The sequence below is a fragment of the Rhizobium sp. Rhizsp42 genome, from assembly GCF_047304155.1.
GTDB lineage: Bacteria > Pseudomonadota > Alphaproteobacteria > Rhizobiales > Rhizobiaceae > Rhizobium.
This window is the reverse complement of the sequence record NZ_JBGLYS010000012.1, coordinates 110,224-158,671: the sequence shown is the minus strand read 5'-3', so window position 1 is coordinate 158,671 and position 48,448 is coordinate 110,224. Positions and strand designations below refer to the sequence as shown.

The 48,448-nt window shown below is 63.3% G+C and carries 50 protein-coding genes and 1 tRNA gene (1 of these 51 cut by a window edge); 20 read left to right on the top strand and 31 right to left on the bottom strand.

The features are described from left to right. Positions 1 to 502 precede the first annotated feature (502 nt). Positions 503 to 1,873: an MATE family efflux transporter gene (locus tag ACCD05_RS14290; RefSeq protein ID WP_413393463.1), complete on the top strand. Its 1,371-nt coding sequence runs from the start codon at positions 503 to 505 to the stop codon at positions 1,871 to 1,873. 76 nt (positions 1,874 to 1,949) lie between these two features. On the opposite strand, the gene ACCD05_RS14285 is transcribed toward ACCD05_RS14290, so the two are convergent. Then, on the bottom strand, positions 1,950 to 2,921 hold the full coding sequence (locus ACCD05_RS14285) for an AraC family transcriptional regulator (RefSeq protein ID WP_413393461.1): 972 nt from the start codon (positions 2,919 to 2,921) through the stop codon (positions 1,950 to 1,952). Between the two features lie 121 nt (positions 2,922 to 3,042). Between ACCD05_RS14285 and ACCD05_RS14280 the strand changes: the two genes are divergently transcribed. Further along, positions 3,043 to 4,080, top strand: a complete 1,038-nt coding sequence (locus ACCD05_RS14280; RefSeq protein ID WP_413393460.1) for an SDR family oxidoreductase — start codon at positions 3,043 to 3,045, stop codon at positions 4,078 to 4,080. 37 nt (positions 4,081 to 4,117) lie between these two features. On the opposite strand, the gene ACCD05_RS14275 is transcribed toward ACCD05_RS14280, so the two are convergent. The 12 genes from ACCD05_RS14275 to rsgA form a co-directional block, all read right to left on the bottom strand. Then, positions 4,118 to 4,603 (bottom strand): GFA family protein, encoded by a 486-nt coding sequence (locus ACCD05_RS14275; protein WP_413393458.1) that lies wholly within the window; start codon positions 4,601 to 4,603, stop codon positions 4,118 to 4,120. A gap of 69 nt (positions 4,604 to 4,672) precedes the next feature. Beyond that, positions 4,673 to 5,203, bottom strand: coding sequence for an AAA family ATPase (locus ACCD05_RS14270; protein ID WP_413393456.1), 531 nt, complete (start codon positions 5,201 to 5,203; stop codon positions 4,673 to 4,675). Between the two features lie 795 nt (positions 5,204 to 5,998). Beyond that, positions 5,999 to 6,520, bottom strand: coding sequence for a GrpB family protein (locus tag ACCD05_RS14265; RefSeq protein ID WP_413393454.1), 522 nt, complete (start codon positions 6,518 to 6,520; stop codon positions 5,999 to 6,001). A gap of 5 nt (positions 6,521 to 6,525) precedes the next feature. Beyond that, the gene (gene phnN / locus ACCD05_RS14260) at positions 6,526 to 7,140 is read right to left on the bottom strand and encodes a phosphonate metabolism protein/1,5-bisphosphokinase (PRPP-forming) PhnN (RefSeq protein ID WP_413393452.1); all 615 of its coding nucleotides are present in this window, start codon (positions 7,138 to 7,140) and stop codon (positions 6,526 to 6,528) included. Then, on the bottom strand, positions 7,137 to 8,276 hold the full coding sequence (locus tag ACCD05_RS14255; RefSeq protein WP_413393450.1) for an alpha-D-ribose 1-methylphosphonate 5-triphosphate diphosphatase: 1,140 nt from the start codon (positions 8,274 to 8,276) through the stop codon (positions 7,137 to 7,139). Before ACCD05_RS14255 ends, phnN begins: the two co-directional genes overlap by 4 nt. Before the next feature lie 13 nt (positions 8,277 to 8,289). Then, positions 8,290 to 8,985: a DUF1045 domain-containing protein gene (locus ACCD05_RS14250; RefSeq protein ID WP_413393448.1), complete on the bottom strand. Its 696-nt coding sequence runs from the start codon at positions 8,983 to 8,985 to the stop codon at positions 8,290 to 8,292. A gap of 120 nt (positions 8,986 to 9,105) precedes the next feature. Beyond that, a complete protein-coding gene (phnE, locus tag ACCD05_RS14245) occupies positions 9,106 to 10,452 on the bottom strand; it encodes a phosphonate ABC transporter, permease protein PhnE (protein WP_018899241.1) in 1,347 nt (448 codons plus the stop codon). After that, positions 10,452 to 11,432: a phosphonate ABC transporter, permease protein PhnE gene (gene phnE, locus ACCD05_RS14240; protein ID WP_047506752.1), complete on the bottom strand. Its 981-nt coding sequence runs from the start codon at positions 11,430 to 11,432 to the stop codon at positions 10,452 to 10,454. Before phnE (ACCD05_RS14240) ends, phnE (ACCD05_RS14245) begins: the two co-directional genes overlap by 1 nt. A gap of 70 nt (positions 11,433 to 11,502) precedes the next feature. Continuing rightward, entirely contained in the window at positions 11,503 to 12,414 is a 912-nt protein-coding gene (gene phnD, locus ACCD05_RS14235) for a phosphonate ABC transporter substrate-binding protein (RefSeq protein ID WP_047506750.1), read from the bottom strand. 102 nt (positions 12,415 to 12,516) lie between these two features. Then, positions 12,517 to 13,362: a phosphonate ABC transporter ATP-binding protein gene (phnC, locus tag ACCD05_RS14230; RefSeq protein ID WP_047506748.1), complete on the bottom strand. Its 846-nt coding sequence runs from the start codon at positions 13,360 to 13,362 to the stop codon at positions 12,517 to 12,519. A gap of 260 nt (positions 13,363 to 13,622) precedes the next feature. Then, positions 13,623 to 14,786 carry an ATP-binding protein gene (locus ACCD05_RS14225; protein ID WP_413393444.1) on the bottom strand — a complete coding sequence of 388 codons (1,164 nt, stop codon included), beginning with the start codon at positions 14,784 to 14,786 and terminating at the stop codon, positions 13,623 to 13,625. 111 nt (positions 14,787 to 14,897) lie between these two features. Continuing rightward, positions 14,898 to 15,917, bottom strand: a complete 1,020-nt coding sequence (rsgA, locus tag ACCD05_RS14220) for a ribosome small subunit-dependent GTPase A (protein ID WP_413393442.1) — start codon at positions 15,915 to 15,917, stop codon at positions 14,898 to 14,900. A 259-nt stretch (positions 15,918 to 16,176) separates the two neighbouring features. On the opposite strand from rsgA, the gene ACCD05_RS14215 reads away from it, so the two are divergent. Beyond that, positions 16,177 to 17,100 (top strand): DMT family transporter, encoded by a 924-nt coding sequence (locus tag ACCD05_RS14215; RefSeq protein ID WP_413393440.1) that lies wholly within the window; start codon positions 16,177 to 16,179, stop codon positions 17,098 to 17,100. Positions 17,101 to 17,162: 62 nt separating this feature from the next. Here ACCD05_RS14215 and ACCD05_RS14210 read toward each other — a convergent pair whose 3' ends face one another. The 7 genes from ACCD05_RS14210 to phnG all read right to left on the bottom strand — a co-directional run bounded on the left by ACCD05_RS14210 (position 17,163) and on the right by phnG (position 22,703). Then, entirely contained in the window at positions 17,163 to 17,783 is a 621-nt protein-coding gene (locus tag ACCD05_RS14210) for a DapH/DapD/GlmU-related protein (RefSeq protein ID WP_413393438.1), read from the bottom strand. Beyond that, positions 17,780 to 18,490 carry a phosphonate C-P lyase system protein PhnL gene (phnL, locus tag ACCD05_RS14205; RefSeq protein WP_413393436.1) on the bottom strand — a complete coding sequence of 237 codons (711 nt, stop codon included), beginning with the start codon at positions 18,488 to 18,490 and terminating at the stop codon, positions 17,780 to 17,782. The genes ACCD05_RS14210 and phnL overlap by 4 nt, the downstream gene beginning before the upstream one ends. Before the next feature lie 65 nt (positions 18,491 to 18,555). Next, the gene (gene phnK, locus ACCD05_RS14200; RefSeq protein ID WP_018899232.1) at positions 18,556 to 19,332 is read right to left on the bottom strand and encodes a phosphonate C-P lyase system protein PhnK; all 777 of its coding nucleotides are present in this window, start codon (positions 19,330 to 19,332) and stop codon (positions 18,556 to 18,558) included. A gap of 271 nt (positions 19,333 to 19,603) precedes the next feature. Further along, positions 19,604 to 20,485: an alpha-D-ribose 1-methylphosphonate 5-phosphate C-P-lyase PhnJ gene (locus ACCD05_RS14195; protein ID WP_413393433.1), complete on the bottom strand. Its 882-nt coding sequence runs from the start codon at positions 20,483 to 20,485 to the stop codon at positions 19,604 to 19,606. Then, positions 20,482 to 21,591: a carbon-phosphorus lyase complex subunit PhnI gene (locus ACCD05_RS14190; RefSeq protein ID WP_413393432.1), complete on the bottom strand. Its 1,110-nt coding sequence runs from the start codon at positions 21,589 to 21,591 to the stop codon at positions 20,482 to 20,484. The genes ACCD05_RS14195 and ACCD05_RS14190 overlap by 4 nt, the downstream gene beginning before the upstream one ends. Positions 21,592 to 21,594: 3 nt before the next feature. Further along, positions 21,595 to 22,218 carry a phosphonate C-P lyase system protein PhnH gene (phnH, locus tag ACCD05_RS14185; protein WP_018899229.1) on the bottom strand — a complete coding sequence of 208 codons (624 nt, stop codon included), beginning with the start codon at positions 22,216 to 22,218 and terminating at the stop codon, positions 21,595 to 21,597. Continuing rightward, positions 22,218 to 22,703: a phosphonate C-P lyase system protein PhnG gene (gene phnG / locus ACCD05_RS14180; RefSeq protein WP_413393430.1), complete on the bottom strand. Its 486-nt coding sequence runs from the start codon at positions 22,701 to 22,703 to the stop codon at positions 22,218 to 22,220. The genes phnH and phnG overlap by 1 nt, the downstream gene beginning before the upstream one ends. 116 nt (positions 22,704 to 22,819) lie before the next feature. Here phnG and phnF point away from each other — a divergent pair, with 116 nt between their 5' ends. Next, positions 22,820 to 23,551: a phosphonate metabolism transcriptional regulator PhnF gene (gene phnF / locus ACCD05_RS14175; RefSeq protein ID WP_413393428.1), complete on the top strand. Its 732-nt coding sequence runs from the start codon at positions 22,820 to 22,822 to the stop codon at positions 23,549 to 23,551. Between the two features lie 7 nt (positions 23,552 to 23,558). Here phnF and ACCD05_RS14170 read toward each other — a convergent pair whose 3' ends face one another. Together ACCD05_RS14170 and ACCD05_RS14165 are read right to left on the bottom strand one after the other, a co-directional pair. Next, positions 23,559 to 23,717 (bottom strand): hypothetical protein, encoded by a 159-nt coding sequence (locus ACCD05_RS14170; protein ID WP_413393426.1) that lies wholly within the window; start codon positions 23,715 to 23,717, stop codon positions 23,559 to 23,561. An 83-nt stretch (positions 23,718 to 23,800) separates the two neighbouring features. Further along, the gene (locus ACCD05_RS14165; RefSeq protein WP_413393424.1) at positions 23,801 to 24,667 is read right to left on the bottom strand and encodes an oxidoreductase; all 867 of its coding nucleotides are present in this window, start codon (positions 24,665 to 24,667) and stop codon (positions 23,801 to 23,803) included. A gap of 87 nt (positions 24,668 to 24,754) precedes the next feature. Between ACCD05_RS14165 and ACCD05_RS14160 the strand changes: the two genes are divergently transcribed. After that, entirely contained in the window at positions 24,755 to 25,168 is a 414-nt protein-coding gene (locus tag ACCD05_RS14160) for a winged helix-turn-helix transcriptional regulator (protein WP_113197192.1), read from the top strand. Between the two features lie 61 nt (positions 25,169 to 25,229). Here ACCD05_RS14160 and ACCD05_RS14155 read toward each other — a convergent pair whose 3' ends face one another. The 7 genes from ACCD05_RS14155 to ACCD05_RS14125 all read right to left on the bottom strand — a co-directional run bounded on the left by ACCD05_RS14155 (position 25,230) and on the right by ACCD05_RS14125 (position 31,946). After that, positions 25,230 to 25,865 (bottom strand): 2,3-bisphosphoglycerate-dependent phosphoglycerate mutase, encoded by a 636-nt coding sequence (locus tag ACCD05_RS14155; RefSeq protein ID WP_018899221.1) that lies wholly within the window; start codon positions 25,863 to 25,865, stop codon positions 25,230 to 25,232. A 21-nt stretch (positions 25,866 to 25,886) separates the two neighbouring features. Then, entirely contained in the window at positions 25,887 to 26,711 is an 825-nt protein-coding gene (gene dapB / locus ACCD05_RS14150; protein WP_413393421.1) for a 4-hydroxy-tetrahydrodipicolinate reductase, read from the bottom strand. Between the two features lie 23 nt (positions 26,712 to 26,734). Then, entirely contained in the window at positions 26,735 to 28,522 is a 1,788-nt protein-coding gene (locus ACCD05_RS14145; RefSeq protein WP_111563123.1) for an ABC transporter ATP-binding protein, read from the bottom strand. A 94-nt stretch (positions 28,523 to 28,616) separates the two neighbouring features. Then, positions 28,617 to 29,648, bottom strand: a complete 1,032-nt coding sequence (locus ACCD05_RS14140) for a glucokinase (RefSeq protein ID WP_413393419.1) — start codon at positions 29,646 to 29,648, stop codon at positions 28,617 to 28,619. A gap of 33 nt (positions 29,649 to 29,681) precedes the next feature. After that, complete coding sequence (locus ACCD05_RS14135) at positions 29,682 to 30,065, bottom strand: methylglyoxal synthase (RefSeq protein WP_047506724.1); 384 nt, start codon at positions 30,063 to 30,065, stop codon at positions 29,682 to 29,684. A 105-nt stretch (positions 30,066 to 30,170) separates the two neighbouring features. Beyond that, entirely contained in the window at positions 30,171 to 31,244 is a 1,074-nt protein-coding gene (mepA, locus tag ACCD05_RS14130; protein ID WP_413393417.1) for a penicillin-insensitive murein endopeptidase, read from the bottom strand. 129 nt (positions 31,245 to 31,373) lie between these two features. After that, a complete protein-coding gene (locus ACCD05_RS14125; protein ID WP_413393415.1) occupies positions 31,374 to 31,946 on the bottom strand; it encodes an isochorismatase family protein in 573 nt (190 codons plus the stop codon). Positions 31,947 to 31,997: 51 nt separating this feature from the next. Between ACCD05_RS14125 and ACCD05_RS14120 the strand changes: the two genes are divergently transcribed. The 10 genes from ACCD05_RS14120 (at position 31,998) to pncB (ending at position 42,247) form a co-directional block, all read left to right on the top strand. After that, a complete protein-coding gene (locus ACCD05_RS14120; protein WP_413393413.1) occupies positions 31,998 to 32,612 on the top strand; it encodes a TetR/AcrR family transcriptional regulator in 615 nt (204 codons plus the stop codon). A gap of 114 nt (positions 32,613 to 32,726) precedes the next feature. Next, entirely contained in the window at positions 32,727 to 34,565 is a 1,839-nt protein-coding gene (locus ACCD05_RS14115; protein ID WP_413393411.1) for an extracellular solute-binding protein, read from the top strand. Positions 34,566 to 34,723: 158 nt separating this feature from the next. Next, positions 34,724 to 35,815 carry a microcin C ABC transporter permease YejB gene (locus ACCD05_RS14110; RefSeq protein ID WP_413393409.1) on the top strand — a complete coding sequence of 364 codons (1,092 nt, stop codon included), beginning with the start codon at positions 34,724 to 34,726 and terminating at the stop codon, positions 35,813 to 35,815. Then, positions 35,815 to 36,963 carry an ABC transporter permease gene (locus ACCD05_RS14105; RefSeq protein WP_037188387.1) on the top strand — a complete coding sequence of 383 codons (1,149 nt, stop codon included), beginning with the start codon at positions 35,815 to 35,817 and terminating at the stop codon, positions 36,961 to 36,963. Before ACCD05_RS14110 ends, ACCD05_RS14105 begins: the two co-directional genes overlap by 1 nt. A 70-nt stretch (positions 36,964 to 37,033) precedes the next feature. Further along, positions 37,034 to 37,312 (top strand): hypothetical protein, encoded by a 279-nt coding sequence (locus tag ACCD05_RS14100; RefSeq protein ID WP_413393407.1) that lies wholly within the window; start codon positions 37,034 to 37,036, stop codon positions 37,310 to 37,312. Beyond that, on the top strand, positions 37,312 to 37,779 hold the full coding sequence (locus ACCD05_RS14095; protein WP_413393406.1) for a type II toxin-antitoxin system VapC family toxin: 468 nt from the start codon (positions 37,312 to 37,314) through the stop codon (positions 37,777 to 37,779). The genes ACCD05_RS14100 and ACCD05_RS14095 overlap by 1 nt, the downstream gene beginning before the upstream one ends. Then, entirely contained in the window at positions 37,779 to 39,407 is a 1,629-nt protein-coding gene (locus ACCD05_RS14090) for an ABC transporter ATP-binding protein (RefSeq protein WP_413393404.1), read from the top strand. Before ACCD05_RS14095 ends, ACCD05_RS14090 begins: the two co-directional genes overlap by 1 nt. 22 nt (positions 39,408 to 39,429) lie before the next feature. Further along, on the top strand, positions 39,430 to 40,395 hold the full coding sequence (locus ACCD05_RS14085) for a 2-hydroxyacid dehydrogenase (RefSeq protein ID WP_413393402.1): 966 nt from the start codon (positions 39,430 to 39,432) through the stop codon (positions 40,393 to 40,395). An 85-nt stretch (positions 40,396 to 40,480) separates the two neighbouring features. Beyond that, positions 40,481 to 40,792: a hypothetical protein gene (locus ACCD05_RS14080; RefSeq protein ID WP_413393400.1), complete on the top strand. Its 312-nt coding sequence runs from the start codon at positions 40,481 to 40,483 to the stop codon at positions 40,790 to 40,792. Positions 40,793 to 40,942: 150 nt separating this feature from the next. Beyond that, on the top strand, positions 40,943 to 42,247 hold the full coding sequence (pncB, locus tag ACCD05_RS14075; RefSeq protein ID WP_047506704.1) for a nicotinate phosphoribosyltransferase: 1,305 nt from the start codon (positions 40,943 to 40,945) through the stop codon (positions 42,245 to 42,247). Between the two features lie 233 nt (positions 42,248 to 42,480). Here the strand turns inward: pncB and ACCD05_RS14070 are convergent, their stop codons facing one another. Both ACCD05_RS14070 and ACCD05_RS14065 read right to left on the bottom strand, forming a co-directional pair. After that, positions 42,481 to 43,200 carry a L,D-transpeptidase gene (locus tag ACCD05_RS14070; RefSeq protein WP_413393398.1) on the bottom strand — a complete coding sequence of 240 codons (720 nt, stop codon included), beginning with the start codon at positions 43,198 to 43,200 and terminating at the stop codon, positions 42,481 to 42,483. A 237-nt stretch (positions 43,201 to 43,437) separates the two neighbouring features. Further along, positions 43,438 to 43,527: transfer RNA gene (locus ACCD05_RS14065), tRNA-Ser, on the bottom strand. Positions 43,528 to 43,754: 227 nt separating this feature from the next. Here ACCD05_RS14065 and ACCD05_RS14060 point away from each other — a divergent pair. From ACCD05_RS14060 to ACCD05_RS14040, 5 genes are all read left to right on the top strand, one after another. Then, the gene (locus tag ACCD05_RS14060; RefSeq protein ID WP_111563111.1) at positions 43,755 to 44,072 is read left to right on the top strand and encodes a hypothetical protein; all 318 of its coding nucleotides are present in this window, start codon (positions 43,755 to 43,757) and stop codon (positions 44,070 to 44,072) included. Positions 44,073 to 44,442: 370 nt separating this feature from the next. Beyond that, positions 44,443 to 45,435: a BMP family lipoprotein gene (locus ACCD05_RS14055; protein ID WP_413393395.1), complete on the top strand. Its 993-nt coding sequence runs from the start codon at positions 44,443 to 44,445 to the stop codon at positions 45,433 to 45,435. Positions 45,436 to 45,506: 71 nt separating this feature from the next. Next, complete coding sequence (locus ACCD05_RS14050) at positions 45,507 to 47,018, top strand: ABC transporter ATP-binding protein (RefSeq protein WP_209188738.1); 1,512 nt, start codon at positions 45,507 to 45,509, stop codon at positions 47,016 to 47,018. A 7-nt stretch (positions 47,019 to 47,025) separates the two neighbouring features. Beyond that, positions 47,026 to 48,129 carry an ABC transporter permease gene (locus ACCD05_RS14045; protein WP_209232280.1) on the top strand — a complete coding sequence of 368 codons (1,104 nt, stop codon included), beginning with the start codon at positions 47,026 to 47,028 and terminating at the stop codon, positions 48,127 to 48,129. A gap of 11 nt (positions 48,130 to 48,140) precedes the next feature. Beyond that, positions 48,141 to 48,448 carry the 5' portion of an ABC transporter permease gene (locus ACCD05_RS14040; RefSeq protein WP_113239459.1) on the top strand. Its footprint extends 664 nt past the window's final position, so the window shows 308 of its 972 coding nt (coding positions 1-308); it begins with the start codon at positions 48,141 to 48,143; its stop codon lies beyond the right edge, outside the window.

The window sequence follows — 48,448 nt, the reverse complement described above, 5'->3', positions numbered from 1 at the left end:
CCCGAACCGACATCGCATCATCTCCGCTCATCGCTAAGACAGAGAATCACAACGGTGAGATTTTGCAACGGCTCCCGATGGGGAGAAGAGACTCGTGGCTGCGCCGCGCAATATACTCGCCTACATGCCGGCTTGAAATCAACGCTCGACGAGGAGCAACACGGTGCTCCCAGCCCCTTCTCCCCAACGGGGAGAAGTGCCGGAGCGACAGCGAGGCGATGAGGGGTGGAGCGGGAGCGACGCCCTGAGCGGCAAGCGAAGGGCACTCAACCCTCACCTCTCCTCTTGCAAACTCATCTCCGCCTAACGCCACTCCGCCGGTTTTCGAATTGACAGATCCGCGTCAAAATGATTGATCCGATGCAGGTTTCGAGTGCCTGCCGCCTGCGGACGCAAGTCACGGTAAAAGCTCGACTTGGACATCATCTCACCCTCGAAGCATTTCGTTGGTGGCAATGCAGGCTCCCTCCTCAATCGAAATGCCTCATATGAGGAGTGCGTGATGTCTGCGAGACAATCACCCGACAATCGATTCCTGACCGCGCCCGTGGGCCGGATCTTTGCCACGACCGCTTTGCCGATGGTGGCCATCATGACGATGAACGGCCTGCTCGGCATCGTCGATGCCGCCTTTCTCGGACGCTTTGTCGGGGAAGAGGCCATAGCGGCCATCAGCATCTCGTTTCCCATACTGCTTGTGACCATCGCTCTTTCGACGCTTGTCGGCAGCGGCATGTCCAGCCTGCTTGCGAGACAGCTCGGCGCCGGTGCGCGCGAAGAGGCGGGTGCGACCTTTGCCCGGGCGCATGGCCTGGCCATCATGATCGGCCTGGCGCTGATCCTGCTCTTCCTCGTCGGCGGCTGGACGTTTGCAACGCGGATGGCCGGATCGGCGGAGCCGGTTGCCAGGATGGCGTGGGTGTTCCTGATGGTCACTCTTCTGGGCACGCCGCTGCAGTTCCTGCTCGGCATCCATGCGGATGCCTGGCGCAATGAAGGCCGGGCGGGGAGCATGGCGCTGATGTCGCTCGGCGTGACGTCGATCAACATCCTCTTCAACTACATCCTGATCGTGCCGCTTGCGATGGGCGTTGCGGGGTCGGCGTTGAGCACCGTTTTGGCGCAAGGAGCGGGCCTTGCTCTCCTCGTCGAGGGCCGGCGGCGGTCCAGGGACATGATGCCGCTTGGCGTCCTGCGGCGGAACGCGTGGTATGGGCAATGGGGGAAGATCGCGGCACTCGGCGCTCCCGTCAGTCTCACGTTCCTGGGGATGGCGCTGACGGCGACCTGCGTGGTTCTTGCGTTGCCGGCCTCAGGCGAAGGCCATTCGCAGGCTGTTGCGGCGTATGGCATTATCACGCGCATTCTCGGCTTTGCCTTCCTGCCGCCCATGGCCGCAGCGCTCGCCATGCAGAGCATCGTCGGCAACAATGTCGGAGCCGGGCGCTGGGATCGCGCCGACCGGGTTCTGCGGATTGCAGCAGTAACCGCCTTCATCTACGGCGCCGTCGTCGAACTGCTGCTTGTGACACAAGGCGAAATGATCGCCTCCGCCTTCATCGCCGACGCCGGCGTCATCGAGGAGGTCGCCAGGATTCTCAAGCCGATGGCCGCGCTCTATCTGTTTTCGGGACCGGTGCTGGTGCTTGCGCTTTACTTCCAGGCGATCGGCCGACCTCTGCAGGCCGGGCTTCTGACGCTGATGAAGTCCTTCGTGCTTGTTCCGGTCGCCATCACTGTCATCGCCGCGTTCCTGGACCGAACGGCCATCTGGTTCGCCTTTCCAATCGCCGACGGCTTGACCGTGGCGATCGCTGCGGTGGTTTTAGGCGCGGTCGCGATGCGCGGCGGAGAGCGGATAAGACAGGGGTGATGGAGCCCGCCGCCGGCCGGTCATGAAAGCGCAGGAGGCGCCCAATAGTGGCGGCTCCTGTGAAACACTCACGTAGTTAGCCCAGGAATGCCGGATCGCTCGATACCTGTCCAACCTCATCGCCGGAATCCAGCCCACTCGCCGCCACCCGATAAGCCGATGGAGACCTCCCATTCACCCGCTTGAAGGCGTTGCTGAAGGCGCTTTCGGAGGTGTAGCCGAGCGAGCGGGCGACGGAGGCGATGGGGGTGCGGGCTTCGCGCAGCGCCCGTTCGGCAAGGCGCATGCGCCATTCCGTAAGATAGGCGAGCGGGGCAACGCCGGAGACGGACTTGAAATGGACGGCAAACGAGGTGCGCGACATGGCGCAGGCGCTGGCGAGCTCCTCCAGATGCCAGGCGCGCGCGGGTTCGCCATGCATGAGGCGCAGCGCAGGCGCGATCCTGGGCTCGGCGAGCGCCTTCAGCCAACCGGCGGGCATACGGTCGGCGGCGCTTAAGTGCGAGCGCAGGATCTCGATGAAGAGCAACTGGGTCAGCTGCGCGGAGGCAAGGGCGGCGCCCGGCTGGCCGATATCGCGCTCCTCGATCAGCCGGTCGAGCAGCCAGCGGAAGATGGCGGCCTGCGGCGAGGCGGCGCGGGTGTGTATCCAGGTGGGCAGGATATCCGACAGCAGGCCGCCCCTTAGCGGATCGAGCGCGACATGGCCGCCGATATGGGCGAAATCATTGCCGTCGCCGAGCGTCACCAGCCGCCGTCCCGTGCCCGTGAAGATGCTCATGGCGTCGACGGGCTGAAGCGCGGGATCGCTGGAGAGAACGAAGCTGCGCTTCTTGGCGAGCAGGCCGACATCGCCTTCCTCGAAACGGATCGGCTCGGCCTCGCCTTCCAGCGTTACCCAGCAGCCGCCCTTCACCACCGCGAAGAACTTGATCTTGTCGCGCCCCGGAAAGGCGATCGACCAGGGGCCGCCGGCTGTGAAGCCGCCGGTGACGATCGCCTCGGCTTTCGTCAGGCTCAGGACATCGGAGAAGGGATCGGTCAGCATTATCGAACTATCGCGCAAGTGATGCGGATTTTCAAGCATTCACAGTACGGATGGGGCTGCCTACCTTTCCGTCATCGCGTTCGCCGCGATCCGATGCGGCGACGTCAAGCATGAGGTAGGTATGACGACTGACAATAAAGACACGCTCGTTCTCGTCACCGGCGGCACCGGTTTCATCGCGCAATATTGCATGCTGGCGCTGTTGAAAGACGGTTACCGCGTCCGGACCACCATCCGCTCGCCCGGGCGGGAGGATGAGGTGCGGGCGCATCTGAAGGTAGGCGGCGTCGATGCCGGCGATCGGCTGTCCTTCGCGATCGCCGATCTCGATCACGACGAGGGTTGGGCGGAAGCGGCCGCTGGCTGCGCTTACGTGATGCACGGCGCCTCGCCGACGCCATCGGGCGACCAGACGCGCGAGGAAGACTGGATCGAGCCTGCCGTCAACGGCAATCTCAGGGTGCTGCGCGCGGCGCGCGATGCCGGCGTCAGACGGGTGGTGCTGACATCTGCCTTCGGCGCCATCGGCGTCGGCCACGGGCCGGACCACCGGCGGCCATTCGACGAGACCGACTGGAGCAACCTTGACGGCAATGTCGCACCCTACCAGAAATCGAAGACGCTGTCGGAGCGCGCCGCCTGGGAGTTCATCGCCCGCGAGGGCCAAGGCATGGAGCTTTCGGCGGTCAACCCAGTCGCGGTCTACGGCCCGGTTCTCGGCGCCGACTATTCGCACTCGATCCGGCTGATCGCCAACATGCTGAAGGGGCAGCCGGGCTGCGTGAACGTCAACTCCTGCTGCGTCGACGTGCGCGATGTGGCGGACCTGCACCTGCGCGCGATGACCGACCTCTCGGCTGCCGGCGAGCGCTTCCTTGCCACCGTCGGCGACAGCCTGTGGATGGTCGAGGTCGCGAAGCTGCTGCGGCAAAGGCTGGGTGACGCGGCGGCCACGGTCTCGACCGATGTCTGGCCGGACGAGCAGGTGCGCATCGCCGGCGAGACGAATGCGCAGCTGAAGGCGGTGGTGCCGCTCCTCAACTACGACATGAACGCGACGGGCAAGAAGGCCGAACGCCTGCTCGGCTGGGCGCCGCGCTCAAGGGAAGAGGCGATCGTTGCCTGCGCCGAGAGCTTGGTTCGGCTTGGGTTGGTGTAGGGAATCAACGCCACGCTAACGCCGGTGTCGATCGGCGTTACGCCTCGCCTCGGGTGAGCGCCATCACCGCGTCGGTGCTTGGGCCCTCCCCGGCATGGCCGCGAAGTTTCTCGAACCTGAGCACCCCGGCAACCTCGGACGTGCCGCCGGCATCGCTCGGGTGGGTGACGCCGTTCATGACTTTTACTTCGGCGAAATCGAAGGGGCTGACGCCTTCGAGGACGGCGACGTTGATGCCGAACTGGCTGGTGTTGGAGCGGCGCTGGTGGTGGGTGTAGATGCCGCAGGTCTTGCAGAAGTAGTGTTTTGCCGTGCCGGTGTGGAACTGGTAGAGCGTCAGATTGTCCTCGCCCTCGACGAACTCGATGTCGTCGAGATTGGCGGAGGCGGCGATGGCGCCGCGCATGCGGCAATAGGAGCAGGTGCAGCGGCGGATGGTGTTGAACTCATCCGTCAGCCGCACCGTGAACTTTACCGTGCCGCAGTGGCAGGCGGCGCTATGCTGGGGTCTTGCGTCGGTCATGGGGGTTGCCTTGTGATGTCGTGGAAATGTTCGAGGCGGGTGCCGGCCGCGGTATCGGATCGTCTATCGTTAGCCGGATGCTGCGCATCTCGCCAGGATGTCGCCGATGACAGCGTCGAGTGGTGCTGTGGCGTCGATGACTGTGGCGGCGGACGGTATGTCTTCCTTGGTCGCGTGCAGCCGCAGGACAAGTTGCTGTTCGGCGGGGCTTGCGCCGAATTCGTCGTCGGGCCTCGTTGCCAGTCTCTTCATCAGCGTGTCCGGATCGACGTCGAGGACGAAAACGTGGTCGAAGAGATCGATGAAACGATCGAAATTCCTGGAGCCGCCACAGAAGAAGGAGATCGCGTTACCTTGGTCAGCGACCAGGGTTTTGACCTTGTCGATGTCCCAGAGATGGTGCCTGTGACCAAAGGCGACATCAACCGGATTTTGCCTGCGCGCAGCATCGCTCAGGGGCTCGCCTGTCATCGGATCGCCTTTGTAGGCGAGCTCTCGGTCACCATGGACGACATGATGGCCGCGCTGCTGCAGGCCTGTCGCAACCGAGGTCTTGCCCGTGCCGGACACGCCTTCGATCAGAACGTTTCTGACGCCCATTTTGCTCTCATTCGATAGATCGTGGGTATTGTTGGCGAGGCACACGTTGACGATGCCGGTGGTGCCTTCTAGCTCAGAATTCTATCATATTTTCGACAGTGAGATTGGGGCTTGGTGTTGGAGCGCCGTGTTGGGGTGGGCTGCTCGTCCCGGGTTCAACTTGTGGCTTCTGCCGGTCGATCGTTGACGGCGTGCCGTGCGATACCCCCCTCTGTCCTGCCGGACATCTCCCCCACAAGGGGGGAGATCGACTCGTTGCGAGGTTTTTGCCAAACGTTGAGGTCGGAGCGAGCGGGCAAGCCCAGCCAATCTCCCCACCTGTGGGGGAGATGCCCGGCAGGGCAGAGGGGGGTATCACGCGGTAAAATCTGTACGAAAGGCGTCGGCCACAGACGGCGCGCCAACCACACACCACAAAACCCCGCGCCGGAGACCTCTCCGCGACGGCATGGCAGACTGGGAATGGGCAGGCAACGTTCGGTATAAAATAGGATTGTCAGGCAATATCGCCTGCCCGATCATATCAAGGCTTCCGGATATCCAGGCCGACAGGAGCGTCTCTCGGCCTTTCGCTTCCGGATGGATGTCAAATCCTGACGATCCGATCATCCACCTTTCAACAACCATCACCGGACGCCGGGCTTGCGCCCTGATGTGTCAGATCCGGTTCGCGACCCGGCTCCCTGTCCAATGACGACATCAGTATCGGCTGCATGATTTCAGCGGGGACGAGTGGGGACGACGAAATCCGCAAGCGGCTGATATCGCGGCGCTATCTTTCGCCGCGCAAGATTATTATCCCCGCGACGCCGATCTCTCGGCCTCGGCGCGGCGGAGCGTCTCGGCAACGAATGCGCTCTTGCCGCCGGTGTAGTGGTCCCAGTCGCCGGCGGCGTCCTCGGCGAGGCGTTGCTTCAGCGCCTGGTATTCGGCGGCGCGGTCCGGGTGGAGGCGGAGGTGGTCGCGGAAGAGGAGGCGGTCGTGGTGGGCGGGGTTGGCTTTAAGGCAGAGGTAGAGGCGCAGGCCGTAGCCTTCGTGCTCGCGGGTGAATGGCAGGCGGCCGTCGCCATGTGGGTCGCCGTGGGCGCGGAAGCCGGAGGCTTCGAGTTGAGCCGAGAGTGTGGCGAGCGCGGCAGCGTCGATGAGGACGGCGTCGAGGTCGATCTTCGGCTTGGCGGCGAGGCCGGGGACGGCGGTGCTGCCGATGTGCTCGACAGCAAGGATGAGGCCGGGCGCGAGCGACAGGAGTTCGTCGCGCGCGGCCTGGAAGAGCGAGGGCCAACGCGGATCATACTCGACAACCCGTATTGGCCGCATCGTCGTCAGCCGATCTCTTGAAGGAAGCCCTCGAGGACGTCGACCATGCGGCGTTCGCCCTGTTCCAAGGACCCGCTATTGTCGAGATCGACGACGTCGTAATCGCCGCGCACGGTGAGCGGGCCACGGGCCAGGCGGGCCATGATGTCCTCGTGGGTCTCGCGGCCGCGGGCCTCGAGCCGGCTTGCCAGAACCTCGGCGCGGGCGGTGACGTTGATCACCTTCAGGCGCGGGAAGACGGCGTGGAAATGATGCAGCGCCGAGCGTGAGCCATTGGCGATGACGAGGCTTCCAGCTGACAGCGACACCGAGACTTCCGAGGGGATGCCGTACTTCAGGCCGTGGGCTTCCCACCAGACGGAGAAGCTGCCGGCCTGCTCCATCGAGGCGAAGCCCTGGGGCGAGACGGCGAGATGATCCTCGCCGCCGGCGTCGTGATCGCGGGTGATGACGCGGCGGACGAAATGCACGTCCTGCCGCTCGCGGAAATGCCGGGCGGCCGCCGCCATCAGCGTGTCCTTGCCGGCGCCGGAGGGGCCGACAACGACCACCATGATGCCGTGCTCGGTGCCGGGAACGACGTGGGGCTCGTGCGAGGGATGTGTTTCGTGCGCGGTCATGCGACCCGGCGCCCTTCGCGCCAGACGGAGCGGCTGACCGGAACGCCCTCGTCGCGGAAGACGCGAACGAGATCGGCGCGCAGCCCGGTTTCGATGCGGCCGCGATCGTTGAGGCTGACCGTGCGGGCCGGTGTCGACGTGACCATGGCGATCGCCTTCGGCAGCGAGATGCTCTCGACTTCATCGGCGATCAGGAAGGGCGCGTAGAGCAGGCTGAGCGGCACGTAATCGGAGGAGAGCACGTCGAGCACGCCGCGCTCGGCAAGATCGCGGGCGGCGATGTTGCCGGAGTGGGACTTGCCGCGCACGATATTCGGCGCGCCCATCAGAACGCTCATGCCGTTTTCATGCGAGGCCTTGGCGGCGTCGAAGCTGGTCGGGAATTCGGCGAGACGGACGCCGTTTTCGATCGCCTCGTCGACATGGGCGAGCGTCGCGTCGTCGTGGCTGGCGACCGTGATGCCGCGCTCGGCGCAGACCTTCGAGATCGCGACGCGGTGCGGCGTCGAGTTGCGCTCGGATTCAGACACGCGGCGATCGACGAACTTGGCGAACTCGGCATCGGTGAGGCCGCGCTTCTTCTGATAGTAGAAGATGTACTGGTCCATGGTCTGGAACTGGCGCTGGCCCGGCGCATGGTCCATCAGCGAGACGAGGCGGACATAGGGGTCGTTTTCGAAATCGGCGAAGTGCTGCAGCACGTTGTCGGCGGAGACTTCGCAGCGCAGGTGGATGAGGTGCTCGGCGCGCAGGCGGCCCTCTTTCTCGGCCTTCTGGATGGCATCTGCCATGTCGCGCATTTCGCCATGCTCGAAGCCGCCGTCTTCGTCAGCACCCATGCGCAGGCAGTCGAAGACCGTGGTGATGCCCGACGTGACGATCTGGGCGTCATGCGCCTGGATCGCCGCCGTCTTGTTCCAGCGCAGGCCGGGGCGCGGCGAATAGTGGCCCTCGAGATGGTCGGTGTGCAGCTCGACCAGGCCGGGGATCAGGTAATCACCCTCGAAATCCTCGCCGAGGCGGGAGCTGCCGCTTGCGATATCCTCGATCTTGCCGTCGCGAACGAGGACCGATCCTTCGACGATTTCATCCTCAAGGACGATGCGGGCGTTGGAGAAGACGGTTTCTTTGGTCATGACCTGTGATCTTTCAAGGTTTGGCGGCGGCAAGCGGCCACCAGGAATGGGCGGTAAACGGCGCGCCGCGCGTCTCTTCGACGAAAACGGCAAGGCCCGAAATCAAAAGCGGCCGGCCGGTGAAGGCGGCGAAGCGCTCGGCAAGAATGGTCTTCATCACCTCGGCGCGCTCTTCCGGCACCTGGCCTGAGAGCGTCATGTGGAACCCGAAGTCATCCATCACGTAAGGATAGCCCCAGCGCAACAGATTGGCCCTCTGGCTTTCGCTGAGCTTGTCCGGATTGCGCCGGGCGATATCAGCTTCAGACAATGCCGCGCGGAACGGTTCGAAGGACTTTACCACGGAGGCCGCGAATTGCTGAAGCGGCGGATGCAGGGAGCCGGGCACCAGCGCGAAGAATTTGCCGAGCTGGCCGAGCACGAGCTCGGGGATCGCGAAGGCAGGCGTGCGGTCCGCGAAATCCTCGACGGCCTGGATGAGGTCCTTTTCGGTGACCGAGGAGGCCAGATGAAACGGCGCCTTGATGGTGGCGTGGAAGGCATAGCGGCGCGGATCGGCGGTGAGCTCGAACTGCTCGACGGCAGGGAGATCAGGATAATCGGGAGCCGGATAAGTTTCGCCGGTGAAGGCATCGCGACCGAGCCAATGGGCAGCCGCCACGTTCAAGGGATCACCCTTCGGCGGCGTGAAATAGAGTGCGTATCGCAAGGCCAGTATCCCGGAAATCTATGTGGATGCGGGAGGCAGTCTGCCGTGATTTGACCGCCCGCCGCAAGCTTGCTTCCGGCTAAAAGATTTCCGTGACAGAATGATGATGATCAAGACCCATCAATGGGTCTTTTTGCCCATCACCCGCGAACGCAGCGCATTGGAGATATTGTCGAAGACGAAGACGACGATGAGGATGAGGAGCACCATGTAGGCCACCTTGTCCCAATCGGAATTGGTCTTCATGGATTCCAGGAGCTTCAGACCGATACCACCGGCGCCGACGGCGCCGATGACGGTGGCCGAGCGGGTGTTGGATTCCCAGAAATAGAGCGACTGCGAGATGAAGATCGGCAAGACCTGCGGCACCACACCGAAGCGCTGGACGACGACGGGCGATGCGCCCACCGACTTGACGCCCTCGCGCTGCTTGTCATCCACATTCTCCAGCGCCTCGGCATAGACCTTGCCCAGCGCGCCGGTGTCGGTGAAGAAGATGGCGGCGATGCCGGGGATCGGCCCGGGGCCGAAGGCGCGGGTGAAGAACAGCGCCCAGATCAGCATGTCGATGGAGCGCAGGAAATCGAAGAGGCGCTTCGTCGCCCAGTTGGCCGAGCGGTTGAGCGTGATGTTGCGCGCGGCGATGAAGGCCAGCGGAAAGGCGAAGAGCGAGCCGAGCAGCGTGCCGACGAAGGCCATGACCAGCGTCTGCATCAGCTTCGACAGGATATCGCCGTGCTGCCAACTGGCATTGTTGAGGAAATTGTCGAGCACCAGCGAGGCGTTGGACTGCGCGGGATCGATGCGATCGCCCGACAGCATGAGGCCGGCGACATCGACGAGGCTCTTGCCCCAGAAGGGCGACTGCGTGTCGAAGAAGAAATTGGCCCAGCCGAGGAAGCGGCGCTGCACATAGACCTGCGTCGAGCGGATTTCCGCCTGGCCCTCGAAACCGAAGGAAACGGTGACCTTGCTGTCGTCCTGCTTCATGACGGCGGGCGCGCCCGGCGGCAGGATGGCGCGATCCTTGGTGATCTCCACAGGATAGAGCTTGCCGCCGAGATAGACGTCGACGCGCTCGGGCGTCACTTCCATGCGGTCGGCATCGCTGCCGTAGGTGACGGTGTAGCCGCCGGCTGCGGTCGGCAGCATCCATGCGATGACGGCATCCTTCGGATACTGGCCGCGGCTCGTCCACTGCGGCACGACCTTGCCATCGACGAAGCGCAGGCGCGGCTGGGCGCGCCAGGAATACCAGTCCTGGACGTAGATCGAGGCGCGGTCCCAATTGCCGTTGACGAAGGTCGGGATGACCTTGAAGAAATTGAATGCGAGCGCGAGGTAGATGATGACCAGGCCGGCGATGAGGGCGAGGCCCCAGCGCTGCATGAAGCTGCGGTGGAAGACTTCGGGATAATTGTCCAGCAGGCGCTGGCGATCGGCGGCATTGACTGTGAGCGACGACATCAGGCTGCTCCTCGGCCGAATTCGAAGGACTGCTTGCCGATCATGCGGCGGCGGAGCCAGGCGGAGAACTGGTCGACGCAGACGACGGTGATCAGAAGCAGGATGATGATGGCATAGGTCTTGGCGGCGTGATCGCGACCGATCGCCAGGCTGAAGACCTCGCCGATACCGCCGCCGCCGACGGCGCCGATGATGGTGGAGGCGCGCACGTTGATCTCGAGGCGCAGCAGCGTGTAGGAGACGAAATTGGGCATGACCTGCGGCAGGATGGCGAAGCGGACGCGCTCGAGCCAGCTGGCGCCGGATGCGCGCAGGCCCTCGTCCGGCTTCATGTCGGCATTCTCGACCACTTCGAAGAACAGCTTGCCAAGCGCGCCGATGGTGTGGATCGACACCGCGATGATGGCCGAGATCGGGCCGATCGACAGGATGGCGGCGAGCAGGCCGGCGATAACGATCTCCGGGAAGGCGCGCAGGATTTCCATGATACGGCGCACGACCCAGCGGGTGGCGCCGGCGCCGACCAGATTGGTCGAGGCGAAGAAGCAGAGCACGAAGGCGCCGGATGCGCCGAGGATGGTCGAGACGATGGCGACGTTGATGGTGATCGCCAGCTGGTAGAAGAAATTCGGGATGTAGAAGCTGTCGGTGATGTAGACGCGATCGCTGACGTAATCATACTTGATCGAGCCATCGGCATAGGGCGACGGCAGGTCGAACATCGCCCTGAAGATTTCGAGCGGGCTATCAGGCACGAAATGCTTCATGAAGTCGAAGAGATAGGGCAGACGTTCGAAGAACTTGCCCGAATTGGCGCTGTTGGCGAAATCGAGCGAGGCGCCGAGGACGATCAGGAACACAACGATCGAGATCACGGTGTAGATACGCCGTGTCCGGACCTGTTGCTGGTAATGATCGAGAATTGTGCGGGAGCCTTGCTGCAGTCCGCCCATGTGGTCGGTTTCGGCCACGTGCGCCATGTTGAGCATCCTTGTTGAACGAACGGCGGCACCATGATGATGCCGCCGCGAGTTTATTCAGAGGTTCGGATCAACCGCCGATAACCGACTTACGAGCGTCGATGATCGTCTGGTAGAAAGACTGGTCGACCGGCGACCAATCGACGTAACCACCGCCGGTGAAGCTGTCGAAGCAGCCCTTGTCGGTCTTCGGCAGTTCGGCGAAGTAGGCGGTGACCTTCTTCTGGATGTCGGACGGCAACTTGTTGGAAACCATCAGCGGGCCGTTCGGGATCAGCGGGGACTTCCAGACCTGGACGATATCGTCCATGTCGAGCAGGCCCTTGGTGACCATGATGTGCAGGTTGCCGGAGGTGTAGCCCTGGGCCCAATCGCCGGTGGCGGAGCCGAAGGTGGTGCCGACGTCGAACTTCTTGTCGAGAACGCCGAGAACGAGGTTCTCATGGCCGCCGCCGAAGCCGGTTTCGGAGAAGTACTGCTTGACCGGCATGCCGACATCCTTCGGCAGCGAGACGTTCGGGACGAGGTAGCCCGAGGTCGAGTCCGGATCGGCGAAGCCGAGCTTCTTGCCCTTGGCGTCGGCGAGCGTCTTGATGCCCGAATCCTTGCGGGCGACCATGATCGAGTAGTAACCGGTCGAGCCGTCTTCCTGCTTGGTGGTCAGAACCGGCGTAACGGCGTTCGGATCCTTGAGGTAGATCGAGGCGTAGGAGGAAGCGCCCATGACAGCGAGGTCGATGGTGCCGCCCAGCAGGCCCTGGATGACGCCGTTATAGTTCGGCGACGGGAAGATCTGGACTTCCGAAACGCCGGTAGCGGCAACGAGGCCCGGCTTGACGCACTCGGTGCGGCGAACCTGGTCGGCTTCGTTTTCACCGCCGTCGAGGCCGATACGCAGGACCTTGACGTCCTGAGCGTAGGCCTGGCCTGCAACGGTGGCGATGGCGATCGTTGCCATCAGGATCTTGCGGAACGCAGACATGGTAGTCTCCTTTGGTGACGTTTGTCAGTGACTTTGAGTTACTGTCTTCAGAGAGATCGGGGATCTGTGCTTTTCCGGCTTTTTCCCCCGGCCGGAAACTTGTCAGCGCATGACGGCGGAGGCGGCCATCACGCGGGATACGGCGTCCTGCTGCTTGCCCTTGATGTTATCCAGGCTGGTGGACGTCATGGTCTCGTCGATGCCGGCGCCGTTCTTGTCGGTGCCGTAGATCTCGTTGACGGCGTCGGCCGTCAGTTCGGACGGCTTGCCGTCGAAGACGACGCGGCCGCCCGCCATGCCGACGATGCGCTCGCAATAGCTGCGCGCGGTGTCGAGCGTGTGCAGGTTGGTGATGACGGTGATGCCCTCGCGCTCGTTGATATCGCGCAGCGCGTCCATGACGATCTTGGCGTTCAGCGGGTCGAGCGAGGCGATCGGCTCGTCGGCAAGCAGCATCTTCGGCGCCTGCATGAGAGCGCGGGCAATCGCCACGCGCTGCTGCTGGCCGCCCGAAAGCGTGCCGGCCATCTGCAGCGCCGTCTGCTCGATGCCGAGGCGCTCAAGCGCCGCGATCGCCTGCACGCGCTCTTCGCGGGTGAAGACGCCGAGCAGGCTAAGCACGGTGGAGCGATGGTTGAGACGGCCGAGGATGACATTGGTCATCACGTCGAGGCGCGGCACGAGATTGAACTGCTGGAAGATCATGGCGCAATCGCGCTGCCAGTTGCGCAGCGACTTGCCGCGCAGGCCCGACACTTCCGTGCCGTTGAAATGGATCGAGCCGGAGCTCGGCTCCTGCAGGCGGTTGATCATGCGCAGAAGCGTCGACTTGCCGGCGCCTGAACGGCCGATAATGCCGACCATCTGGCCCTGAGGGATGTCAAGCGTCACGGAATCGACGGCGATCTTCTTGCCGAATTGACGGGTGACATTCTTCAGCTCGAACATCATGCTCTTCCTCATAACCCAAACGCGATATGAGGGAGTGCATTAGGCCCGGTCCATGAAGCTCCAATGTCAGTTTTGTGTAAGTGCTGTCACAAACGGGGCTACTGTGGATTGAAACGTGACAGTGGGGTCACAATTCTGTGACAGATGTGGGATGAGGCGAGTGCGACGGCGTGGACCGGCGTTCGTGATCGGCGATGCGATCGCGGACACGGCAATACCCGGAGAGTTCTCCGGTCTAGGAGGCTGAGCTGGATGGATCAGCCTTGGCGTCGCATGTATTCGGCGAAAAGCGGCACGCTGAAATCGAGATATCCGTGATCCGTGCTGTAGATCATGCCTTTTGAGATGATGCTTGCTCGTGTCGGCCCCAGCGACTTCTGCGTGCGCTCCATGGCCTGGGCGACATCCGCCATCGCATAAGGCCCATTCCCCAGTCCTGCCATCGCTTTTACGAACTGGATCTCTGCTTTCGTCAAGCGATCGATCCGCACCCGAAAAAATCCTTCGTCGAGCAACGCCAGTGTCTCTGTGTAGGAATGGTCTGCATCCGCAAAAGTGATTTCCGGTCCTCCGGCATCATTCCACATTACGGAACCCCACTCTTGAAGAAAGAACGGATACCCTTTTGTTCGTTCTACGATAAGCTCGAGTGCCTCCGGCGCGATAGTGGCACCTTCCTCGATTATAGGATTCCTGACAGCTTGCGCGGCGGAGGCCGGGTCAAGAGCGCCCACGGCTGGATATTGAAAGAGCCGTTCGGCATATGACTTCGCTTCGCCTGCGAGGCGTGCAATCTGTGGCAGACCTGCGCCAACCAAAAGAACGGGCAGGCCATCCTGAGATATTCGATGCAGCGCAACGATCAGTGCGGAAAGGTCAGCATCGGACAAATACTGGACTTCATCGATCAGAAGTATCCAGCCACGTCCCGCGGCCTGTGAAGCCTTTCCGATCAACACGAAAAGATCCGGCAGATCATACTGGAGGTCACCGGTGTCAGCCAAACCAGATTCCGGTTCCACCCCGACGTCCACACCGGCAATTTCGATTTTGAATATCGAAGCGAAATTCCTCAGCCCGCGCAGACCGCGCGTTGCGATTTGCTTTGCCGCTTCCACCCCAGACAATGATCGCATGACTTTGCGCATTTCCGGATAGATGAGGCGGGCGAGGCTCTCTCCTTCCGGAGACTCTACCTTGGAAACTAGCAGGCCCTCTTGCTCCGCAATCCGACCGATCTCGTTGAGCAGCACGGTCTTTCCGGTACCGCGAAGACCAAGCAGCATGAGCGAGCGAGCACTCCTGCCCTTTACGGCCCTCACGCAGGCAATCTTGGCAGATTCGAGAATGAGATCCCGGCCTGCGAGTTCCGGCGGACGACTACCCGCGCCAGGCGCGAATGGATTGCGAAACGGGTCCATGAATTTCCCGAGGTTCGAGCGATGTCTAGCAATGCATAGGAAAGTCTAGTGAAAAATAGTAGACTTCCCTAGAGATGGCTAGTCATGTGATGGCTAAGCACTCCCGCCCCCTCACCGCCGCTTCTGCAGCACCTTGTTGCCCTTGGGCCCGGTCATCTTCGGGGTGTTCTTGTCGTTCTCGTCGCGCAGCACCCGCCAGCGGGCGAGACGCTCGGGCGCCAGTGTGCCTGATTTGACGGCGGCCTGGACGGCGCAGCCGGGTTCGTGGTCGTGGGTGCAATCGCGAAAGCGGCAGTGTTCGGCAAGCTCGGTGATCTCGGAGAAGACCTGCTCGATCCCTTCCTGCACATCGCTGACATGGAGCGTGCGCATACCCGGCGTGTCGATGACCCAACCGCCGCCGGCCATGGCGTGCAGCGAGCGGGCGGTCGTGGTGTGGCGGCCCTTGGCGTCGCGTTCGCGGATGCCGCCGGTTGCCTGCGAGCCCTCGCCGCTCAGCCCCGCCAGCGCATTGACCAGCGTCGACTTGCCGACACCGGAGGAGCCGATCAGCGCCAGCGTCTGGCCGAACCCGCTCCATGGACCAAGCGCCGAAGCCGCATCCTCGCTCTTGGCGTTGAGCACGACCACCGCGAGATCGCGCTGCAGGGCTTTCGCCTGCGCTTCGTATTCCGCGACATCTGGGGCGAGGTCAGCCTTGGTCAGCACGATGACGGGCGTCGTCTCCGCCTGGTTGGCGAGCGCCATGTAGCGCTCGAGGCGGGCAACGTTGAAATCGGCGTTGCAGGAGGTGACGATCAGAAGCGTGTCGACATTGGCGGCGCCGAGCTGCTGGCCCTGGCGGCCTTCGACGCGACGCTGCAGCAGCGTGCGGCGCTCCAGCCGGCGCACAAGGCTATCATCCTCGGGATCGACCATGACCCAGTCGCCGACTGCGAATTCGGACGTATTCAGCTGATGCGAGATCTTGAGCCGGATCAGGCCGTCCAGCGATGTGACGCTCAGGCGGCTGCGATGCACTTCGGCGATGCGACGGGGGATGAGACCATGATCGTCATCCGTCAGCTGATCGGAAAAGAACGCGGACCAGCCGAGCGAGGCCAGGAATGTCGCTTCGTGATCGGTCGTCAAAGGTTCACCGGGGACTGCGGCGTATGGGTCAAGGTTAGCTCCGTGAAGGGACGCGTGGTGACGCGGACATTAGCGGAAGCTTCGGCGGGAAGATATGGGGTTTGCACCATGCGAGACATCCGGGCGGAAAACGACAGCCGATCCCGGATGCTGTCGACGCGAAAGCCACCGGCAGAGATTGGTGTCATTCGCGCTTCATAGCATCTTGATTTCCCGCGAGACTTTCCTGAAAGCTGCGTTGCCCCTCAAGGAAATCTCCATGTTCGTCTCGGAAGCCTTCGCCATTGGTTCGGCCACCTGCATCGCGCTCAGCTCGATGTTCATCAACGAGCTCAACGGGCGGGTGCCGTTGATGCAGCTTGCGCGCTGGCAGCTGACTGCGGCTTTCGTGATGACGGCGCTGGCGGCGACTGTTGCCGGCGGGTGGGCGACGCTTGGGGCTTGGCAGCTCGGGTCGCTTTTAGCCTCCAGCGTGTTCGGGATCGTAATTGCCAGCACCACCTATTTCGCGGCGATCTATACGGCCGGACCGCGCGTGACGGCGCTTTTGTTTTCGCTGGCGTCGCCATTCGCGCTGGTGCTCGGTTATGTCGCACTGGGCGAGACGATCGATCTGCGCCAGGGGTTCGGGGTCGTGCTCATTTTATGCGGCATCGTGATTGCCATCGGCTTTCGCCGGCGTCGGCCGGCGCCGATGATCCCGCTTGCCGATGGCGAGCCGATCGCGGAGCCGGCGCCGTCTACGCCGCCCGTCTCCATGCTCGGGATAACGCTTGGGGTCATCACCGCGCTCGGGCAGGCGCTGGGGAGCCTGACGGCGCGGCCGGCGATGGCTGCCGGTGTCGAGCCTTTCACGGCGATGGCGGTGCGTTCCGGGCTGGCGGTGATCTGCTTCTGGGCGCTTCTGGCGCTGCCCCGGGTACAGGCGCAGGCGAACGGCTTTCGGGCGCGGGATTTCGGCCTTGCGGCCACCGCCGCCTTTTTCGGAACGGCGCTCGGGATGTCGCTTCTGATGGCGGCGTTGAAGACCGGCAATGTCGGGATCGTTTCGACGCTGTCTTCGATGACGCCTGTCGTCATCCTGCCGATGGTGTGGCTGCGCAGCGGGCAGATGCCGCGTGCGCATGCCTGGGGCGGGGCCGCACTTGCCATCGCCGGCACCGCGCTGATCAGCCTGAGCTAATGGCCCGGCGCGAATGGCGATCCATCCGCGCCGGAGAGGTTTGATGCATCCGGATAGGCGGCTTAGGCCTCGTATCGCGCCAGGAAATCCTCGGCGTTGAGGGCGCGGAAATCGGCGAGTGCCACGCGCAGCCGGTCGTGCTCCCAATCCCACCAGGCCAGCTTGTCCATGCGCTCGCCGATCTCTTTGCCGAAGCGCTCGCGGATGAGCTTGGCGGGCACGCCGCCGACGATGGTGTAGGGTGCGACATCCTTCGAGACGACCGCGCCGGCGCCGATGACGGCGCCGTTGCCGATGGTGACGCCTGTGAGAATAGTTGCTCCGTGGCCGATCCACGTGTCGTGACCGATCGTGACGGTCCTTGCCCGACGGGCAGCGAAGTATTCCGCCTCCTCCGGCTCCAGATCACCCCAGTAATCACCGGGCCGATAGGTGAAGTGGTGCAGCGTCGCGCGTTCGACCGGATGGTTGGTGGCATTGATGCGCACGAAGGCCGCGATATTGGAGAACTTGCCAATTCGCACGTTCCACAGATGGCCATGTTCCATCACATAGGAATAGTCACCGATCTCGCTCTCCCGGATGCGGCAGAGTTCTGCAACCTTGGTGTAGCGGCCGAGTGTCGTGGTTTCCACCAACGCAGTGTCGTGGATCATCGGTTGCTCTGACAACAAACGGCTCATGCTGCGATCGGCCTCCGTGGCGAGAACTTCTGCACGTCGAGAATGCGGTCGGCGACGGCCTCGCGCACTTCCTCGTCGTGGAAGATGCCGAGCAGGCCGACGCCCTTCTGTTTCTTCTCGGCGATCATCTCGACGACGACGGCGCGGTTCTTTGCGTCGAGCGAAGCGGTCGGCTCGTCGAGCAGGAGGATGGTGTGATCAGTGATGAAGCCGCGGGCGATGTTGACGCGCTGCTGCTCGCCGCCGGAGAAGGTGGCGGGAGGGAGCTGCCAGAGCGCTTCGGGCAGGTTGAGCTTGGCGAGCAGCTCGGCTGCCTTTTCACGCGCGATATCCGCTTTCGTGCCACGGGCAACCAGCGGCTCGGCCACGACATCGATTGCCGCGACGCGCGGCACGGTGCGCAGGAACTGGCTGACATAGCCCAGCGTCTGGCGGCGCACCTCGATGATGGTGCGTGGATCGGTGGTGGCGAGATCGACGAGGCGATCCTGGTGCTTGACCAGGATCTGGCCGCTATCGACCGCGTAATTGCCGTAGATCATCTTCAACAGCGAGCTCTTGCCGATGCCCGAGGGGCCGCCGAGTACGACGCATTCGCCCGAGGCGACGGAGAAGGAGACATCCGAGACGACAGGCAGCTTGATGCCGTCGCGCAGATGCATGGTGAAGCTCTTGGAGACTTCTGAAACAACGAGTGGCGTTGCCATGATTGACTTCCCTGGTTTCTGGCGACAATCCGTTAGATTAGCCGGCTTACGGATTGCGCTCTCAACTATACCTGCAGGATCGAGGAGACGAGGAGCTGGGTGTAGGGCTCGCGCGGATCATCGAGCACCCGGTCGGTCAGGCCATGCTCGATGACGTGGCCGTCCTTCATCACCATCATCCGGTGCGACAGCAGGCGGGCGACGGCGAGGTCGTGGGTGACGATGATGGCCGCAAGGCCGAGATCGTTGACGAGGCCGCGAACGAGATCGAGCAGGCGGGCCTGGACGGAGACGTCGAGACCACCGGTCGGTTCATCCATGAAGACGAGGCGCGGGCCGGTGACGAGGTTGCGGGCGATCTGCAGGCGCTGGCGCATGCCGCCGGAAAACGCGCGCGGCTGGTCGTCGATGCGGCTCTCGTCGATCTCGACGCGGCTCAGCCAATCGACCGCGGTGGCGCGGATATTGCCATAGTGCCGATCGCCGATCGCCATCAAGCGTTCGCCGACATTGGCGCCGGCCGACACCGTCATGCGCAGACCGTCAGCCGGATTTTGATGCACGAAGCCCCAGTCGGTGCGCATCAGGAAGCGACGCTCGGCCTCGCTCATGTGGTAGAGATCGCGGTATTGACCATCACGCATGTGATACTCGACGCTTCCCGTCGTCGGCATCAGGCGGGTGGAGATGCAGTTCAAGAGCGTGGTCTTGCCGGAGCCGGATTCACCGACGATCGCCAGCACCTCGCCGGGCCAGAGCTCGAAGGAGACGTTCTTGCAGCCGATGCGGTTGCCGTAGAATTTCGAGACGTCGTTGACTTTGAGAAGGGGGGTGTCGGTCATGGCTATGCCTCCGCGGATGTGTGTGTGAGGACATGGAGCGTGGCGGGTGGGTTACCCCCCTCTGTCCTGCCGGACTGCCGGGGCCGAGCCGCGTGTCTCGGCCCGCGCTTCGCGCCCCCCACAAGGGGGGAGATCGACTCGTTGCGATGTTTACGCCAGCCAATGAATGTGGAACGAGCGGTTGCGCCCAGCCAATCTCCCCCCTTGTGGGGGAGATGCCCGGCAGGGCAGAGGGGGGTATCCCCGGCAGAACGCCAGCTTGAAAACTCCCTCATTCCGCAGCCTCCCGACCCTGCGCCAGCATCTCGCCGACATGGCCATGCTCGCGGCGGTCCTCGCAGTGATCTGTATCCGAGCAGACGAACATGCGGCCGCCCTTGTCGTCCAGGATCACCTCGTCGAGGTAGACGTCCTCGGCGCCGCAGAGCGCGCAGGGCTTGCCGAAGCGCTGGATCTCGAAGGGGTGGTCCTCGAAATCGAGGCTGACGACTTCGGTATAGGGCGGGACGGCGTAAATGCGTTTTTCGCGGCCGGCGCCGAAGAGCTGCAGCGCGTCCGACATGTGCATTTTCGGATTGTCGAATTTCGGCGTCGGCGACGGGTCCATGACGTAGCGGCCGGCGACTTTCACCGGGTAGGCGTAGGTCTTGGAGATGCGGCCGTTATGGGCGATGTCCTCGTAGAGCTTGACGTGCATGAGGCCGTATTCCTCAAGCGCATGCATCTTGCGGGTCTCGGTTTCGCGCGGTTCGAGGAAGCGCAGCGGCTCGGGGATCGGCACCTGGTAGACCAGAACCTGCCCCGCCCCGAGTTTTTCTTCCGGGATGCGGTGGCGAGTCTGGATGACGGTGGCATCCTTCGTGTGCGTGGTGACCGCGACATTGGCGACCTTCTGGAAGAAGGCGCGGATGGAGACGGCGTTGGTGGTGTCGTCGGCGCCCTGGTCGATGACCTTCAGAACGTCATCGGGGCCGATGATCGAGGCCGTGACCTGCACGCCGCCGGTGCCCCAACCATAAGGCATCGGCATTTCGCGCGAGGCGAAAGGAACCTGATAGCCGGGAATGGCGATCGCCTTCAGGATGGCGCGGCGGATCATCCGCTTGGTCTGTTCGTCGAGATAGGCGAAGTTGTACGTGGCGAGATCGCTCATTCGGCTGCCTCCTTGAGATCGTCATCGCCACCGTTGCGGGCGGCGTCGAAGTCGTTGCGCATGCGGCGGACGAGATCGAGCTCGGCCTGGAAATCGACGTAGTGCGGCAGCTTCAGATGCTCGACGAAGCCGGTCGACTGGACGTTATCGGCATGCGAGATGACGAATTCCTCGTCCTGCGCGGGGGCGGTGACATCCTCGCCGAGCTCGCCGGCGCGCAGCGCACGGTCGACCAGCGACATGGACATGGCCTTGCGCTCGCTCTGGCCGAAGACCAAACCGTAACCGCGGGTGAACTGCGGCGGCGCCTTGGAGGAGCCCTTGAACTGATTGACCATCTGGCATTCGGTGACCTGGATGGAACCGAGCGAAACCGCAAAGCCGAGCTCGGGCACATCGAACTCCACCTCGACCTCGCCGATGCGGATTTCGCCGGTGAAGGGATGGTTGCGGCCATAGCCGCGCTGGGTGGAATAGCCGAGCGCCAGAAGGAAGCCCTCGTCGCCACGGGCGAGCGCCTGCAGGCGCAGATCGCGGCTCATCGGGAATTCCATCGGCTCGCGGGTGAGATCGCCGATCTCGTGATCCTCCGGCATTTCGCCATCGCCCTCGATCAGGCCTTCATGGGCGAGGATCTCGGAGACGCGCATGACGCGGCCGGTTTCGGCCTCGCGCAGCACCGGCTCCTCGACGGCGCGATCCTCGAGCAGCGAGGGGTCGAGCAGGCGATGGGTGTAATCGAAGGTCGGACCGAGCAGCTGGCCGCCGGGCAGGTCCTTGTAGGTGGCGGAGACGCGGCGCTCGATCTTCATCTGCGCCGTGTCGATCGGCTGCGAATAGCCGAAGCGCGGCAGGGTCGTGCGGTAGGCGCGCAGCAGGAAGATCGCCTCGATCATATCACCGCGCGACTGGCGCACGGCGAGTGCAGCCAGCGTGCGGTCGTAAAGCGAGGCTTCGGCCATGACGCGGTCGACGGCGAGCGTCAGCTGCGCGACGATCTGCTCGATGCCGATGGCGGGGAGCGCGCGATCACCACGACGGCGATCGGCGAGCAGGCGGTGGGCATTCGAAATGGCGGCCTCGCCACCTTTGACGGCAACATACATGGGTCACATCTCCGTTGCGGTGATCTTGGTGGTGCGCGGCAGGCAGAGGAAACGGCTGCCGGAGGTGAGCACGATGTCGACGCCGCGCGGGAAGAGCGCGCGATTTTCCGTCCACAGATGCAGGAAGCGTTCCGGCAGCCCAAGCGGCGCGACGTCGGTGACGGTCTTGATGCCGGGGCCCATCAGCGCGAGACGGCGACCGCCTTCGAGATCGGGCAGCTCGATGACGAGCGTCGTCGAACGATCGGGATATTCCTGCGTGCCGGAGGCAAACAGGCCGAAGGAGGAGAGCGTGGCGCCTTCATCGACAAAGGCGAAGCGGGCTTCGGCCTTTTCGGGCGTGACCGGCGCGCCGGTGTGGAAGCCGAGCCATTGCGGCGTGGCGGACTTGGCCAGGGCAGGCGAGAGCCAGACCGGGGTGTCGTGATCGCACAGCGTCAGCGCGATGGCGCCGGCGGCGATGCCGAGCGGCGCCGGCGGCTCGGCATCAGGCGACACGGTCTGGATGGTGCCGGGGCGAGCCATGGCATCCATCATCAGCTTGAAGACGCTCTGGGCGTGGAACACCGGCTCGGCGAAGCCGCCCGACAGGGCATCGGCATTATGCGTTTCGGTCTTGAGGGGCATCAGTCGTCTCCGCGAACCATGGTGAAGAAATCGACGCGGGTGGCCGCGGTCTCGTCGGCCTTCTTGTTGTCGGCATCGGCGACGCGGGCGGCGATCGGCGCAAGCAGGGTGGTTTCGATTGCGTCGCGAGTGGCCGGTTCCTGCCAGAGCGCATCGAAGATTGCCGAGAGGCGGGCCTTTTCGCGATCGGTGCCGAGCGCCTGAGCGTGGCCGATGGTGCCCGAAGCGAGGCGGATGGTGGCGCGGGTGACGGTGACCTCGCCGAGATTGAAGGCGGCACCGCCGCCGCCCATGCGGCCGCGCACCATGACGAGGCCGGTTTCGGGGCCGCGCACGGCTTGCGCCACCGGCTTTTCCGCCAATGCCTGCCAGGCCGCTTCCAGCTCCCGCCGCTCGGCGCGGGCGAGCAGATCGACGGTGCGCTTGCGCGCCCGGTCGCCCTCACTCAGCTCGGTCTTGCCTACCTTCTTTTCCGCTAAGGTCATCGTCACATCCTTTAAATGTCTATTGATATAGACAACCATACAAGCTATACCTAGACCTAAATCGCCGAGGTGACAAGCGTGTGACATTTCGGGGGCACATAAGATAAAGGGCTAAAATGGCTGGGCAGGTTCAGAGACAGACGGGCGTGGCGCTGTGGCGGCAGATCGCCGACCGGATTCGCCAGGCGATTAGCGCCGGCGCATACGACGAAACAGGCATGGTGCCGCCGGAGATGACGCTGGCCACGCAGTTCGGCGTCAACCGCCACACGGTGCGGAGCGCGCTCGCGGCGCTGGCGCAGGAGGGGATCGTGCGCGCCGTCCAGGGTCGCGGCACGCTGATCGAGCGCAAGGAACGGCTGAACTTTCCGATCAGCAAGCGGACGCGCTTCAACAGCGGCATCGGCGAGCAGGCGCGCGAGACGCGTGGGCTGCTGCTCGGACACGGCGAGGAAGCGGCAAGCGACGAGGTGGCGCGCTGGCTGAAGCTTGCGCCGGGGACAAACGTGATCCGGCTGGAGACGGTGCGCAAGGCGGATGGACGGCCGGTCTCGAGCGCGACCTCGTGGTTTCCGGCAGACCGCTTCGCGGGCATGCGTGACGCCTACGAGAAGACCGAATCGATCACCCGCGCATTCGCCGAACTCGGCCTATCCGACTATATCCGCGCCACCACCGAGATCACCGCCGCCCACGCCGAAGCCGCCGATCTATCGGCGCTGGAGCTGACGCCGGGCGCGATCGTGCTGATCACCAAGGCGATGAATACCGATCTCGACGGCGTGCCGGTGCAATATTCGGTGACGCGCTTTGCGGCCGACCGGGTGCAGTTCACGATCGAGAATTGAGGTTATCCTAGGACTTCGGCGTCTTGATCGCCGGGGTCACCGTCAGACATGCCTCATCGAAGTCACGCAGCGCCGCCTTGTCGATGCCGCCGACCTTGAACAGCGCCTGCGCGGAAGAATGGATAGCCTCGAAGGCATCCGACTTGAACTTACGCCGGGTCGTCATGGTGCATCTCCCTACTCGGTCCTGAACGTAGCACCCAGTCCAATCGCTCTCAAGCAGGCGTGCTTGACGCTATTTTAGCCCCCTCACCTCGCCTCCCACGGAAAGTGCCCTGCCCCGTTGCCGGCGTCGAAGTCGGTGGAGAGGCTGAGGTCGCGCCAGGTGGCGTGTTCGGTGGCTCTTTGCGCGTCGTTCTGCTCGATGGCGCGGATGGCGTCGCTGCCGAGCGGCAGGCGCAGCGGCGGGTTATCGAGGCGCGCGAGATGGAGGATGGCGGCGGCGGCTTTTGCCGGGTCGCCGGGCTGCCTGCCGTCGTAATCGCGCTGGTAGCGGGCCATCTTGCCGACGGTTTCGTCATATTCGGGGCGGCCTTCGCGGAGCGTCGTGGAGGCGCCGGCGAAATCGGTGCGGAAGCCGCCGGGCTCGACGATGCTGACCTTGACGCCGAGCGGGCCGACCTCGCGGCTCAAGGCCTCGGAGAAGCCCTCCACGCCCCATTTCGCCGCCGCATAGGGCGCACGACCGGCCGGGCCGATGCGACCGCCGACGGAGGAGACCTGGATGATGTGGCCGGCGCCCTGCTCGCGCATCAGAGGCAATGCCGCCTTGGTGACGATGATGGTGCCGAAGAGGTTGGTTTCGATCTGCGCGCGGAAATCTGTGAGGCTGGTATCCTCGATCGATCCGACATCGCCATAGCCGGCATTGTTGACGAGGACATCGAGCCGGCCGAAGCGTTCGACGGCGGCCTTGACCGCTTGCTCGGCCGATTGCTCGTTCGTCACATCAAGCGAAATCGTCAAGACACTCGAGGGATAGCGCTGCTTGATATCGTCGAGCTGGGCGGGGTTGCGCGCGGTGGCGACCAGATTGTGGCCCTCAGCCAAAACCGCCTCCGCAAGCGCCCTGCCGAGGCCGCGCGAACTGCCTGTAATCAACCAAACCTGTGACATCGAAAATCTCCTTGATCCGTCGAAAGACCATATAGGCCTGATGGTATCTTCTTGAAAGAAGGTACCACATGGATCTATACATACCTTATGGTAACTGAACTAAACGATGGTACATTCGACTTCTGCGAGACGCTGACGGATGCCGAGGATGCGCTTGCCCGCGAGATGCTGGAGCGCGCCAGCGCCAAGTGGCCGCTGCGCGTCATGCATATCCTGGCCGAAGCCAAGGGGCCGCTGCGCTTTTCACGGGTTCTGGAACGGGTGGAGGGCATCAGCCAGAAGGTGCTGACGCAGACATTGCGGACGCTGGAGGCCGACGGGCTGGTGACGCGCACGCTCTACCCGCAGGTGCCGCCGCGCGTGGAATACGAGCTGACGCCGCTGGGCGGGGAGCTGCTTGTGGAGGTGGTGGGGCTCTGGCAATGGATCGCCAACCGGCTGCCGGATTTCGAGGCGGCGCGGAAGCCGAAGGGTCAGACGGAAAACGGACCCAAAAACTAAGGAACTTCCGGTCTGTCCGGAGAGGCGCCGCGCATCGGAGAGACGCGCGGCGCGATGATGTTTAGTGGGCGCCGGACATGTCGCCGAGCACTTCCTTGGAAGCGACGGTCGAGTCGGCGTTGAGCTTGTAGACCATGGGAACGCCGGTCGCGAGGTTGACGCCGAGGATCTGTTCCTTGGTGAGCTTGTCGAGCACCATGACCAGCGAGCGCAGCGAGTTGCCGTGGGCGGCAACCAGTACGGTTTCGCCGCGGAGCACGCGGGGCAGGATCTCGGTCAGATAATACGGCCAAACGCGGGCGCCGGTGTCGCGCAGGCTTTCGCCGCCCGGAGGAGGAACGTCATAGGAGCGGCGCCAGATGTGGACCTGCTCTTCGCCCCACTTGGCGCGGGCGTCATCCTTGTTGAGGCCGGAGAGATCGCCGTAGTCGCGCTCGTTCAGCGCCTGGTCCTTGATCGTCTCGAGGCCGGTCTGGCCGACGTTTTCAAGGATGATCTTCAGCGTGTCCTGGGCGCGCTTCAGATCGGAGGTAAAGGCGATGTCGAACTTGATGCCGGTTTCGGCGAGCGCCTTGCCGCCGGTGTTGGCTTCCTGAACGCCGAGCTCCGTGAGCTCCGGGTTCTTCCAGCCGGTGAAAAGGTTCTTCAGGTTCCAGTCGCTCTGGCCGTGGCGAACGAGGACGAGGGTACCGCTCATTATAAATTCCTCCTGATGAGATCAGTGTTGGGAGAGCCCGAGAACATCGAGCATGGAATAGAGACCCGGCTTCTTGTCGCGCGCCCAAAGGGCCGCCTTGACGGCGCCGCGCGCGAAGATGGAGCGATCGCCGGCGCTGTGGGCCATGGAGACGCGCTCGCCTTCGCCGGCGAAGATGACGGAATGTTCGCCGATGACGGAGCCGCCGCGCAGCGTGGCGAAGCCGATCGTGCCCGCTTCGCGCGCGCCGGTGTGGCCATCGCGGACGCGGACGGAATGCGTTGCGAGATCGATGCCGCGGCCCTTGGCGGCAGCTTCACCCAAAAGCAGCGCGGTGCCCGAGGGGGCATCGACCTTGCGCTTGTGGTGCATTTCGAGAACTTCGATGTCCCAATCGGCGGGATCGAGCGCGCGCGCGGCCTGCTCGACCAGCACGCTCAAGAGATTGACGCCGAGGCCCATATTGCCAGACTTGACGATGCGGGCATGGCGGCTGGCGGCGGAGATCTTCCGTTCGTCCTCGACCGAGCAGCCTGTGGTGCCGATGATGTGGACGATGCGGGCCTGGGCGGCGAGTGCTGCGAATTCATTGGTGGTCGCGGGCGTGGTGAAATCGAGCACACCATCGGCGTGGAGGAAGGCGGCCAGCGGATCGTCGGTGATCGCGACGCCGTTGGGGCCGAGACCCGCGATCTCGCCGGCATCCTTGCCGATGAAGGGCGAGCCCGGGCGGCCGACGGCTGCGTGCAGGGTAACGCCTTCGATCTCGTGGACCATGCGGATGAGCGCCTGTCCCATGCGGCCCGCTGCACCAACCACCACCAGTTTCATCGCAGCATCGCTCATGTCAGGCGTCCATCATTCACGTATCAGAAAGTCTCGGAGGCCGCGGGCCTCTGAAGGTTGTTGAGGCGAGCGTAAAGACCGTCGCTGCGCTTCGCAAGCGTCTCGTGATTGCCCTCTTCGACGACGCGGCCCTGCTGCATGACGACGATCTTATCAGCGCGGACGACGGTCGAAAGACGGTGGGCGATGACGACGACGGTGCGGCCGGTCATGGCTTCGTCGAGCGCCTTCTGGACGGCCGCTTCCGATTCGGTGTCGAGCGCGGAGGTGGCTTCATCGAGAAGCAGGATCGGGGCGTTGCGCACTAGGGCGCGGGCGATCGACAGGCGCTGGCGCTGGCCGCCCGAAAGCGTCACGCCGTTTTCGCCGACCGGCGTGTCATAACCTTCCGGCTGGGCGAGAATGAAGTCGTGAGCGTAAGCGAGACGCGCTGCCTCCTCGACCTCGGCATCGCTGGCGTCGGGACGGCCATAGCGGATGTTGTCGCGGATCGAGCCTTCGAACAGATAGGGCTGCTGCGAGACATAGGCCAGCTGCTCGCGCAGCGACTTCTTCGTCACATGGGCGATGTCCTGGCCGTCGATCAGGATCTGGCCGGCCTTCGGATCGTAGAAGCGCGGAATGAGATTGATGATCGTCGACTTGCCGGCGCCGGAGGGGCCGACGAGCGCGGTGGTCTTGCCGCCCTCGGCGACCATGTTGACGCCATCGAGCACATTGTCGTTGCCATAGGCGAAGGCGACATCCTTGAGCTCGATGCGGGCTTCGGTGACGACAAGTGGCTTGGCATCCGGCAGATCACGCTGGCGCGGCTCCATGTCGAGCAGCTCGTAGATCATGCGCGCGTTGACGGCGGCGCGCTCCATCTGCACCTGCAGCTTGGCAAGGCGGCGGGCCGGATCATAGGCAAGAAGCAGCGCGGTGACGAAGGAGAAGAAGGCGCCGGGCGGCACGTTCTGATAGATCGAGCGGTAGGCGGCGTAGGCGAGAACGCTGGCGACGGCGAAACCGGCGAAGCTTTCGGTCATCGGCGCGTTGCGCTCGGACAGCTTGGCGATCTTGTTGCCGCGCTCTTCGGCGGCGACGATGATCTTGTTGATCTTCTGCTCGAGCTGCCGCTCCATCGTGAACGCCTTGACGATGGAGATGCCCTGAATGGTCTCCTGCATGGCGCCGAGCACGTGGCTGTTGAGATCGATCGCTTCCTTGGTGGCCTGTCGCAGGCGCTTGGAGAGATAGCGCAGCGCCAGGAGCAGCGGCGGCGCGAGAATCAGAACGGCGACGCTCAGAAGAGGGTCCTGATAGACCATGACGCCGAGTAGGGCGACGAAGGTCAGGAGGTCGCGGGCGGTCGAGGTAATCGTCAGGTTGAGGACATCGCGGATGCCGCCGACATTCTGGCTGACCTGGGCGGCGATGCGGGCCGAACGCGCCTCGTTGAAATAGCCGACCGACAGCGTCATCAGATGCACGTAGAGACGGCTCTGGTAGCGGGCGACGATGTTGTTGCCGATCTTCGACAGCGCCACCGCCTGGCCGTAGCTCGCGAAACCGCGAATGACGAAGGCGATGAAGATGGAGAGGCAGATAACCCAGACGACATCGGCGCGCCGGTTGGCGAAGGCCTCGTCGATGATCGAGCGCATGATCCAGGCGGTGAAGGCCGTCGACAGCGCGACGAGAACAAGACAGCTGATGGCGACGACGTAGCCCCAGATGTGCTCGCGGCCGTTTTCAGCGATGATGCGCTTCAAGACGGCGGTGACCGTGCCGCTGTCGACGGGGCGCTGCTGGGGATCGGATGAACGCAATAAAGACTTCCTGTCTCGTGACCATGCGAGCCGCTGCTGCGGCCCGCGCTCGAGCGGCTCTATAAAGAGTTGGCGCCCGTTTGGCTAGACTTGGCTATCGACCCCAGCGGCGGCCATCGGTCGACACGCCGAAGGTATCGGGCCGGCGGGCGTAGGACGAGAGGCCGGAGAGTGCGGCGAGCGGATGGGTGACGACATAGGTCGGGATGGTCGAGAGCAGTGCCGTGTGCGGCGCCTTGTCCTCGAAACCGGCGCGAAACTCGGGCTTGCGCAGAGCGGCCAGGATCTTCTGGCTGATGCCGCCGGAGAGGAACACGCCGCCGCGGGCCATGAAGATCATCGCCATGTCGCCGGCAACGCGGCCGAGATAGGTCGAAAACAGCGAGATGGTCTCGACGGCGACGGGGTCGCTTTCGGCCAGAGCATGCGAGGTGATGTCGGCGGGGTCGCTGTACTTCGGCGCGATGCCATCGGCGGTGCAGATGGCGCGGTAGAGATTGACGATGCCGCGACCGGAGAGGATCTGCTCGGCCGAAACGCGGCCCTCGATGGTTTCGACACAGCGGAAGATTTCGAGATCGCGCTTGCTGCGCGGCCCGAGATCGACGTGACCGCCCTCGCCCGGAACCGGGATCCAGACGCCGCGCGCATGCACGAGGCCGCCGACGCCGAGGCCGGTGCCCGGCCCGAGCACGACGCGGGAAGCGACCATGTCCTCATGGGCGTCGGCATTGCCGAGGCGTTCGCGGTGTTCCGGCGCCAGATCGGAGATGGCGAGCGCCTGGGCTTCGAAATCGTTGACGACCAGGACATCCTCGATGCCCAGATTTTCGATCATCGACTTCGGACGCACGACCCAATCGCAATTGGTCAGCGGGATTTCGTCGTCGCTGATCGGGCCGGCGACCGCGAGGATGGCGGAGCGCGGCTTGATCGCGCTCTTTTCCAGGATGGTGGCGCGGATGGCGTCGTCGATGGTCTCGAAATCGGCGGTGCGCACGTTCGGGAAATTGACCTGTTCGGCGTCGGCCGTCTCGATGATGGCGAAACGGGCATTGGTTCCGCCGATATCGCCGATCAGGATCGGGAAGGGCATGGAGGCGTCGCTGGTATCGAGCTGGTGCATGGCAGGTTCCGTTGTTGCGCGTTCGCGCGCCGCTTATGCGTGAAGATTGGCGATCAGCCTGTCGGCCGTGGCCTCGTTGAGTGCCATTGGGATATCATAGACGATCGCAAGGCGCATCAAGGCCTTGACGTCGACGTCATGGGGCATGGGGGTCAGCGGGTCGACGAAGAAGATCAGGGCATCGACCTCGCCAGTGGCAATCAGCGCGCCGATCTGCTGGTCACCGCCGAGCGGGCCGCTTTTCAAGCGGGTGACATCAAGCGAGGGAGCGGCGTCGAGAACGCGGCCGCCGGTCGTTCCGGTCGCGAAGATCGTCCAGTTCGCCTTGAGCGTCTCCTCGTTGCGGCGGGCGAATTCCGCCATGTCGTCCTTCTTCTGGTCATGCGCGATGAGCGCAAGGCACTTGCGGCCGGCCATCAGAAGCTCCCCCTCTAAATTCACTGGCATAATTCAATCGATTTGACCGCTTCTATACGAAGCGATCAGGGTTTTAAAGAGCGGTGACGCGGTGTTCAACCGGCATCATTGCGCTGCTGGCTTGTCATCCGGGATCGGGCCGAGATCGGGCAGCTCGTCGTCATTGGCGGCGGGCGTCGCGTCGATAGGCTGAGCGCGGAGCACTTCGGCAGCCGAAGGGCCGCCATAGGTCGCGGCGCGCACGGAGGAGACGGCGGGCGCATCGAGAACCGCCTGGCAGGCCTTGGGCAGATCCGACACCATGACCTCGCGCGGCTTGACCGGCTTGGCATCCGGCTTCGGCGGCTTGGGCTTGGCCCAGGGCGCCGGGCTGAACCACCAGGCGAGCGATTTGTCGCAACCATCGCCGGCCACCACAGGTGCCTGCGGCTTGCAATTGGCAGCACCCGGCGGACACTTGATGCGGATGTGGAAGTGGGAATCGTGGCCGTATTCCGGGCGCAACTTGCCGAGATTGGTGCGATCGCCCGTCCAGGTGTCGCACATCTTCTTCTTGATCGCCGGATTGACGAAGATACGCTCAACCTGCGGATAGCTCGCGGCGCGCATCAGGAGACGCGCATGGGCCGGCGTCCAGACATTCGGGTTGATCGTCAGGAAGGCGTTCTTCTGCAGCATGGTCGTGAAGGGCAGCGCCTCGCGCTGTTCGGCCGTCATGCGGAAGTTGGGCATCGGCGTCAGCCAGATATCGGCGTCGAGGCCGATCTGGTGCGAGGCGTGGCCCGTGATCATCGGGCCGCCGCGCGGCTGGGCGATATCGCCGACCAGCAGGCCCGGCCAGCCATCGTATTTGGCGGCATCGCGCGACAGCTGCTCGATGGTGGAGAGCATCGCCGGATTGCCCCAGCGGCGATTGCGCGACAGACGCATGGCCTGCCAGTTCGGACCATCGGTCGGAAGCGCCTCGGCGCCGGCCATGCAGCCCTTGGCATAGAAGCCGAAGGGTTGCGGAGCGCCTTGCGTCGGAAGCTGGACACCGCCGAAGATCGCCTTGGCGCTGCCGGGGCTCGGCTGTTTCTGCTGGGCGGCGACGTCGCCGGCGACAAGGCTGGCGCCGATCGCGGTGGCCAGTGCCAGTTTACCGATTGAAGAGAGCGCCTGCGCGATGCGGAAAGCCATGCCGTATCCTGAACTGCTGCCGACCATAGTCGAGTGATTTGCACCCGTTTTACCGTGAAATGCGATTCTGGTGAATCGATGTTTTTCACGGGCGATTGCGAGACATCGCGCCGGCCGGCAGCGCCGCACTCAGGCGTTGGCGAGGATGTCGGCGGTTTTGCGGATGCGCGACAGGCGCGGGAAGATGCGCTCGCAGGCGAAGGCGTGCATCTCGACGGTGAACGTCGTCATCGCATCCTCGGCGGCAATGACCGCGTAGTTGTGGGCGAACGCATCGCGGATCGTGGCCTCCACGCCGAAATTGGTGGCGATCCCGGTGAGAATGACTGTCCGGATGCCGCGACGGCGCAGCTGCAGATCGAGCTCGCTGCCGTAAAAGGCGCTCCATTGATGCTTGGTGATGCGCACATCCGGCGTCAGGTCAGCGATCTCCGGCGGTTCTCGCAGCGCTTCGGCCGGCAAGCCGCCCTGTGGGAAGGCGATCGGTTCGTCGGTCGGCTGGTTGACAGCATCGGCATAGTCCGCGGAAAATCCGATGGTGACGAAGACAGTCGTGCCGCCGGCCGCTTTCAGCGACTTGGCGATCGCGGCGGTATTTTCGATCACCTGCTGAGCGGAATGAGGCGCGACGGGCCTGGAAATGATAAAGCCCTGCAGATCGATGGAGATCAGGGCGGTGGTCTTGGGATCGTAGAGGGACATGGAAGGCTCCGGAATAAACATGAGGATATCCTCGCAATTGGAAATATGAGGATGCCCTCACAAAAATCAAGTGCCAATTCGATCGATCGCTCGCCGAAGCAGAAGCGCGGGCACGAGCGCGTTGCCATTCTGACCGAGGCGGCCGCCAAGATCTTTCTTGAGAAGGGCTATGAGGCCGCGACGATGACGGAGATCGCCGCCGAGGCGAAATCCTCGATCGGCTCGCTCTACCAGTTCTTCCCGACCAAGCCGGTGCTGGCCGAAGCACTACACATCGAGCGGATGCGGCAGCTGAACGCCGCGCTGGTCGAGCTGCAAAACGAGGTCGACGACAAGCGGGCGTCCGAGATTGGCGACGCTATCTTCGCGCGGCTTGGCAGCTTTCTGGAGGAGTACCGCGAATTTCCGGTGCTGGCGGCGCGGCGCGACATTCCCAAGGACCGCAAGGTGAAATCGCGGGCGGAGCTGCGTGGCAACATCAAGGCGCTATTGCAGAAGGCGAGCCCTTCTGTTGGAGACGATCTCGACCTTCTGTCGGCACTGGTGCTCGAGCTGCTGAGGATCATCGTGACGGCGGCGCACGATCCCGACATCGGCGGCGATCCGCGCATGGTGGCGGAGTTGCGGGGGATGCTGCGCAAAAGGCTGGAGGAAGCGACGGCCTGAGCAGCCGGGCTTGCGCTCACATTTGCGCGAAGCCGGACAAAAAAGGTTGCGTCACCTGTTTTTCGCCAGCATTTCGCCTATCCTCGAAAAAAGCGAAACAATTGGGGCTGGCGAATGGCGCGTGCGTGGTCGAGACTTGGTTTGGTGTTTTCTCTGTTGGGCGCTGCCGCCCTGCCCCTGCAGGCCGTGGCCCAGGAGCCGGTCTTCCGGATCGGAACCTCCACGATCGGCGAGCTGAAATACAAGCCGGGCTTCAAGCATTTCGACTACGTCAACCCGGATGCGCCGAAGGGCGGCAATCTGAGGCTTTCGGCATCGGGCACCTACGACACGTTCAACCCGCTGCTTTCCAAGGGCCAGGCCGCCGTCGGCCTGACGCTGCCGTTCGAAACCCTGATGAAATCAGCCGACGACGAGCTGCTCGCCTCCTACGGACTGCTGGCCGAAGGGCTTTCCTTTCCCGACGACGTCTCGAGCGCGACGTTCAGGCTGCGCGCCGAAGCGAAGTGGGCGGATGGCAAGCCTGTGACAGCAGAGGACGTGATCTTCAGCTTCGACAAGCTGAAGGAGCTCAATCCGCTCGCTTCCAACTATTACAAGCACGTGGTGAAGGCCGAGAAATCGGGCGAGCGCGACGTGACCTTCACCTTCGACGAGAAGAACAACAAGGAACTGCCTAATATCCTCGGCCAGCTGGTGGTCGTGCCGAAGCACTGGTGGGAGGGCACCGGGCCTGACGGCAAGCCGCGCGATATCGCCAAGACCACGCTGGAACCTGTCATGGGCTCCGGCCCCTACAAGATCGCCGCCTTCACGGCTGGCGCCACGATCCGCTACGAGCTGCGCGACGACTATTGGGGCAAGGATCTCAACGTGAATGTCGGGCAGAACAATTTCGGCTCGATCAACTACACCTATTACGGTGACCGCGACGTGGAGTTCGAGGCGTTCCGCGCCGGCAACAGCGACTACTGGCAGGAGACGCTCGCGGCGCGCTGGGCGACGGGCTATGATTTCCCCGCAGTCAAGGAAGGCCGCGTGAAGAAGGAGGACGTGCCGAATGCGCTGCGCGCCACCGGCATCATGCAGGCAATGGTGCTGAACACCCGCCGTGACGCGTTCAAGGACGAGAAGGTGCGCGAGGCGCTGAACTATGCCTTCGACTTCGAGGAGCTGAACCGCACCGTCGCCTTCAACAGCTACAAGCGCATCGACAGCTATTTCTGGAACACCGAGCTCGCCTCCTCCGGCCTGCCTGAGGGGCGCGAATTGGAGATCCTGAACGGCCTCAAGGACAAGCTTTCGCCTTCGGTCTTCACCACCGCCTATTCGAACCCAATTGGCGGCGACCCACAGAAGAGCCGCGACAACCTGCGCACGGCGATCAAGCTGCTCAAGGAAGCGGGTTGGGATATCAAGGGCAACCGCATGGTCAACGCCCAGACCGGCAAGCCGATGAGCTTCGAGATCCTGCTATCGAGCCCGGTCTTCGAACGCTGGGCCGTGCCATACGCCAACAATCTCAAGAAGATCGGCATCGATGCGCGGGTGCGCACGGTCGACGCTTCGCAATATACCAACCGCGTGCGCAGCTTCGACTACGACGTGATCTGGAACGTGTGGGCCGAAACGATGAACCCCGGCAACGAGCAGGCCGACTACTGGGGATCGGGCTCCGTCAACCAGCAGGGCTCGCGCAACTATGCCGGCATTTCCGACCCTGCGGTCGATGCGCTGATCCGCATGGTGATCTTTGCGCCCAATCGCGACGAGCAGGTGGCGTCGATCAAGGCGCTCGACCGCGTGCTGATGGCGGGCCACTATGTCGTGCCGTTGTTCTATCGCGACACGCAGTCGATCACCTACTGGAACACGATCACCCGGCCGGCCGAATACCCGACCTACGCGACCGGTTTCCCCGACGTCTGGTGGTCGTCTTCCGCCAAGAAATGAGCGGACTTGCATTGGCCTGACGGCTGGGCTCCAAATGGGCCCACCGAATCACTTCGGACCATGATCAGCGCCGGTGTTGACCGGCAGAGGAAGGCTTGACGATTGAGCGGCGATAGACTGGACAGCCTACGACAGAACTCCCCGGGGGCCGCTCGCTGATGGGAGCCTATATCCTTCGCCGCCTGCTTTTGATGATCCCGACCATCATCGGCATCATGGCGATTTCGTTCACCGTCATCCAGTTCGCGCCGGGCGGGCCTGTCGAGCAGGTGATCGCGCAGCTGACGGGCGATGCGCAGGGCGCTGACGCCCGCCTTTCGGGCGGCGGCGGCGACCTGATGGGATCGGGGCTCGATGAAGGCGGCTCGAAATATCGCGGCGCGCAGGGGCTCGATCCGGAGCTGATCAAGAAGCTCGAGAAGCAGTTCGGTTTCGACAAGCCGCCGCTGACGCGCTTCGGCGAGATGATGTGGAACTATATCCGCTTCGATTTCGGCGAGAGCTTCTTCCGCAACACGTCCGTTCTCGACCTGATCAAGGACAAGCTGCCGGTCTCGGCCTCGCTTGGGATCTGGATCATGATCTTCTCCTACGGCATCTCCATTCCGCTCGGCATCCGCAAGGCGGTGAAGGATGGCTCGACCTTCGACGTGTGGACCTCGGGCGTGATCATCATCGGCTATGCCGTTCCGAGCTTTCTGTTCGGTATCCTTTTGATCGTGCTCTTCGCCGGCGGATCCTTCTATGACTGGTTCCCGCTGCGCGGTCTCGTCTCCGACAATTTCGACCAGCTTTCGTGGTGGCAGAAGCCGCTCGACTATTTCTGGCACCTGGCGCTGCCGTTGATCTCGCTATCGCTGGCCGCTTTCGCGACGACGACGCTGCTCACCAAGAACTCCTTCATCGAGGAGATCAAGAAGCAGTATGTGGTGACGGCGCGCGCCAAGGGGCTGAACGAGCGCAAGGTGCTCTACGGCCACGTGTTCCGCAACGCCATGCTGATCATCATCGCCGGCTTTCCCGGCGCCTTCATCTCGGCCTTCTTCACCGGCTCGCTGCTGATCGAGAACATCTTCTCGCTCGATGGGCTGGGGCGGCTCGGCTATCTATCGGTGGTCAACCGCGACTATCCGATCGTGTTCGCGACGCTCTACATATTCTCGCTGCTCGGCCTGTTCGTCAGCCTGATCTCCGACCTGATCTATACCTGGATCGATCCGCGCATCGACTTTGAGCGGAGGGACGTGTGATGGACACCGCCGCAAAGCCCGCGACCGCCACGCCCGTCAAGCCGCCGCGCAAGGGGCTGCTCTCGCCCACCAACATCCGGCGCTGGAAGAACTTCAAGGCCAACCGACGCGGCTACTGGTCGCTCTGGCTGTTCCTTCTCATCTTCGGGCTCAGCCTGTTTGCCGAATTCATCGCCAACGACCGGCCGATCATCGCCTCCTACAAGGGCGAGATCCTGTTTCCCGTTCTCGTCAATTATCCCGAGGAGAAGTTCGGCGGCTTCCTGGCCGAGACCGATTATCGCTCCGACGTGATCGCCGACGAGATCAAGGCCAATGGCTGGATGATCTGGCCGCCGATCCGCTATTCCTACCGCTCGGTGAACTCCAACATTCCGCACTCGGCACCGACCGCGCCCTTCTGGATGATGGGCGAGCAGGAGCGCTGCTCGGGCTATCCGCAAGGGGTGAACGACCCCAACTGCACCTGGAGCAACCTCAACTGGCTGGGCACGGACGACCAGGCGCGCGACGTGCTCGCCCGCGTGATCTACGGCTTCCGCATCTCGGTGCTGTTCGGGCTGGTGCTGACCATCTGCTCGGCTGTCGTCGGCGTCAGCGCGGGTGCGATCCAGGGCTATTTCGGCGGGTGGACCGATCTTCTGCTGCAGCGCTTCATCGAGATCTGGTCATCGATGCCGGTGCTCTACATTCTCCTCATCATCGCCGCGATCCTGCCGCCGGGCTTCTTCGTGCTGCTCGGGATCATGCTGCTGTTCTCGTGGGTCGGCTTCGTGGGCGTGGTGCGCGCGGAGTTCCTGAGAGCCCGCAACTTCGAATATGTCCGTGCAGCGCGCGCGCTCGGCGTCGGCAACCGCACGATCATGTGGCGGCACCTTCTGCCGAACGCCATGGTCGCGACGCTGACCTTCCTGCCCTTCATCCTCTCCGGCTCGATCACCACGTTGACCTCGCTCGACTTCCTCGGCTTCGGCATGCCGCCCGGCTCACCCTCGCTCGGCGAGATGATCGCCCAGGGCAAGGCGAACCTGCAGGCGCCATGGCTAGGGCTGACGGCCTTCTTCGCGATGTCGATCATGCTGTCGCTGTTGATCTTCATCGGCGAGGCGGTGCGCGATGCGTTCGATCCGAGAAAGACCTTCGGATGAGGGCGGCCTCGTCATGTCAGAGGTTTGCGGGTAGAGTTGTTTTTTACGCAACTTTTGGAGCGTGACCGCGATGAACAAGATTGTGCGTGATCATTATCCTGTCGCCAACCTTCCCGAGGATTTGAGGGAGGGGTTGGGGGACGTGGCGACGGTGCGTGTTGTCGTGGAGTCCGAGCCGTCTGCGAGCAACAAAATAGCGAACGACGATCCGCTGCTGCGCGACGGACCTATCGAGCAACACGAGATCATGGCACTACGCGAGCGCTATCTTGCCCTGGGTCGCCCGCGCGTTACCGAGGAAGAGGCTGTCGCCCGCATTCGTGAGCTTCGCGACGAGTGGGACTATTGATGGATCAGGTAGGCCGGATCTATCTCGACACCAACCTTTTCATTCTTGCGTTCGAGACGGAAAGCGATGTCGCGGTGAAGGCGGCGCTGATCATGTCAAAAGCCAAAGCGCAGAACCCGACACGTTTCGTGACGAGTGAACTGACACTGGCCGAACTTCTCGTGCTGCCTTATCGCCAAAGCAATGCGTGGTTGGTCGGGCTGTATCACCAAGTCTTCAGCGGCTCCTGGATGGACGTCCAGCCAGTCAGCCGCGACGTCCTTCTAACGGCCGCTCAGCTCCGAGCCATCAATCCAGCCCGCAAGCTGCCCGATGCCGTTCATGTCGCAACGGCGATCGCCAGCGGCTGCACCCACCTGCTTTCCTCCGACAAGCGGATCGGACCGGGACCGAACGAGACCCTTCCCTTCGCCCTTACCAAACCCGACGACGCCACCCTGACCTCCCTGATCGAGAGCCTGTCCTGATGTCCGAACCCTTGCTGTCCGTCCGCAATCTTTCCGTCGCCTTCCACCAGGGGGGCGCGACGTCAGTGGCTGTCGATGGTATTTCCTTCGATGTCAACAAGGGCGAGGTGGTGGCGCTGGTGGGAGAGTCCGGTTCGGGGAAATCGGTATCGGCCAATTCGATCCTGCGGCTGCTCCCTTACCCCTCGGCCAGCCATCCCTCCGGCGAAATCCTGTTCAAGGGCAAGGATCTCCTGAAAGCATCCGACAAGGCGCTGCGCGAGGTGCGCGGCAACGACATCACGATGATCTTCCAGGAGCCGATGACCTCGCTCAACCCGCTGCACAATATCGAGAAGCAGATCGCCGAGATCTTGGAGTTGCACCAGGGAATCAAGGGACAGGCGGCGCGGACGCGGGTGCTGGAGCTGCTCAACCAGGTCGGCATCCGCGAGCCCGAGAAGCGGCTGAAGGCCTATCCGCACGAGCTCTCGGGCGGGCAGCGGCAGCGCGTGATGATCGCCATGGCGCTCGCCAACCGGCCGGAACTGCTGATCGCCGACGAGCCGACGACGGCGCTCGACGTTACCGTGCAGGCGCAGATCCTCGAGCTCTTGCGGCAGCTGAAGGGCCAGCATGGCATGTCGATGCTGTTCATCACCCACGACCTCGGCATCGTGCGCAAGTTCGCCGACCGGGTCTGCGTGATGACCAAGGGCAAGATCGTCGAGACCGGAACGGTCGAGGAAGTCTTCACCAATCCGCAGCATCAATATACCCGCCATCTGCTAGCCTCCGAGCCGCGCGGCGAGCCGCCGCTTGCCGACAGGTCCAAGCCGATCGTGATGCAGGGGTCGGACATCAAGGTCTGGTTCCCGATCAAGGCGGGGCTGATGCGCAAGGTGGTGGATCATGTGAAGGCGGTCGACGGCATCGACCTTTCGCTGCGCGCAGGGCAGACGCTGGGTGTGGTCGGAGAATCCGGATCGGGAAAGACGACGCTTGGGCTGGCGCTCACCCGGCTGATCTCGTCTGAGGGGCGGATCAGCTTCGTCGGCAAGGATATAGCCAGCTATTCATTCACCGAGATGCGGCCGCTGCGCAATCAGTTACAGGTGGTGTTCCAGGACCCTTACGGCTCGCTCAGCCCGCGCATGTCGGTGGGCGACATCATCGCCGAGGGGCTGAAGGTGCACGAGCGCGGGCTTTCCTACGAAGAGCGCGACCGGCGCGTCTGCTGGGCGCTGGAGGAAGTGGGGCTCGATCCCACCACCCGCTGGCGCTATCCGCACGAATTCTCCGGCGGCCAGCGGCAGCGTATCGCGATTGCCCGCGCCATGGTGCTGAAGCCGCGTTTCGTAATGCTCGACGAGCCGACGTCGGCGCTCGACATGAGCGTGCAGGCGCAGGTGGTCGATCTCTTGCGCGACCTGCAGCAGAAGCACGACCTCGCCTATCTCTTCATCAGCCACGATCTCAAGGTGGTGAAGGCGCTCGCCAACGAGGTGATCGTGATGCGCTTCGGCAAGGTGGTGGAACAGGGGCCATCGGCCGATATTTTCCGCGCGCCGAAGGACGACTATACGAAGGCGCTGATGGCGGCGGCCTTCAACATTGAGGCGCGGCCGACGCCCGCAGTGCAACACTAACGACATCAGAGCACCGGATAACATGCCAGCTTCTAAGCCAGCCCCCATTCTCGTCGATCTCAAGTTCAATCCCGATACCGTCGCGCGCATCCTGAAGACCGCCTTTCTCGATCGCGGCAGCATCAATATCGCCGACCCCGAGACGAAGGGCCGGGATCTTTCCGATCTCGACTACGCGCTGCTGTGGAAGCCGGAGGCGGATCTCTTCGAGCGGGCGCCGAACCTGAAGGTGATCTTCTCGGGCGGTGCGGGGGTCGACAGCTTCATGAACCTGCCCGGCCTTCCCGACGTGCCGATCGTGCGCTTCGTCGACCATAGCCTGACGACGCGGATGAGCGAGTGGGTGGTGATGCAGTGCCTGATGCACCAGCGTGGGCAGGCTGAGCATGACCGATTGCAGCGCCGGCGCGAATGGGGCCACGACGTGGCACCGGAGGCATCGGAACTCACCGTCGGCGTCATGGGCCTCGGCGTGCTCGGCCAGGATGCGGTCAAGAAGCTGACGGTCATGGGCTTCAACGTCATCGGCTGGTCGCGCACGGCTAAACAAATCGATGGCATCGAGACATTCGACGCGGCCGGGCTCGACGCATTTCTGTCGAAGACCGACATCCTTGTGGGCCTGCTGCCGCTGACGCCGGAGACGACGAAATTCTACAATGCCGCGCTGTTTTCTAGGCTCCGCCAGGGCGGCGCGCTTGGAAAGCCGGTGTTCATCAATGCCGGGCGCGGCAAGAGCCAGGTCGAGGCCGATATCGTCTCGGCGATCGAAACCGGCGTGCTTGGCGGCGCTTCGCTCGATGTCTTCGAGGTCGAACCTCTGCCTTCGGACAGCCCGCTCTGGGACCTGCATGGTGTCTTCATCACGCCGCATGATGCCGCGAGTTCGGAAGAGAATGCGCTGTTTCGCCATGTGGAGCGGCAGATCGCCCGCTTCGAGCGCGGCGAACCACTGCAATATGTGGTGGACCGCGACCGCGGTTACTGAGGCGGGAACCATCGTTGCCGGTGGCCGTTTCTTTCCCTGATGTTTTAAGGGCGGCCTATGCCGCCCGGCTTGGGAAGGGGCAAGTATGGTCGAGCGGATCGACAGACCGTGGAGTGAAGGCGGCAAACGCGAAGAGACGGCAAAAGACGCAATGGCTGGGCGAACCAAGCGAAAGTCGCCCACCAGCCTGCGCATCTTGCGCATGCTGATCGCGGCGCTGCTTCTGGCGTTCGCCGTCTGGATTCCGGTCGAAATCTGGAGCCGCTATAACCTGCCGCAGCCGGACGAACCCACGCATGCGGAGCCCTCCCCGGCGCAGGGCGGTGGCGGACAGTCCGGCACCGAGGCACCGACGCCCGCCGGGCGGGCAAACGCGCCGCAGACGAACGCGCAGTAGGCGGGCCGACGCTTGGCCCTGCTTTCGAGGAAATGGCGGGGTCTTATTTGTTCTGGACATTGCCGGCGCAGTTTTCGATAAGAAAGCGCACAGGCCGGTTGTCGTGCGCCTTTCTCGGCGCCTGCACCCGGATTGGATAGGGTGGAATCGATGGCGAAGACAGATATTGCACGGCGCGTTTACAACCACGCTTGGAAACTCGACCCGATCGTCCGCAGCCTGATCGACACGGACTTCTACAAGCTGTTGATGCTGCAGATGATCTGGAAGCTCTATCCCGACGTCAACGCCACCTTCACGGTCATCAACCGCACCAAGCGGGTGCTGCTTGCCGAGGAGATCGACGAGGGGGAACTGCGCGCGCAGCTCGACCATGCACGCACGCTTAGGCTCTCCAAGAAAGAGATGATCTGGCTGGCGGGTAACAGCTTCTATGGCCGCGCGCAGATCTTCGAGCCCGAGTTCCTGGCCTGGCTCTCGCATTTCCAGCTGCCGGAATACGAGCTTTCGAAGCGCGACGGACAGTACAGGCTCGATTTCCACGGATCGTGGAAAGAGACCACGATGTGGGAAATTCCGGCACTCGCGATCATCAACGAGCTGCGCTCGCGCTCAGCGCTACGCGCGCTCGGGCCGTTTACGCTCGACGTGCTCTACGCCCGTGCCAAGGCGCGCATGTGGGAGAAGGTCGAGCGGCTGCGCGAACTGCCGGGCCTGCGCATCTCCGATTTCGGCACGCGGCGGCGCCACAGCTTCCTGTGGCAGCGCTGGTGCGTCGAAGCCTTGAAGGAAGGCATCGGCGCCGGCTTTACCGGCACCAGCAACGTGCTGCTCGCCATGGACAACGATCTCGAGGCCGTCGGCACCAACGCGCATGAGCTGCCGATGGTGGCGGCCGCGCTTGCCGAGACCGACGAGCAACTGCATAACGCGCCCTATAAGGTGCTGCGCGACTGGAACAAGCTTTACGGCGGCAATCTCTTGATCGTGCTGCCCGATGCCTTCGGCACCGCAGCCTTCCTGCGCGACGCGCCGGAATGGGTGGCGGACTGGACGGGCTTCCGCCCCGACAGCGCACCGCCGATCGAAGGCGGCGAGAAGATCATTGAATGGTGGAAGAAGATGGGGCGCGATCCCCGGCAGAAGATGCTGATCTTCTCCGACGGCATGGATGTCGACGCGATCATCGACACCTACAAGCATTTCGAAGGCCGCGTGCGCATGAGCTTCGGCTGGGGCACCAACCTCACCAACGACTTCGCCGGCTGCGCGCCGACGGAGATTTCCGGCCTCAACCCGATCTCGATCGTCTGCAAGGTCAGCGACGCCAACGGCCGCCCGGCCGTCAAGCTCTCCGACAACCCGCAGAAGGCAACGGGCGAGCCTGAGGAAGTGCAGCGCTATCTGAAGTTCTTCGGCACCGAGGATCTGGTCGATCAGGCCGTTCTGGTCTGAGACGCGCTTACCGACGCATGTGCTTTGGGGATGAGGGAACGGCCACGTGATCTCGTGACAGCGACGTGACGTCAATCTGCCGCCCGACCCCGTTCTTAAGTTAACGGCAGTCGCGTTCCGACGCTGCGTTTACAGCATATTGGCGGGGATGCAAGGCGGCATGCCGTGCATGCTTCCTGATCTCCATCATTCGGACCGAACGGGCGCCTCGCGTTCGGGCGCCCGTCGCCCGCTTACTTGACGACGAGGATCGCCTTGCCGCGGACCCTGTCGTAGAGATCAATGATATCCTGGTTGAACATGCGCACGCAGCCGGAAGAGGCGTTCTTGCCGATCGAGCGCCATTCCGGCGAGCCATGGATGCGATAGAGCGTGTCCTGGCCATCCTGGAAGATATAGAGCGCGCGGGCGCCGAGCGGATTGCTGAGCCCCGGCGGCATGCCCTCTTTCCACTCGCTGAGCTTCGGATTGCGGCCGATCATCGACGGAGTCGGCGTCCAGGTCGGCCACTTGCGCTTCCACTGGATCACCGCCCGTCCCTTCCAGGCGCGGCCCTGGGCACCGAGGCTGACGCCATAGCGGACCGCCCGGTCGTTCTTCAAAATGAAATAGAGGAACTTGGTCTCGGTATCGACGACGATCGAGCCCGGCGGCTCGTCGCTATGATAATCGACCTCCTGGCGCAGATAGCGCGGATCGACCTCGGCGTAGCTGATGGCCGGCAGACGATAGCTGCTGTCGTCGAGATCGGCGTAGATCAGCGGATAATCCGGCTTGTCGACCGGGCGCTCCGGCTGCGACACGGCGGCCTCGGCGGCGGGTGCCGGTGCCCCGACGGCCGGCGGCTTGGGCATGGCGACGTCGACCGGCTGGGAGGGAAGCTGCGTGCAGGCCGCAAGCAGCGAAACGCCGGCCGCCGCGACAAGCGACCGAAGAATGGAGAGGCTATGCAATTTCAGGGTATCCAATGCGAGAGGTAAGCTGTGATCCCTCTCCCTGGCCGGGCATCGGTGACCAAATTGTGTTCGCGGAGGGAAATACAGAGGGGCCCGGGAGGTTCGGCGCGGGGCTGTTGGCGGAATGCAACAGGGAGCGTGAAGCGCAGGAAATAGGGCGCAAAAAGCCGGCGTTGGCTAACGGATCGCACGTCGTTGGGAAGACGGAGATAGCAGCATCGATTTCCGAGGAAATGGCGGACAAGGTGGGATTCGAACCCACGGTACGCTTTCACGTACACACGCGTTCCAGGCGTGCGCCTTAAACCACTCGGCCACCTGTCCTGCTGCTTGATTTGGCACCCTTCGGCGCAAATCGTTGGAACGGCGCGATATATACCGAGGAATTTTCAGGGATCAACCTAAATCTAACAGTTTTTTGACTTCTTCCAGCAAAAGTGCCGGAATGCGGTCCATTGCGGTTCCGGCGGCAGGGCACTAGTGTCTTTAAGTCTTGGAGAATGGGCGCAACTGGCCGGGTCAAATCCGGCGGATCGGTGGCGGAGAGTGTAATGCGTTTCCTTTTGCGTTTGGCGAGCCTGATCGCGCTGGCGGTCGCGGTGATTGCCGGAACGATCGACAGCATCCAGTCCGTGGCGGCATCCTCCGTCGTCATCACGCCGATGGGCGATGCCTGGCAGGACATGAGCGCGTCCTCCTTCGAGGCGCTGCAATCGACCATCGCCTACTATATCCACCCCCGCTTCTACACGATCGGCTTTCAGTGGCTGATGATGCAGCCGGCCTTCGCGGTGTTCCTTGTGCTTTCGCTCATCCTGTGGATGGCGGGGTACAAGAAGCCGCCGGTGGCCGGCCGTTTCGCGGCTTAGGCGAGACGCCTGTCTCACGCATCATTTGCCCGTATTTCTGCTACCTGACGTGGCGACGATCGCCCTTGGGTGGTCAGTCGCATGCAGAATGGAGCTTGACGCCCACGCGGGCTCAGGCGCAGCGAGGTGTCTCAAATGGCTAGAAAAATCGCACTTTAGCGGTGCTTTTGCGTAAAAAGCGATTGCGCTGGCCGGTTTTTACGCAAAGTCGGCGATTTTTACCAGCCGAAAAATTTCTCGTGAATTTTCATTGGAGCCATGCAAGGATGCGGCAAGCCAGGCCTCCGGGGGGAGGTCGGTGTTCCGCAGACATGCCTGAAAACGGGCTTGCGGGAGGACCCCTAACAAATAGCAACAACAGGGCTGCACAATGAAAAAATCCCTTCTGACCGTCCTTGCCGTGGCTGCCATGTCCACGACGGCGCTCGCTGCCGACGTCAAGCCGGCACTGGTCTACGGCACCGGCGGAAAGTTCGACAAGTCCTTCAACGAAGCCGCCTACAATGGCGCCGAGAAGTTCAAGAAGGAAACCGGTATCGCCTACCGCGACTTCGAACCGACCGGCGACACCCAGGGCGAACAGGCCATCCGCAACTTCGCCAGCCGCGGCTTCAACCCGGTTGTTGCCGTCTCCTTCGCCTGGACCTCGGCGATCGAAAAGGTTGCCGCCGAATTCCCGGACACCAAGTTCATCATCGTTGACGCCGTTGTCGACAAGCCGAACGTCCGCTCGGTCGTCTACAAGGAAGAAGAAGGTTCGTACCTCGTCGGCGTTCTCGCCGGCATGGCTTCGAAGACCGGCAAGGTCGGCTTCGTCGGCGGCATGGACATTCCGCTGATCCGCAAGTTCGAGTGCGGCTACGAGCAGGGCGCACGCGCTGCCAACGCCAAGATGGAAGTGTTCCAGAACATGACCGGCACCACCGGTGCTGCATGGAACGACCCGGTTCGCGGCGGTGAGCTCACCAAGAACCAGATCGACCAGGGCGCCGACGTGATCTACGCGGCAGCCGGTGCAACCGGTCTCGGCGTTTTGCAGACCGCCGCCGACAACAAGAAGTTCTCGATCGGAGTCGATTCGAACCAGAACCACCTGCATCCGGGCTCGGTATTGACCTCGATGGTCAAGCGCGTCGACCTCGCGGTCTACAACGCCTACACCGACACCAAGGGCGACAAGTTCACCGCCGGCGTGCAGTCGCTCGGCGTCAAGGAAGACGGCGTTGCCGCTGCCATCGACGACAACAACAAGGCGCTGATCACGCCTGAAATGCTGGCCGCCGTCGAAAAGGCCAAGGCAGACATCATCGCGGGCACCGTCAAGGTTCACGATTACACCTCGGACAACGCCTGCCCGAAGTGATCCGCGCCTGAAATTGGGCGTATGGCGGAATTGATTTTCGCCATACGCCCTTTTCGTATCTGGAGCCTGCTGTGACTGACACGCCCGCTATCGAACTTGTGGGCATCGACAAGAAATTCGGTGCCGTCCACGCCAACAAAGACATCAACCTCACCGTCGCCAAGGGATCCATCCACGGCATCATCGGGGAAAACGGAGCCGGAAAATCGACGCTGATGTCGATCATTTACGGCTTTTACCACGCCGATCAGGGCGAGATCCGGGTCAACGGCCAGGCCGTGACGATCAAGGACAGCCAGACGGCGATCGCAACCGGTATCGGCATGGTGCACCAGCACTTCATGCTGGTCGACAATTTCACGGTGCTCGAGAACATCATGCTCGGCGCCGAAGGCGGAGCGCTGCTCGCGAGAGGCGTAGCGTCTGCCCGCGCCGAGCTCAAGCGGCTGGAAAAGGAATACGGCCTCGAGGTCAACCCGGATGCGCTGATCGAGCAGCTCCCCGTCGGCCTGCAGCAGCGCGTCGAAATCCTCAAGGCCATGTATCGCGGCGCCGAGATCCTGATCCTCGACGAACCTACTGGCGTTCTGACGCCGGCCGAGGCCGACCACCTGTTCCGCATCCTCAAAGTGCTGCGCGACCAGGGCAAGACGGTCATTCTCATCACCCACAAGCTGCGCGAGATCATGGCGATCACCGATACGGTGTCGGTCATGCGCCGCGGCGAGATGGTGGCGACCCGCAAGACCGCTGAGACGACGGTCGAGGAACTGGCCGAGCTGATGGTCGGCCGCCGTGTGTTGCTTCGCGTGCAGAAGGGCGAGGCCAATCCCGGCAAGGTCATCCTGTCGGTGCGCAATCTGACGGTGAAGGACGACCGCGGTGTCGTCATGGTCGACAACGTGTCGTTCGACGTGCGCGCCGGCGAGATCGTCGGCGTGGCGGGCGTGGCAGGCAACGGGCAGTCGGAGCTTCTCGAAGCGATCGCGGGTATCCGCAAGCCGCATTCGGGCGAGATTCTGCTCGATGGACAGCCGATCGACAAAGCCGATCCGGCGCGGCTGCGCGAGCTCGGCCTCGCGCACATCCCCGAGGACCGCCACCATATGGGCCTCGTGCTGAAGTTCGAGGAATACGAGAACGCGGTGCTCGGCTATCATCGCAAGCCTGAATACAGCAAGGGCCCGCTGCTTGATCTCGAAGCGATCCGCAAGGACGCGATGGAAAAGATCGAGAAATACGACATCCGGCCGCCGAACCCACGGCTGAAGACCGCAAACTTCTCCGGCGGCAACCAGCAGAAGATCGTCGTCGCCCGCGAAATCGAGCGCGACCCGACGGCGCTGATCATCGGCCAGCCGACGCGCGGCGTCGATATCGGCGCCATCGAATTCATTCACCGCCGGATCATCGAGATGCGCGACGCGGGCAAGGCGATCCTGCTCGTCTCCGTCGAGCTCGACGAAATCCGCGCCCTTTCAGACCGTATCCTTGTCATGTTCGCCGGCCATGTCGTCGGCGAGAAGACGCCCGATGCCGGTGAACAGACCCTCGGCCTGATGATGGCCGGCATTGCCGCGTGAGGCCTTGATGAGCACTGCTTCCACTCCCCTACCCCGCTGGATCAACTACGGCCTCATCCCGATCCTGAACCTTCTCACCGCCTTCCTGATATCAGGCTTCGTCGTCTGGCTGATCGGCGAAAGCCCGATCGGCGCGCTGCAGCTTCTGATCGAAGGCGCGCTCGGGAGCGGCGAAGGCATCGGCTTTACGCTGTACTACGCCACCAGCTTCATCTTCACCGGCCTTTCGGTGGCGGTCGCCATCCATGCCGGGCTGTTCAACATCGGCTCCGAGGGCCAGGCCTATCTCGGCGGTCTCGGCTGCGCGCTTGTGGCGCTGGCGCTCGACAAGTTCGTGCCGTGGTATGTGACCATGCCCGTAGCCGTGGTCGGCGCCGGCCTGTTCGGCGCGGCCTGGGCCTTCATTCCAGCCTGGCTGCAGGCCAAGCGCGGCAGCCATATCGTCATCACCACGATCATGTTCAACTATATCGGCGCGGCGCTGATGGTCTATCTGCTGGTCCACGTGCTGATCGTGCCGGGCAAGATGGCGCCTGAGACCCGCACCTTCCTCGAAGGCGGTCAGCTGCCGAAGCTCGGCTGGATCATGGACATGTTCGGCGCTAAGCTGGGTGCCGCTCCGTTCAACGTCTCCTTCATCATCGCGCTGGTGGCGGCTTACTTCGTCTGGCTGCTGATCTGGCGCACCAAGCTCGGCTTCGAGATGCGCACGCTCGGCGTCAGCCCGAGCGCGGCCGCTTACGCCGGCATTCCCTATGCGCGCATCGTCATCATCGCCATGCTGCTTTCGGGCGCGCTGGCGGGGATGATGGCGCTCAATCCCGTCATGGGCTCGTCGGCCCGCCTGCAGGTCGAGTTCGTCGGCGGCGCCGGCTTCGTCGGCATCGCGGTGTCGCTGATGGGGCGCAACCATCCTGTCGGCATCGTGCTCTCCGCCATCCTGTTCGGCATCCTCTATCAGGGCGGCGACTGGATTTCGTTCGAGATGCCCAACATCACCCGCGAGATGATCCTCGTGATCCAGGGTCTGGTGATCCTGTTTGCCGGCGCGCTTGAATACATGTACCGGCCGGCGATGGTGCGTCTCTACCAACAGTTCAAGCGGGCGTAAGGAGCGCGACGATGGAATATTACGACATCTTCATCAGCGTTCTGAGCTCCACCATCCGCCTGTCGATCCCGCTGATCTTCACGGCGCTGGCTGGCCTCTTTTCCGAACGCGCCGGCGTCTTCGACATCGGGCTCGAGGGCAAGATGCTGGGCTCGGCCTTTGCCGCCGCTTGCGTCGCCTATCTCACCGATTCCGCCTGGGCGGGACTTTGCGCCGGTATCGTCTGCTCGGTGGCGCTGAGCTTCGTGCACGGCTTCGCCTCGATCACCAACCGCGGCAACCAGATCATCTCGGGCGTCGCGATCAACTTCTTCGTGGC

Excerpts from the sequence above, each read along its gene's own strand:
- ACCD05_RS14290 (WP_413393463.1), top strand. The coding sequence starts at position 503 with ATGTCTGCGAGACAATCACCCGACAATCGATTCCTGACCGCGCCCGTG.
- ACCD05_RS14285 (WP_413393461.1), bottom strand. The coding sequence starts at position 2,921 with ATGCTGACCGATCCCTTCTCCGATGTCCTGAGCCTGACGAAAGCCGAG.
- ACCD05_RS14280 (WP_413393460.1), top strand. The coding sequence starts at position 3,043 with ATGACGACTGACAATAAAGACACGCTCGTTCTCGTCACCGGCGGCACC.
- ACCD05_RS14275 (WP_413393458.1), bottom strand. The coding sequence starts at position 4,603 with ATGACCGACGCAAGACCCCAGCATAGCGCCGCCTGCCACTGCGGCACG.
- ACCD05_RS14270 (WP_413393456.1), bottom strand. The coding sequence starts at position 5,203 with ATGGGCGTCAGAAACGTTCTGATCGAAGGCGTGTCCGGCACGGGCAAG.
- ACCD05_RS14265 (WP_413393454.1), bottom strand. The coding sequence starts at position 6,520 with ATGCGGCCAATACGGGTTGTCGAGTATGATCCGCGTTGGCCCTCGCTC.
- phnN (WP_413393452.1), bottom strand. The coding sequence starts at position 7,140 with ATGACCGCGCACGAAACACATCCCTCGCACGAGCCCCACGTCGTTCCC.
- ACCD05_RS14255 (WP_413393450.1), bottom strand. The coding sequence starts at position 8,276 with ATGACCAAAGAAACCGTCTTCTCCAACGCCCGCATCGTCCTTGAGGAT.
- phnE (WP_018899241.1), bottom strand. The coding sequence starts at position 10,452 with ATGTCGTCGCTCACAGTCAATGCCGCCGATCGCCAGCGCCTGCTGGAC.
- phnE (WP_047506752.1), bottom strand. The coding sequence starts at position 11,432 with ATGGCGCACGTGGCCGAAACCGACCACATGGGCGGACTGCAGCAAGGC.
- phnD (WP_047506750.1), bottom strand. The coding sequence starts at position 12,414 with ATGTCTGCGTTCCGCAAGATCCTGATGGCAACGATCGCCATCGCCACC.
- phnC (WP_047506748.1), bottom strand. The coding sequence starts at position 13,362 with ATGTTCGAGCTGAAGAATGTCACCCGTCAATTCGGCAAGAAGATCGCC.
- ACCD05_RS14225 (WP_413393444.1), bottom strand. The coding sequence starts at position 14,786 with ATGGACCCGTTTCGCAATCCATTCGCGCCTGGCGCGGGTAGTCGTCCG.
- ACCD05_RS14215 (WP_413393440.1), top strand. The coding sequence starts at position 16,177 with ATGTTCGTCTCGGAAGCCTTCGCCATTGGTTCGGCCACCTGCATCGCG.
- ACCD05_RS14210 (WP_413393438.1), bottom strand. The coding sequence starts at position 17,783 with ATGAGCCGTTTGTTGTCAGAGCAACCGATGATCCACGACACTGCGTTG.
- phnL (WP_413393436.1), bottom strand. The coding sequence starts at position 18,490 with ATGGCAACGCCACTCGTTGTTTCAGAAGTCTCCAAGAGCTTCACCATG.
- phnK (WP_018899232.1), bottom strand. The coding sequence starts at position 19,332 with ATGACCGACACCCCCCTTCTCAAAGTCAACGACGTCTCGAAATTCTAC.
- ACCD05_RS14195 (WP_413393433.1), bottom strand. The coding sequence starts at position 20,485 with ATGAGCGATCTCGCCACGTACAACTTCGCCTATCTCGACGAACAGACC.
- ACCD05_RS14190 (WP_413393432.1), bottom strand. The coding sequence starts at position 21,591 with ATGTATGTTGCCGTCAAAGGTGGCGAGGCCGCCATTTCGAATGCCCAC.
- phnH (WP_018899229.1), bottom strand. The coding sequence starts at position 22,218 with ATGCCCCTCAAGACCGAAACGCATAATGCCGATGCCCTGTCGGGCGGC.
- phnG (WP_413393430.1), bottom strand. The coding sequence starts at position 22,703 with ATGACCTTAGCGGAAAAGAAGGTAGGCAAGACCGAGCTGAGTGAGGGC.
- phnF (WP_413393428.1), top strand. The coding sequence starts at position 22,820 with ATGGCTGGGCAGGTTCAGAGACAGACGGGCGTGGCGCTGTGGCGGCAG.
- ACCD05_RS14170 (WP_413393426.1), bottom strand. The coding sequence starts at position 23,717 with ATGACGACCCGGCGTAAGTTCAAGTCGGATGCCTTCGAGGCTATCCAT.
- ACCD05_RS14165 (WP_413393424.1), bottom strand. The coding sequence starts at position 24,667 with ATGTCACAGGTTTGGTTGATTACAGGCAGTTCGCGCGGCCTCGGCAGG.
- ACCD05_RS14160 (WP_113197192.1), top strand. The coding sequence starts at position 24,755 with ATGGTAACTGAACTAAACGATGGTACATTCGACTTCTGCGAGACGCTG.
- ACCD05_RS14155 (WP_018899221.1), bottom strand. The coding sequence starts at position 25,865 with ATGAGCGGTACCCTCGTCCTCGTTCGCCACGGCCAGAGCGACTGGAAC.
- dapB (WP_413393421.1), bottom strand. The coding sequence starts at position 26,711 with ATGAGCGATGCTGCGATGAAACTGGTGGTGGTTGGTGCAGCGGGCCGC.
- ACCD05_RS14140 (WP_413393419.1), bottom strand. The coding sequence starts at position 29,648 with ATGCACCAGCTCGATACCAGCGACGCCTCCATGCCCTTCCCGATCCTG.
- ACCD05_RS14135 (WP_047506724.1), bottom strand. The coding sequence starts at position 30,065 with ATGGCCGGCCGCAAGTGCCTTGCGCTCATCGCGCATGACCAGAAGAAG.
- mepA (WP_413393417.1), bottom strand. The coding sequence starts at position 31,244 with ATGGCTTTCCGCATCGCGCAGGCGCTCTCTTCAATCGGTAAACTGGCA.
- ACCD05_RS14125 (WP_413393415.1), bottom strand. The coding sequence starts at position 31,946 with ATGTCCCTCTACGATCCCAAGACCACCGCCCTGATCTCCATCGATCTG.
- ACCD05_RS14120 (WP_413393413.1), top strand. The coding sequence starts at position 31,998 with ATGCCCTCACAAAAATCAAGTGCCAATTCGATCGATCGCTCGCCGAAG.
- ACCD05_RS14115 (WP_413393411.1), top strand. The coding sequence starts at position 32,727 with ATGGCGCGTGCGTGGTCGAGACTTGGTTTGGTGTTTTCTCTGTTGGGC.
- ACCD05_RS14110 (WP_413393409.1), top strand. The coding sequence starts at position 34,724 with ATGGGAGCCTATATCCTTCGCCGCCTGCTTTTGATGATCCCGACCATC.
- ACCD05_RS14105 (WP_037188387.1), top strand. The coding sequence starts at position 35,815 with ATGGACACCGCCGCAAAGCCCGCGACCGCCACGCCCGTCAAGCCGCCG.
- ACCD05_RS14100 (WP_413393407.1), top strand. The coding sequence starts at position 37,034 with ATGAACAAGATTGTGCGTGATCATTATCCTGTCGCCAACCTTCCCGAG.
- ACCD05_RS14095 (WP_413393406.1), top strand. The coding sequence starts at position 37,312 with ATGGATCAGGTAGGCCGGATCTATCTCGACACCAACCTTTTCATTCTT.
- ACCD05_RS14090 (WP_413393404.1), top strand. The coding sequence starts at position 37,779 with ATGTCCGAACCCTTGCTGTCCGTCCGCAATCTTTCCGTCGCCTTCCAC.
- ACCD05_RS14085 (WP_413393402.1), top strand. The coding sequence starts at position 39,430 with ATGCCAGCTTCTAAGCCAGCCCCCATTCTCGTCGATCTCAAGTTCAAT.
- ACCD05_RS14080 (WP_413393400.1), top strand. The coding sequence starts at position 40,481 with ATGGTCGAGCGGATCGACAGACCGTGGAGTGAAGGCGGCAAACGCGAA.
- pncB (WP_047506704.1), top strand. The coding sequence starts at position 40,943 with ATGGCGAAGACAGATATTGCACGGCGCGTTTACAACCACGCTTGGAAA.
- ACCD05_RS14060 (WP_111563111.1), top strand. The coding sequence starts at position 43,755 with ATGCGTTTCCTTTTGCGTTTGGCGAGCCTGATCGCGCTGGCGGTCGCG.
- ACCD05_RS14055 (WP_413393395.1), top strand. The coding sequence starts at position 44,443 with ATGAAAAAATCCCTTCTGACCGTCCTTGCCGTGGCTGCCATGTCCACG.
- ACCD05_RS14045 (WP_209232280.1), top strand. The coding sequence starts at position 47,026 with ATGAGCACTGCTTCCACTCCCCTACCCCGCTGGATCAACTACGGCCTC.